Here is a 54,751-nt window from a genome sequence, read left to right on the forward strand (position 1 = left end):
GGCGGCCGCCATCGAGCCATCGGCGCTGGCTTCGCTTCCCAAGGCCACACTGCTGGCACCATCTGCACTGCTTAAATTACCCACGGCCACGGCATTGCCACCGTCCGCGCTGGCCGACTCGCCCAGCGCCATGGCCGCATCGCCGCTGGCGTAGGCATCGTTGCCGGCGGCGAAGCTGCCGCGACCAGAAGCCGTGCCGCCAATCGCAATCGCATAATTACTGCTGGCCTCGCTGTCTTTACCAACGGCAATGCTTTTCAGCCCGCTGGCAAGGGTTTTGCTGCCCACCGCAGTGCTACCCAGCCCGCTGGCCTGGCTGGTGCCGCCCATGGCCAGAGTATCGTTGGCCGTGGCCTGACTGTCGTTCCCAAAGGCGGCGCTGAAATTGCCGCTGGCCACACTGGAGGTGCCGGCGGCGATACTGGCTTCGCCACTGGCCTGACTAAAGCTACCGATGGCGCTACTGGCCGACCCGCTAGCCTGGCTGCCAAAACCATTGGCCGTGCTGGCTTCCGCGCTGGCGTTGCTGCTACCGCCAGTGGCGGTACTCCATTTGCCGCTGGCTTCACTATTGCTGCCTTGGGCGAGGGCATTTTCGCCGCTGGCTATGCTACTTACCCCCAGCGCCACGCTGCCTTCACCACTGGCTTGGCTATCCGCTCCTAGCGCCTGGGCATAGTCGCCGGTCGCGCGGGCCGATGAGCCCACCGCCACGCTGCTTCCCCCGCTGGCCTCACTGGTGGTGCCCAGTGCGGTGGCGCCGTTGTTAGTGGCTTGCGCGCCATTGCCCACGGCCAGCGTGCGTTCCTGATTGGCCAGGCTACTAACCCCCACCGCCGTGGCCTGATCAGCGCTGGCTTCACTCAGGCTGCCGACTGCGAGCGATTGATTGCCGCCGGCGAGTTCGTCACCGGCGTATGCCGCGGGGGCGGCCAGTAAGCCGGCCAAGAGCAGTGGAGTAAGGTGCAGCGTGCGTAATTGAAACGGTGGCATGTTGAATTCCTTGTCTGTAGAGCTTCGCCTTTAGTGATGGTGTGGTGGCGAAATCGGGGCGGATTGTCGGTCGGGCGGAGGGCGTGGCGGAATACGCAAATTTGCGTAATTACGGGGTGAGCGCGGCTTAAACCGCTGCAATTACGCAAATATGCGTATTCATCTGCCCGCATCCGCTCGCCACAATGGCCGGCATCAAGACAAAGGAGTGCAACGATGTTGGGAGAACTATGGCGCTGGCTAGTGGCGCTGCTGGATTGGCGCGGTTGGTGGCGTTTGCTAACCGGGCAGGCGGTGGTCGATGTGGTGTTTATCAGTAATCTGCGGGATGAAGCCGAGCGGCAGCGGTTTTTTGGGCGCTGGCGGCCGCGCTGCGGGCATGCCAATGGCCCGCGGCTGTATTTGGGCGGCATCGCCGGACGGATTCGCGGCATTGATGTCACCGCAGAAGAAATGCTGAGTAAAGAAGGGCGCAAACGGGCGCAGCAGCTGTTTATTGCGGCCTGCGAATGGGCCGAGCAGCGCGGGGCCAAAGTGATTTTGCTGGCCGCTTCCACCAAGCGTTTATTCGGGCGCGATGGCCGGGCCTTAAAAGCGCGCTTTCCAAATCTGCTGTTTACCATTGGCGATAATGGCACCGCCACCATGCTGTGGGCCGATATGCAGCGCGCCTTGAGCGCTGCCCAGCTGGGTACCGAGGCGCGGGTGCTGGTGATCGGGCCGTATGGGATTCTGGGCGAAATGGCGACCCGGCAGCTGTTGCAGGCGGGATATGAGGTGGTGGGCTATGGCGCGAATGCGACGGCCTTGGCCGAATTGGCCGAGCGCTATCCAATCGCCACGCATACCGAGCTTGCTGATGTGGGCGCGGTGGATGCGGTGATTGCCTGCACCCACAGCGCCGCTGCCAAGCTCGATGCTGCGCGGGTGGCGCAGCTGAGTCGCCCGGGGCGGCGGCTTTTGGTGGTGGATGTGGCGGAGCCCGCCAATCTGGATGTCAGCGCCTACGCTGCTTGCCGCGCCCAAGTGGTGCGCCAGGATGCGGGCAATGCCTACAGCCGCCGCCTGCAGTATGTGCTGGGGCCATTCTCATGGCGGATGCTGATGTTATCGCGCGGGGTGATGTTTGGCTGTTTTGCCGAAGCCATGGCGCTGTATCGGGCGATTCATCAGGCGGGCGAGGCGCAGTTGGGCGAGGTAGATTGGTTTGTGGTGGATAAAGCCCGCATGCAAACCGTGGCCACCGCCCTCGCCGCCGCGCAGGTGGAATTACCCACGCCGCGCTGCTTTGGCGCCCCGGTTAGCAGTTTTGCGCTGGGGGCAGCGGCAGCACAATACTAAACACGCTACCGAGCGGGCCGGAGGCCAGTTGCAGCCGATAGCCCGATTGGGCGCACAGGGTTTGCACAATATACAGCCCCAGCCCATAGCCCTGATGTTCGGCCGAGCGACGGCCGCTTTGGGTAAAGGGCTGTAACAGGCGGGCCTGGTCGGTGGGATGAATGCCCGGCCCGCTATCCCACACCTGCAGCAAAAGTTGATCGGCTTGCCGGCGCAGCCCAAACACCACGCCACCTTGCTCGGTGTAGCGCAGCGCATTGACCAATAAATTATCCAGCAGCCGGTTTAGAACCGTCGCCGAGGCCGGGTAACGCAGCCGTGTAGCCACATAGCGCAGACGCAAGCCTTTGGCTGCCGCGGTGGGTAAATGGCGCTGGTAGGCGGCGATCAATACCTCATCCAGCGCCAACTGGCCGGTGTGGCCAGCCGCATGCTGCTGGCGGGCATCTTGTAACAATTCTTGCAGCAGATCTTCGGTGTAGCGCAGCGCCTCGGCGATATGCTGGCCAATGCCGGCGGTGCCGGCTTGGGCTTGCAGAGCCGGAATCGCCAGCCGGATTGCCGCTAGCGGTTGCGAAAGATCATGCCCGGCGGCGGCGAGCTCAAGTTGCTGTTGCTGCTGGCGCTGCTGCAGCGCCAGTTTATCGGCCTCGGCTTGCGCCAGTTGCTCGGCTTCCAGCAGTCGTGCTTCCAGCTGGCGGGCGTGACTACGCTGCAGGCTGTGCATGCGCCAGCCCAGCGCGGCGGCAAAACACAGCGCTTCCAGTAAATAGCCCAGCGGCGGAAACACAAAAAAAGGTAGGCCATGCAGCACGCCCATAATGCTGAGGCCAAATAGCACATTCACAAATAACAGCAGGCAGGTGGTGCCGGCCAGATACCAGCCTGCGGCGGGTAGACGTTGTCGCCAGGCCAGCCAGCCGGCCAGCAAGGGCAGGGGTAGATGCAGCAGTGCGGTAGGCATCAACAATGCCAGACTACCGGTGAACTGATACACGGTGGCGCTCAAGAGCGCGGCGGCCATCACCAGCAAATAGGCCTGCCACAGCCGCGGCGCGCGGCGGCGCAGATCAAAGAGATTGATGGTAAACGCCGCATGGCTGCAATGGATCGCCGCCTGTAGCCACATCGGGAAGCCCTGATTCCAGAGCCCCGCATTGGGCCACAGCCATGGAAATAAAAAGCCGCCAATCTGCAGCAAAAACACAATCGCCAAGCCCACCGTCATGGCGTAGTACAAATACGCGGGTTGCTGCTCGATGTGGTAATGCAGCACGGCCAAGAGCAGCAAGGCCAGCAAGGCGCCGATCACCAAGCCGGTAAATAGATTGCTGCGCGCCAGTTGCTCGGCATACTCCGTAGGGGTAACTAGCTGTAGGCTAAGCGGGGTATCGGCATGCACGCGATACCTCAATAAATATACTTGAGGCTGCGTACTGGGCGAAATGGGCAAGGCCAGCAGGCGGCTGGGCCAAGGGCGGGCGGCATACGGGCTATCTGGCTGTAATTGCAGCAGCGGGCGGGCCGCCGGGCCTTCGCCTTGATACAAAGTGAGCGCTTCAATATCGGGCACGCCCAGTGTTAATAGCCGCATCTGCGGGCTGGTGGCGATCTCAAGTCGCACCCAGCGTTCGCGCTCGCCGGCATCGGCGCGCACCCAGCCGGCTTGCCAGCGCGCGGCTGTGCTGGGTACGCCCTCGGGGCTCTCGGCCAGCATCTGATAAGGCACCGCGCTCGCGGCCAAGGCTGGCTTGGCAAGCAGCGGCAAAGCCATGACAATGCTGAGCATGATCAAGCGAGCGATGTGAAATAGATCGATGCGGATACTCATTGCGGATGACCACGCCCTTTTCCGGAGCGGATTGAAATTATTACTGGGGCAACAGCCGGATTATCGCATTGTTGGCGAAGCCGCGAGTGCTGGTGAGCTGCGGCAGCTCCTGGCGCAACAGCCGGCCGAGCTGGTGCTGATGGATTACCAGATGCCGGGCGAAGACAGTGCGGCGGTGTTGTCGTGGCTCAAGCAGCGCTATCCGGCCACCAAGATCTTGATGCTCACCGGCGTGCAAGCCGGCGCCGTGCTGGCGCAACTGGTGCAGGCGGGCGCCGATGGCGTGGTGCTCAAAGATGGGGAGGCTAGCGAATTACTGCACGCCATGGCCCAAGTGCTGGCCGGTGTTCACTATGTAAGCCCGGCGGTGGCGGCGCGGATTAATCAGGCCAACGCGCTGCAACTCACCCCGCGCGAATTTCAAATTTTGCAGGCCATTGCCGCTGGGCAATCCAGCCAGGAAATCGCCGCGCGCTTGCTGATTTCGGCGCGCACGGTGGATAAACATCGCGAAAATCTGCTGGCGAAATTTCAGGTCAGCAATGCCATGCAGCTGGTGCAGCAAGCGCGGCAGGCGCAGCTCTTGGCCGATTAGGGCGCGGCCAGCGGCGGCGTTGTTACGCCAATGCCACTAAGCAAACTGATAATGCTTGCGCAGCGGGGCGGTGATTTGCCAGGTGCAGCGCATCCCCGCCGGAAAAGTCGCCAAGTCGCCGGCGCTAATGGTGACTGGCTCGCCCCCTTGTGGTGTGACCACCACTTCGCCTTCCAGTAAATAGCAGGTTTCGCTGGCGTCGTAAGTCCAGGGAAAAGTAGCAATGCCTTTTTCCCAGATCGGCCAGCGGGCCAGACCCAGCTCGGCCTGCCGGGCGGCGCTGATTTGACGTTCCAGTTGAATACGCGACATGGCAAAACTCCCAATTCGATGCGCCGATTGTACCGCCGCCGCTAGTCGATTCGGGTGAAATTTTCGCTTGTCAGCCCTTGCACTTTTTTAGATAATGAGAACAATTATTAACAAGGTTCTCACTTCAATGATCGTTTGCGTGTGCAACAATGTCAGTGATAAAGCCATCAAACGGGCGGTCGAGCACGATGGCGTTCGCACCTACATCCAGCTGCAACGGGCTACCCAAACCGGCACTTGCTGTGGCAAATGCGGTAGCTGCGCCAAACAGGTGCTGAAAGAGGCCGTCGATCATTACGAAGAGAAAATGCTGGCCGATCTGCAAGATCTGGCCTTTGCCTAAATACACCATCTGGGTATGTGCTGGCAGGCTGGTTGAAATATTGCCTAGCGTTATATACCCCGATAATGACAAAAGCCCGAGCATGCTCGGGCTTTTGTTTGGTCTGCAGTCAGCCGTAGCTGGCCCAGCCTACGCGGTAGGCGCCGCTGCCACTTAGCTCGCCTGCGATTGCAGGTAGTTGGGCAGGCCCAGCGCTTTGATCAGGCGCAGCTGCTGTTCCAGCCAGTGCGCGTGATCTTGCTCGGTGTCGTCCAGCAAGGTGAGCAGCATGTCGCGGGTCACATAATCTTGCTCGGTTTCACAGATGGCCATCACTTTTTTCAGTGCGGCGGCCACTTCGTATTCGGTTTGCAGATCCAGTTCCAGCATTTCCGGCACATCTTTGCCCACCCGCAGCGGCGTGCGTGCCGCAACATTGGGCGTGCCTTCCAGGAATAATATCCGGGCGATCAGCAGTGTGGCATGGCCGATTTCATCCTGACGCTCGTGATCAATGCGCTCGTAGAGCTTGCTATAGCCCCAGTTGTGATACATCTGGCTGTGGACGAAATATTGATCGACCGAGGTGAGTTCGGCGGCCAGCAGCTCAGAGAGGCCGGCGAGGACTTTTGCGCTTCCTTGCATGATGATGCTCCTGTCGTGGGCGGCTTAGTCGCCGAAAGCCTGCGATTGCAGATAATTGGCCAAGGTCATTTCTTTGATCAGGGTTTGCTGGGTTTCCAGCCAGTCGACGTATTCTTCGACTTCTTCCAAAATCTCGGTCAACAGATCGCGGCTGACATAATCCTGCGCGGTTTCACAGGTTTGCACCGCGCTGCGCAGGCTGGCCAGAAAACCGGTATACAGCTGCAAATCACAGCCCAGCATTTCCTGCACGTCTTCACCGATCAAGAGTTTGCCCAGATCTTGCAGATTAGGCAGCCCTTCGAGGAACAAAATCCGCTCGATCAGTTTATCCGAGCGTTTCATGGCGTCGATCGACTCGTGGTAGACCTTGTCGTTCAGGCCTTTGAAACCCCAGTTTTTGTAAATCCGGGCGTGCAGGAAGGTTTGGTTGATGGCAATCAGCTCGTTACCGAGAATGCCATTCAACGCCTTGATGACTTGTTTATCGCCTTGCATCGTGTTCTCCTTGCTGGCTGGGCCAGTCTGACGGTGAGACAGGGTGGTCAACCTGCCAATTGAATAAAAGTGTACGCTTTTAGTCGGGAATTTCAATTGAAAATTTCAATGCAAGTAATTGAATAGAAATGTAAATCGAAACATAAATACAAATAATTCTCGCTAATTCAGTGAATTGGTGAATTTTCTGGCTCGCCGCCATTCTGCAATAAAAAGCCCGTAAAATGGTGTAGATGAATTTTTGAGGAGTAAACCCGTGATTGTCAGTGCCGAACAAATTGCTTTTGCCCACCAACTGGCCGAGGCCAGCGCCGCCGTGATTCGCCCGTATTACCGCAGCGGCTTGGCGATTGATGACAAAAGCGATAGCAGCCCGGTGACGCAAGCGGATCGCGAGGCCGAGCTGGCCATGCGCGCGCTGATTAATCAGCTGCGCCCGCAAGACGGCATTATCGGCGAAGAATTTGGCGCCGAACGCGATGATGCCGATTGGGTGTGGGTGCTGGATCCTGTTGATGGTACCAAGGCCTTTATCACTGGCCGGCCGATGTTTGTAACCTTGATTGGCCTCTTGTATCGTGGCCAGCCGGTGCTGGGCGTGATCAACCAGCCCATCGCCAATGAGCGCTGGGTGGGCGTGGTGGGGCAGGGGTGCACATTGAATGATCAGCCGATCAGCGTGAGCGATATTCGCGATTTTAGCCGTGCCCGGGTGGGCACCACCGGCCCGCAGTATTTTAGCGACAGTGGCTGCGCCGCCTTTATGCAATTGCAGCAAGGCGGGCGCTTTACCGTGTATGGTGGCGATGGCTATCAATATGCGCTGGTGGCCACGGGCGGCCTAGAGCTGGTGGTGGAAGAGGGCCTGAAACTGCACGATTTCGCCGCCGTTGCCCCCGTAGTGATCGCCGCCGGCGGCCTGATGACCGACTGGCAAGGCCAGCCGCTCACCCGCAGCAGCAGCGGTCGCGTGATCGCCGCCGCTACCCCCGAGGTGTATCAGGCTGCACTGCAGGCAATGCAGGCCGCCTAAGCCTATACCCCTGTTAAATTGGAGTGCAGCATGTCGGTATTGATTGAAGTTGGCGAGCTACTCACCCTGCTAGGCCAGCCGGATGTGGTCATCATCGATTGCCGGCATGATCTGGCCAACCCCGACGCAGGCCGCGCCGCCTATCTGGCCGGCCACCTGCCCGGGGCGCATTTTCTGGCGCTGGACGATGATCTATCCGGCCCCAAAACCGGCTGGAATGGCCGCCACCCTTTGCCGGCCGCGGCCACGCTGGCGTTAAAGCTCGGCGGCCTGGGGATTGGCCCGCGTTCCCGCGTGATTGCCTATGATGCCAGCGGCGGGCCGTTTGCCGCCCGGCTGTGGTGGCTGTTGCGCTGGCTGGGCCATGATCACGTGCAAGTGCTGAACGGGGGCTGGCCCGCGTGGCTGGCCGCCGGCGGTGCCGTACAGCAGAGCATTGCCGCGATTGCGCCGCAAACGTTCCCGCTGGCGCAGCGTAGCGATCTGGCCGTGAGCGCCGAGGTGGTGCTGGATAATCTGAGCCAGCCCCAGTTTCAAGTAGTGGACGCCCGCTCGCCCGAGCGCTTTGTCGGCATTGGCGAAACGCTCGATCCGGTCGGTGGGCATATCCCGGGCGCCGCCAACCGCTTTTTCATGCATAACCTCAGCGACGGCTATTTCAAAAGCCCGGCGCAATTGCAGCAAGAATGGGGGGTATTGCTCGGTGAGCTAAGCCCCACGCAACTTGTGCACCAATGCGGTAGTGGGGTAACAGCCTGCCATAATTTGTTGGCGCTTGAATATGCCGGCCTCGGTGGTGGACGGCTGTACCCGGGCTCGTGGAGCGAATGGTGCAGCGACCCAGCCCGGCCAGTTGAGTGCTAATGCCTTCGTGCAGAGGACGGTCAAGCTCACCAATTAAAAAGCGCACCACGGTGCGCTTTTTAATTGGATATCACCTTGCAGCATTGGCTAAATCCAGCGCCGCACCTCTTGGCAATAGCGTGCAAATGGCGCACCAAATTTAGCCAACATGGCCCGTTCTTCGGGGATGATTTGAAAACGCTGCAGATACAGCACAAAGGCTGGCAATAGCGCCAGCGCGGCCAGATTGGCTTGCCAGTCGGCCAAGCCCGCTAACATCAGCGCAAAGCCCAGATACATCGGATTACGGGTGTGGCGGTACACGCCGCTGCGCACCAGCTGGCTGGCGGCGGCAGGTTGGCGTGGATCGAAGGTGGTGCGGGCCTGTCTAAATGCCTGCCCGCCGGCCAGTACTAGGGCCAAACCCAGCGCCAGCAGCAATAAGCCTACCGGGCCATTGAGTGGCAAGGCGATATTCAGCGTCGGGGTGGCCGCCGCCACGGCCGCCATTAGCACGGCGGTGATGGCCAGCAAAGCCATGGGCATGATTTTCAGTTCGAGTGGGTGTGGCGATTGCTGCATTTATATACCCCTGCGTAGTATTGCCTGCGAGGCAATACGCTACCTAGCTTAGTGGCCAGTACTGTTAGAGAAAACATTCATCACGATCACGCCACTGACAATCAGTGCAATGCCCAGCAGGGCGGCGAGATCAAGCTTTTGCCCGTAGAGCCACCAGCTGGCGACGGTGATTAGCACAATCCCGATCCCCGACCACAGCGCATAGGCAATGCCAACCGGGATCGTGCGCAAAGTCAGCGACAAACAATAAAACGCCACGCCGTAGCCGGCAATCACAATCAGCGAGGGGCCCAGTTTGCTAAAGCCTTCACTGGCTTTGAGGGCGCTGGTGGCGATGGTTTCGGCCACAATGGCCAGCAATAAAATCAGCCAGGGTTTCATTTCTATTCCTTCATCAAATCATCCCGGCGATTGTGCAGAGGTGGGCGGCAAATAGCCAGCGGCCTGTCGCCCATTGTCAAGAATTACCGCTGCGCGCGGCGCCAGGCTGGCGGGAAATTGATCTGATGCAGTGATGCACTGTAAATAATGCCATTGGTCATGAAATATTGATCCTGACCAAGCGCCGATCAGGGTTTCACAGTATAGAATGCCGCTCCTTTTACCTGCTTTTGTCATAGGACGCGTCATGTCAGCCGCTCACCCGCTTGCCCAATCCACCCTTACCGTGACCGAAACCGCCGCCAATCCAGCGCCATTGGGCCTGATGGGCTTTGGCATGACCACGGTGCTGCTTAATCTGCATAACGCCGGTTTGTTCGAATTGAACGCCATGATTCTGGCGATGGGGATTTTCTACGGCGGCCTGGCGCAAGTGATTGCCGGTATTTTCGAATCGAAAAAGAACAATACCTTTGGCATGACGGCGTTTACCTCATATGGCATGTTCTGGCTGACGCTGGTGGCGCTGATTGTATTCCCACAGTGGGGTATTGCTCCCAAAGCCAGTGAAACCGCGATGGGCTGGTATTTACTCGCCTGGGGTATCTTTACCGCATTCCTGTTTGTGGGCACGCTGCGGATGAATTTCATCACCCAGTTTATTTTCGGCTCACTGACTGTGTTGTTTGCTTTGCTGGCGATCGGTGATTTCACCGGCAGTGCCGCCATCAAAACCATCGCCGGTATCGAAGGCATTATCTGCGGTAGCGCGGCGATTTACTCGGCCATGGCGCAAGTGCTGAATGAAATCTACGGCCGCGAATTGCTGCCGATGGGTGGCAAGGCGCATTAAGCCTGCCACGCAAGCAGCCGGCATCTTGCTGCGTTGCTGTCAAAGTGTGTTGAGATTAAAAAAGCCCGCAATTGCGGGCTTTTTTATTGTGGCGAGCGGTGGTTTAGTTCAGCCGGTTCCAGCTTTTGGTGGCGCTATTAAAGAAGCCCGACTCGCGGTAGGCTTTTTCGATGATGCCTTTATCGCGCAGGCGATCCAGACCGATATTCAGCTGCTTTGCCACCAGTGCGCCATTGGGATCGAGCCGGCTGACAAAGAAATGCCGGCTGCCTTGCAGGCCGACTTTCACATTGGTGATCGGCACTAATTTTTTGCCGCCTACATCCATCGATAAATCAGGTGTGGGCTGGAAGGGCGCCAGTACCACATCGGCGCGTTTTTTCACCAGCATGCCCACCATGGAATCCCAGCTTTGGGTTTTCAGCAGATTAGAAAACTTCAGGCTTTCCAGTGTGGCCACATCAGGCTTCCAACTATCGGCCACCACCGCGGTGAGCTTTTGCAGCTCGGGCAGTGTACGGGTGAGGCGGGCTTCCACGTTGTCAGCGGTGGTGTAAAAGCCGGCTTCAAATTCACCATTACGAATCACTGGCTCAGACACGAACACCTTATCGCTAAGCGGTTTAAGATCGATCTGCCAGGCGCTATTGCCCCCCATGGTGACATTGCCGGTCATGATTTCTTTGATATAGCGATTGTAGGAATCGCTGCTGTTATCGACTTTCACGAGCTTAATCGGTAAGTCATTGCCGCCAGCTTTCAGCGCCTGCATCACCAAGACGATTTCGACCACATCGCGGCGCGAGCCTGGGCCGCCGTAGTTGCTGAGGGTGAGCGGATCGCGCTGGCCGATGAATTTTTGGTAATCGTTGTAGACATCCTGCTGGGTCAGGATGGTGATGGTTTTATCGTTGGCCCAAGCGGTACTGGTGGCTGCGGCGGTCAGGGTGAGCGCGCAGAGTAAACGTTGAAACAAGCGCATCATCAAATCCTCCTAGAATGGGCTGAACCCATCATGGCAAGTTGTAAGGCAAAAGGCAATCGCGATAAGCCTGTAGCCCGCAACTGCATAAAGCTGACAACATCCGGCGCGCCAATGTGCCAGAGGCTATGGGCTGAATAGAAATTAGCTATCGGGCAGATGAAAACTCTTGATTTGACGATCGTCGCCCAGATATCTACAGTGTTGCCGACTTTTACCGAACCCTTTTAGGAGTTTTAACATGGCTGTATTGGTTGCTAAGCAAGCCCCTGACTTCACCGCCGCTGCCGTTCTGGGCAATGGCCAGATCGTTGACAACTTCAACCTGAAAGAAGCCACCGCCGGCAAATACACGGCCATCTTCTTCTACCCACTGGACTTCACTTTCGTTTGCCCATCTGAGCTGATCGCTTTTGATCACCGTCTGGAAGAATTCAAAAAACGCAATGTTGAAGTGATCGGCGTATCGATCGACAGCCAATTTACCCACGCTGCATGGCGCAACACCCCAGTTGAGAAAGGCGGTATCGGCCAAGTGGGTTACACCCTGGTGGCTGACGTGAAGCACGAAATTTGCCAAGCTTATGATGTTGAGCTGGCCGATGCGGGCGTGGCACTGCGCGGCACCTTCCTGATCGACAAAAACGGCGTAGTACAACACCAAGTGGTGAACAACCTGCCACTGGGTCGTGATATCGACGAACTGCTGCGTGTGATCGACGCGCTGCAATTCACCGAAGAGCACGGCGAAGTGTGCCCAGCCGGCTGGAACAAAGGCAAAAAAGGCATGAAAGCCGACGCGGATGGCGTAGCTTCTTACCTAGCTGAAAACGCCGCTGCACTGTAATTGAAGCTCATCACTTCGCGCCCTGCGCGAAGTGATCGCTCTGCCAAGCCCCGCCTAGCGGGGCTTTCAGCTTGATAAGCAACCCCACTCGCGAAGCGAGGCCCCCCTCAAGGAGGGGGCGGGAGGGGTGGGAATAGAACATCAAGGCTGCAGAATAAAAGCCTTATTTGATAGGCTCGGCTTTGCCGAGACTTGAAGCAGATTGTTCTTCCACTTCGTTAGCAGCCTGCCAAGCCCCGCCTAGCGGGGCTTTGTTGTATCTGCTTGGCCCTGCGGCAATCTGCCCGCAGCCGCGCATGCCGTATAATCTGGCTAACCAAAATGCCGCAGGAAAACTATGTCTCAACATGTGATTGCCCCACCACAAGCCGGCGTTAGCCCGCTGACCTGGTATCAATCGCTGGCCAGCCAGCCCGGCTTTATTGCCGACCAATCGCAAGCCGCCGCCATCGAGCGGCTGGAAGCGCTGTGGCAATCGCTGGTGGTGTTCAAGCAAAAGCGCAATCGCCTGTTTGGTAAAACCCTGCTGCCGATGCCCGATTTACCGCGCGGGCTGTATTTTTGGGGCGGTGTAGGGCGAGGCAAAAGTTTTTTGATGGATGCGTTTTATGCCGGCCTGCCGTATAAACGCAAAAAACGTCTGCATTTTCACCACTTTATGCAGGAAGTGCACCGCGATTTGCGCGCGCAGCAAGGCAGTGATGATCCGCTCACCAAAGTCGCCGATAAATGGGCCAAAGCCGTACGTGTACTGTGTTTTGACGAGTTTCACGTCTCCGACATTGCCGACGCGATGATTCTGGGGCGGCTGATGGAGCAACTATTTAACCGCGGCGTGGTGCTGGTAACGACGTCGAATTACCCGCCCGATGGGCTGTATCCGAACGGGCTGCAGCGCGCGAATTTCCTGCCCACCATCGAGCTACTGAAAGCGCGGCTGGATGTATTGAACGTCGATGGCGGGCAAGATTTCCGCTTGCGCACGCTTACCGCCGCGCGCACCTATCTGTATCCGCAAGATGCCGCCGGCGAGGCCGAGTTGGGCGAGCTGTTTGCCAAAATGGCAACCGGCCACGATCAAGATCCGCAGCTCACCCTTGAAGGCCGCAAGCTCAAAGCCCGCCGCCGCGCCGGTGGTGCCATCTGGTTTGATTTTGCCGTGCTGTGCGGCGATGGCCGTGGTCAGGCCGATTATCTGGCGCTGGCCCAGGAATATCACACCGTCTTTCTCACCGGCCTGCCCAAGCTCAAGCCGGAAAACAGCAATCTCGCCCGCCGCTTTACCTGGCTGGTGGATGTGTTTTACGACCACCGCGTTAAACTCATCATCGGCGCTGATGTGCCGGTGGATCAGGTGTATGTCGAGGGTCTGCAAGCCAGCGAATTCTTCCGCACCGCCAGCCGCCTGACCGAAATGCAATCGAAAGAATATCTCGCGCTGGCGCACCAAAGCGTCGAGCAAGCGCAAGCGGGCGTGATCGAGACCTAAACCTCGCCGGATTTAGCTGACTTCATGCTATGGTTTTGATTTCACTACATCTGGAAGCAAGGCCATGGCCAAAGGTTATTGGATCGTCCGCCTCGACATCACTCAGCTCGAACCCTTTCAAGCCTATATCGCCGCCAACGGGCCAGCGCTAGCGCAATACGGTGCCAGGTATCTGGCTAGAGCCGGCCAATATCAATGCGTGGAAGGCAATACCCGTTCACGCAACACCATCGTCGAATTCCCCAGCTACCAAGCTGCCCTCGATTGCTACCACTCCGTACCGTATCAAAACGCTAAAGCGTTGCGCGACGGCGCGTGTGAAATTGATTTGGTGATTGTGGAGGGGTATATGGGCACGCAGCTTGGGTAAACTAATTTGCCGTTTTAATTTGAGCATTCTTACATTCCAGATGTGGATGGCAACTAGGTATCACAATATTTTCATCTATTAGGTCACTGTATGTATCAGTGTAATTATTACTGGTTGTTTGCTCCATTTAGGGGTGGAATTACGGATACACCTGAGCGTTCGCCAGTATTTGAGCTTGATGTTAATGTGCCAGGTGGGGTTACGCAAAAGCTGCATCTTTTTTGCGATGACGAAGGTCGTCCGCACTTTGGTCGACTAACTATTCCCAATTTGAATAGCGAAGCGCTCCCCAAGGAGGATTTACCTGTGCTCCAATCACTGCAGGAGCATTTACTTTCTGTTCTTCGCCTTACCTATAAACCGAATATCACTTTTGCTGAGCCTGCTGTTTTCTATTCTTTCACGCTAGAGGGTGAATACCCACAAACAAAGATAGTTATCGAAGAAAGTGGCAAAGATGTATTTGATCCTGTTCAGGCCAAGGAATTACTAATTCATACGATCTCGTTTCGTGAGCACTTTCGGCTTTATATTGATGGTGAGGATGAAAGAATTCCACTTCAATATCGATTTTTGTCTTTTTATAAACTGATCGAGCTTCGATATAGAAGTAATGGCCGATGGATGTACCAAGAACTCGATTCCTTATTGCAGCCATATATTTGCGAATTTCATAGGCTTGGATATACAAAAAAACCTCTTGCTGTTTTGCATGAGCTACGGGATAGGTGTGCTCATATTAAGACGGGGAGTCGCGACACTCTTGGGGTTACCCATTTAAATCATAAATCGGCGCTTAGTGTCAGCGAGCTTTTGCCGATAATGAGAGCTCTATGTGCTGTAATTATCAACGAGCAGGCGGGAGGGAATCTTCAGGTGGATACCAGAGTTAATCCTGAAAAATATCAAATTAGCTAAGTCATAAAAGTGCAGCCAGCTATAGCTTGAGCAGAATATTTTAATGATGAGTCGCGCCTTGCGTTCCACTTCCTACTTCTTATGATTGCTAGCCCTATTTTTTTACTTTGAATGGTGTTTAAGGATTTGATTAGATTTGCAGATTATGATGACTTAGCCGGTGTCCTGCGCTTGTATCAAGAGCTGCGCCCGCATGATCCGGCCTTGGCCGATGAGCTCGCGCAAGAACGTTGGGCGCAGATTATTGCCGATCCAAATACGCAGATTGTCGTGGCCGAGATTGATGGCGTGCTGGCCGCCACCTGCGCTTTAAGCATCAATCGCAGCATCGCCAATGGCGCTAGACCGTTTGGCATCATCGAGCATGTGATCACCGCCAGCGCCTATCGCCGCCGCGGGCTAAGCCGCCAAGTGTTGGAATTCGCGCTAGCCTTGGCGTGGCAGGCCGATTGCTACAAAGTAATGCTGCTTTCGGGCGAGCAACTGACTGCGGCGCATTCGGTTTACGAGGCGGTCGGTTTTAAAAGCGGGATTGAAAAAGGCTTTGTGATTAAACGCCCTTGAGCTTGACGACGGCACATTGGCGCTTAGCCTTTCGCAGCATGAGCTAGCCAACACCTTCGGCACTCAATACTTAGGCACACATCTTGCTGTATAGCTTACTCATCGCTGTGGCCATGGAGTGACCAATGCGCATCATCATCGACGACCTTACTCACCCCCAAGTTGCTGATTTATTGCAGGAACATCTGGCCGGTATGTATGCCAACTCGCCGGCGGAATGTGTGTTTGCACTGGATTTAGCCGCACTCAAAGCGCCAGAAATTACCTTTATGACCGCTTGGGAAGGCGAGGCTTTGCTCGGTTGTGGTGCATTCAAGCGGCTGGATGCCCAGCACGCCGAGCTTAAATCCATGCGCACTGCTGCGCGGTATGTGCGGCGCGGGGTGGGGCGGGCGCTGTTGCAGGCGCTAGAGGCTGAGGCCCGCGCACAGGGTATTCAGCGATTAAGCCTCGAAACCGGCACCACGCCGGCCTTTGCCCCAGCGCATCGGCTGTATGCGCAGCAAGGCTATCAGCCCTGCGGGCCGTTTGCGCAGTACCAGCCCGACCCATTTAGCCTGTTTATGAGCAAAAGCCTGCATACGCCGGTGATTTGAAGCTTATTGGGTCGGCTATGTCTGGCGCAACACTTGGCTGGGCGCGTTCTAATTTGATCTAGATGCAAGGCACTGCATTCGGCAGCGAAGGCGCGTGGCTGCCCGTGTATCATGGCGACTGTGCCCTGCCTGCCGGGGCGCGGATAACAGGGCGACCGGGTTTTCTCCCCGGCCACGCCAAGACAAAAGGGAATGCGATGAGTAATACAACACCAACTAGCAGCGCCACCTTGTCCGGCCCGGCGCTGGGCTTGCTGTGGTTTGGGGCCGCCGTGTCGCTGGCCGAAATCATGACGGGTACTTTTTTGGCGCCGCTGGGTTTTGCTGATGGCGTGAAAGCCATTTTGCTCGGCCATGTGATTGGCGGCGTGCTGTTCTGGCTGGCGGGCTATATCGGCGCCAAGACCGGTAAATCGGCGATGGAAACCGTCAAGCGTTCGTTTGGTCAGCGCGGCAGTATGCTGTTTTCGCTGGCCAATGTGGTGCAGCTGGTGGGCTGGACGGCGATTATGGTCTTTTCTGGCGCGGCAGCGGCGAATTTTCTGGTGCCGCAAGTGGGCAATGCCGGTTGGTCGCTGGTGATTGGGGCCTTGATTGCCTTGTGGATCGCGCTCGATTTGAAAAACATGTCGCGCCTGCAGTCGGTGACCGCTGTACTGCTGTTTTTTCTGACTATTTTACTCAGTGTGGTGGTGTTTCAGGCCGAGGCGGCGCAGCTGCCGGCTGCGGCGCAGCAAACCATGAGTTTTGGTATGGCAGTCGAGCTAGCGGTGGCCATGCCGCTATCGTGGTTACCGCTGGTGAGCGATTACACCCGCTCGGCGCGCCACGCAGGGCGTGATACCACCTGGGCCACGCTGGCGTATTTTATTGGCAGCAGCTGGATGTTCATCATCGGCTTGGGCGCGGCGCTGTTTGCCGGCACTGGCGATGTGGCAGCAATTATGGCCAAGGCCGGTCTGGGCGTAGCGGCGATCTTGGTGGTGGTGTTTTCAACGGTGACCACCACTTTTCTGGATGCGGCCTCAGCGGGGATTTCGGCGGCCAGCATTAATCCAAAACTACCCGAGCGTGCCGCGGGCATTGCTGCCGTGGTGCTGGGCACTGTGCTGGCGCTGTGGGCGCCGGTGAATAGTTTTGAGAGTTTCCTGTTTTTGATTGGCTCGGTGTTTGCGCCGATGATTGCCATCATGGTGGCGGATTATTTTGTGCTGAAACAGGATGCCTCGGCTCAGCTGGTGAGCTGGCCGAATCTGGCCTTGTGGCTGGCTGGGTTTGGTCTGTATCGCTACTCAATGAGCTGGGATCTACCCGTGGGCAACACCTTGCCGGTGATGCTGATCGTGGCCAGCGTGGCTTGCCTTTGTGGCGTGGTGGGGCGCAAACGCGCCGCCCGTGCAGTAACGGCCTAAAGGCGCGCGCATGCAGATGCAAGCCTACACTGCGGTTGCAGGCCAATTGCAATTGGGCCTAGCGCCGCGCCCCGAGCCCGGCCCGGGGCAGTTGCTGGTGAAAGTCGCCGCGGCCGGGGTGAATCGGGCTGATCTGGTGCAGGTGGCGGGGCTATATCCGCCCCCGCCGGGCGAATCCAGCATCATCGGCTTGGAAATCGCCGGTGAAGTGGTGGCGCTGGGGCCGCAAGTGCAGGGCTTTAGGCCGGGGCAAGCGGTGTTTGGCTTGGTGGCTGGGGGGGCTTATGCAGAGTATTGCCTGCTAGACCAATCACTGGCTTGGTTGCAGCCCGATACCCTTAGTAGTATCCAGGCCGCCAGCTTGCCGGAGGTGTGGTTAACTGCGTGGTTAAATCTCGTCACGCTTGGGCAACTCGGCCCCGGGCAACGGGCGCTAATTCATGCCGGTGCCAGTGGCGTGGGGGCGGCGGCGATTCAACTGGCCAAGGCGCAAGGCGCGTGGGTGGCCGCGACGGCCAGCTCGCCTGCCAAGCTGGATTTCTGCCGCGGGCTGGGCGCCGATTGCGTGATCAATTATCGCGAGCAAGATTTTGCCGCGGAGCTCAAAGCCATCGGCGGGGTGGATCTGATACTGGATCCGGTCGGCGGCAGCTATCTGGCCGGCAATCAGCGCTGTCTGCGCCTCGATGGCCGGCTGATTGTGATTGGTCTCTTGGGCGGGGTCAGCGCGGAGCTGAATCTGGGGCAATTGCTGGTGAAACGCCAGCAACTGCTGGGCTCTACCCTGCGCAGCTTGCCCTTGGCGCGCAAAGCCGAGCTGGCTCAAGCCCTGGCGCGCGAGCTCTTGCCGCAATGGGCAGATGGCCGCTTGCAGCTGAGCATTGATCGGGTGTTTGCCTGGCAGGATGCGCCCGCCGCGCATGCCTATCTAGCGCAAAACCAGAATCTGGGCAAAGTGGTGCTGAACGTGGCCTAAGCGGGCACTGGATAAACGAGCGCAACAATGAAAAAAGCCATGCCAGCCGGCATGGCTTTTTTGCTTGGGCGTGCGGCTTAGGCCGTAGAACGACCCAAAAGCTGGCGCTTTTGCCGCTCGAATAAGCCGCGGCGGATCATTTCTAGCTGCATTACCGAGCGCAGGCGGCGGGCGGTTTGATACAGATAGCTGGCGGTTTTCGCCGTTTCCATCACTTTGCGGGCTTCGTCTTCGATCGCAATCAGTTCCAGTGAATCGAGCGTTTTGGGATTCATGTTGGCGCTCCGTTTGTTGACGACACGCTAAAGTATATGAAAACTATTCTCGTGTTTTTCCGTAAGCTGATAGATGGTTTGATCTGGCGCCAAGCCGCTATTTCGCTCGATTTTTACCTTTCAACGACGTTTTTGCTGTCGAAGGGCTGACGCCGTTGATCGGCTGCCGGCTGGCCGACTGTACCGGCATGTGTAGTTGGTAAGCGCAAACTACCAAAAAGCACTGGTCTGCAAGTTCGGCGATGCTGTGACCTCTGTGCGCTGGCAGTAGCCGCCACGGGCAGACGGGTGTTGGCCAGCTAAGACCATTCACCGCGCGCCTCAATTGCTGTGATGCGCTTCACTTGACCGCCTAGCGGCCTCTTCCAACTATCGTTGCTACGTACTTGATTGCTTGGCTTTTTTAGTCCGGTAATCGGGGTACGGTGCGCAGCGGAAAGCCTGCAGAAAGACGGGCGCTCCGCGCTTTTATTTTAAAAAGAAATTGGAAGAGACATGCAAACAAACCACACCGCACTGCGCCGCGCAGTGCTGGGCGCGCTCTTGGCTGCCCAATTCAGTACCCCTATTGCCGCCGCCGTACCAGGCTGGTCTAGCAGCAAAATTTCGATGGGGGGCGTGATTAACGGGGGCTCGGAGCTACCGCTGTTGCAGCAGCGCCCGGTCGATGCGCTGTTTAGCTATGCCGGGCAGGGCGGAGATGGCGATCGCGAGAGCATTCTGACCACCGATGTGAAAGTGGAACGGCTGATGCATTATATCCGCGCGATGGAAAGCAATCTGGCCGGGCAGACCTTCATGCCGACGATTGTGTTTTACACCGTGGATGGCAGCTCCAGCCACTACACCATCCAGCTCGATCTCAGTAATGACAGCAGCAAGCATTATCTGCGCAATCACTACATTAATCTGATTAGCCTGCTGAAACAGCTGGAAGGCTACAAAGATGCCAAGCATCCGGTGCCGGCCACTTTGCTGCTCAACCCTGACTTTCTGGGTGAAATGCATAAATCCTGCCAGCCCGGCTATTGCCCAACGCCGTTTGATTACGCTGTACCGGTGGCCAGCGGCTTGACCGAGGCGTTTGATTATCTGGGCCTGAATAAAGCCGACATTCCGGCTGAATTTATGGCGGCCAATACCACCTTGCCCAATTACATTCGCTCGCTCAATTGGCTGGTGCGCAAGTTTGGCCCGAATATCCCGTATGGCTGGCATTACAACGTATGGGCGGGTGATCAAACCGGTCACGGCTGGCTGCATCAGGCCAGCCAAAATACGGCCATGATCGCGCCACACGCCAAGGCGGTGAAAGATTTTCTCTACACCATGAAGGCCTACGGCAATCCCGAGGCGCAGCTTAATCCCGACTTTATCGCCTTTGATAAATGGGAGCGCGATGTCTTCTCGAAAATGGCGCTCAATGGCCTGCAGGGCGGTTATTTATACAATGCGCCCACCTATGGCGTGTACACCGAATACGTGAAGCAGGTGTCGCAATTGCTGGGTAATCAGCCAGTGATGTTGTGGCAAGTGCCAGGCGGGCATTTGCAAGTGAATGGCGATGTCGATACCCGCGGCGATCACGCTAGCTCCGATGCGACGTATTTTCTGGGTGACGCCAATGTGGATTCGGCGGCGAGCAATCTGCAGGCCTATTTCGGCAATCTGGCGATGCCGACTAATAGCTCTTATGTGCTCAATGGCGCCGTCACCGTAAAAGATTTCCTGAAATGCCCGAGCAGCGAAAGCGCGTGCTGGCAAACCGGGCATTTGGCGCAGCTGAAAGCGGCAAATGTGTTTTCGGTGATTTGGGGCGGTGGCTCAACCACGTCGATTGCCGGCACCGACAATGTGGCCGACGATGGTGGCTGGTTGTGGAATCGACTCAAAGCATTGGGGCTGAATAATGGCACCGGTAGCAGCGCGCCCATCCCGACCTTGCCACCAAAAGCCACCAATGCACCGGGCGCTAGCTGCAATGCTTGGGAAGCCACTGCGGTGTATCAGGCTGGAGCCTGCGTAACCAAAGGCGGCCAGACCTATACTGCCATGTGGTATAGCCAGGGTAATGATCCAGCCACCGAGTCTGGCCCGGATGGCAGCGGTAAAGTCTGGCGCATTGTCGCCAGCGCCGCCACGGCCACACCTAGTGCGAAGCCCACCGCGACCCCGAGTGTGACGCCAGCGCCGACCTCGGTTCCTACTGCTGTGCCGACGGCTACGCCAGTGCCTACCGCGGCCCCAACGGCGACGCCCACGGTGACGCCCACGGTGAAACCCAGCGCGACGCCAAGCCCGGCCCCCACCGCTACCCCCACCGTGAAACCAACGGCCAGCCCAAGCCCTGCACCGACGGCAACACCGGGCAGTGGCGTCACCGTCTGCGCTCCCGCCTGGTCGGCCAGCACGCAATACAGCTTGGCGGGCACCGTGGTGTCGTTCGGCGGGCATAATTACCAATCCAAATGGTGGACGGTGAACGAAAACCCAAGCCAGACCGGCACCTGGGGGGTATGGCAGGATCTGGGCGTTTGTCGCTAAATCTGACGCTGTGCAGCTGTATAACCAAACCGCCCCTCGGGGCGGTTTTTTATTGGCCGCACTGATCAAGCTGGGCGCTAGCCAGGCAGGCTGCTAAGGTAAAGGCTAATACGCAAACGGGGGAAGGCGATGTTTGATGGCAATCTGCCGCAATTGATGGCGGCCTACAATCAGTGGCAAAACCGGCAGGTGTATCACGCCGCGGCACAGCTGAGCGAAGAGCAGCGGCAGGCCGATCGCGGGGCGTTTTTCCGCTCGGTACATGGCACGCTCGATCATCTACTGTGGGGCGATTTAATCTGGCTGGGGCGCTTTACCGAGCAAACGCTGGTGACGCAGCCCTGTGGTGAGCTGCTCCATCCCGATTTTGCCAGCCTCAGCGCCGCGCGCGAGGCGCTGGATCAACAGCTGATCAGCTGGGCCGCCGGCCTGAACGCCGAGTGGCTGGCCGAGCCGATCACATGGACGAGCCGGCTCTATCAATTTACCCAGACCGTGCCACGCTGGGTGCTGGTGCAGCATATGTTCAACCACCAAACTCATCATCGCGGGCAAGTGGGCACTTTACTGCAGCAGCTAGGGGTGGAGGTGGGGATTACCGATTTGCCGCTGCTGGATATCTTGCAGCAAGGTCCGTCGCAGCAGCTCGTGATTCATAGGGTATAGCCCGCAAGCTTTTGTTGAATAAGCTATTGGGGTAAATACCCTGCTGGGTATATGGCGGGTAGGCTTAGCGCAGCTTATTCCAGTTGGCGATGGCTTCTTTCTTGCTGCTGCCTTGTTGGCTGATGGCGTTGCAATTGCCGTTTTTGCCAAATTTGCTGCACTGTACCCAGTAGCGATTCGAGCCCGCTTTCTGCGGCTCGGCCGGGGCGCCGCATTTGGGGCAGGCTTGGGCGGAAATGGTAGGCGTTGGGTTGGTAGGGCTCATGCTCATGGGCTGACTCACTGTCGAAGGTCGGCAAGGATAACGCGCCGGCCAGGAAAATGCATCTGTGCGCCAGCGGCTTTAGCATAGACCCCCCGCGCGCCAGAGGGGCGGCGGGGCGATCAGAGGTACTGCGGGATGAGCCGGGTGGGCTAAGTGGCCGGCTTAATGCACGGCTTGCAGCATTTCTTCGACGACTTTTTTCGCGTCACCAAACACCATCATGGTTTTATCCATGTAAAACAGCTCATTATCCAGCCCGGCATAGCCGGCATTCATCGAGCGTTTGACCACCATCACGGTGCGCGCTTTGTAGGCATCCAGAATCGGCATGCCGTAAATCGCGCTGCTGGGGTCGTTTTTCGCCGCAGGGTTCACCACATCATTGGCGCCGATCACCAGCACCACATCCGCGCTGGAAAACTCGCTGTTGATCTCTTCCATTTCCACGACTTTTTCATACGGCACTTCCGCCTCGGCCAAGAGCACATTCATATGCCCAGGCATGCGGCCCGCTACCGGGTGAATCGCGTAGCGCACATCCACGCCGCGCTCGGTAAGCAGATCGGTCAGCTCTTGCAGCGCATGCTGGGCGCGCGATACCGCCAGACCATAGCCGGGGATGATGATGACTTTTTCGGCGTTTTCCATCAAAAAGGCCGCGTCATCGGCCGAGCCCGAGCGATAATTTTTTGCCCCGCCGGTGGCGCCATTGCCTGCGCTCACTTCGGCGCCGAAACCACCGAGCAGCACCGAAATGATGGAACGGTTCATGGCTTTACACATGATGTAGGACAGAATCGCCCCTGAGGCACCTACGCAGGCGCCGGCGATAATCAGCACCGGGTTATCCAGCGTAAAGCCAATCCCGGCGGCGGCCCAGCCCGAATACGAGTTCAGCATGGACACCACCACCGGCATATCCGCACCACCGATGGGCACAATCAGCAGCACCCCCAGCGCCAAGGCCACGGCCAGCATCATTAAAAACGCCGCCGCGCTGCCGGTGGCGTAATACACCAGCCCCAAGCCCAGCATGGTGAGCGCCAAGACCAGATTTAGCAGATGTTGGCCTTTGAAATTGAGCGCTTTGGCGCCAAAACGGCCAGAGAGCTTGCCATACGCCACCACTGAGGCGGTGAAGGTAATCGCACCGATAAAGGCGCCGATAAACAGCTCGATTTGCTGCGCGCCACTGTGGCTGACGCCAGTGTGGAACACCGCCGCCACCGCAATCAGCACCGCCGAGAGCCCCACCAGCGAGTGCATGGCGGCAACTAGCTCTGGCATCGCCGTCATGGCCACGGTGCGCGCTTTGTAGGCGCCCACTAGGCCACCGGCGGCCATCGCGGCCAAAATCAGCCAGATGACCGGCTCATTGGCGACAAAAAAGGTGGTCAGAATGGCGATGGTCATCCCAACCATGCCATACAGATTGCCGCGCAGCGCGGTTTTGGGCGAAGAGAGGCCACGCAGCGACAGAATAAACAGCACTGCGGCCACGAGGTATAACAGCGCAGTCAGATTAGCCATGTTCAGCGCTCCCCTTTTTTGCTTTTAAACATATCCAGCATGCGCTGGGTAACCAAAAAGCCGCCAAAGATATTGATGCTGGCAAGGAAAATCGCGATCGCGCCCAGCACGCTGGTGAGGGTGATCTGCTGGGCGTGGATATCCACCACCTGCAGCATGGCGCCCACCACGATAATGCCGGAAATAGCATTGGTTACCGCCATCAGCGGCGTATGCAGGGCGGGGGTGACATTCCATACCACGTGATAACCGACAAAAATCGCCAGCACGAAAATCGTGAGACTGGCGATGATGGGGTCGGGCCCGCTGGTGGCGGGCAGATGAGCTGCAGCAGATGCTGCCAGGGCTAGGCTTGACATGCGGACTCCTCAACTTCCTTGTTGTTATTCTGGGTATGGCTCTGCAGGGCAGGCGCAGCTTGGGCTGCAGCGAAATACACACTCTGGGCATGGGTGACCAGCGTGGCTTTCACGATGTCGTCATCCAGCTGAGGCGCATAGTGGCCGTCGGCATTCAGCAGCAGGCCAAGGAAAGTCAGTACATTGCGGGCAAACATCGCCGAGGCATCGGCCGGCATCAGCGCAGGCAGATTGGCTTGGCCGACGATGATGACGCCGTTGTCCGTGCGCACCACGTCTTGCGGGTGTGACAGCGGGCAATTGCCGCCGCCATTGGCGCCCAGACCTGCCGCCAGATCCACAATCACGCTGCCGTGGCGCATGGCGGCCACGGTGTCGGCGCTGATCAGATCAGGGGCGGGTTTGCCCGGAATCAGGGCGGTGGTGATAATGATGTCGGCCAGCGCCGCTTGCTGGGCAATCAGCGCCTGCTGGCGGGCCTGATAATCGGCCGACATTTCTTTGGCATATCCACCGGTATGCGCAAAGGCGGCTTGTTCTTCCGGGGTGAGGGCCACTTCGATAAATTTGGCGCCCAATGATTCCACCTGTTCGCGGGTAGCGGGGCGCACGTCAAAGACTTCCACAATCGCGCCCAAGCGTTTGGCGGTGGCAATGGCCTGCAAACCGGCCACGCCAGCGCCCAAAATCAGCACCCGCGCCGGTTTCACCGAGCCGGCGGCGGTCATAAACATCGGCATAAAGCGGGGGAAATACTGCGCCGCCAGCAGCACCGCGCGGTAGCCGGCAATATTGGCCTGACTGGACAGTACATCCATGCTTTGGCCGCGGGTAATGCGCGGAATCAGCTCGAGCGCATAGGTGTCAATTTGCCGGGCCGCCAGTTGGGGCAGATGCTGAAAGCGATAGATGTGCAGCTGCGCAATCAAGACCGAGCCGGCGGCGTATTGATCAATCTCGTGGGTATCGGGCGCAGCTATTTTTAGAATAATGCCTTTGGCTGCATACAGGGTGGTGGTATCTGCGGCAATGCTGGCGCCGGCCAGCGAATAGGCTTCATCGGTCCAGCCGGCCGCTAGGCCCGCCTGACTTTGCACCAGCACCTGATGGCCCTGTTGCACCAGTTTTTTCACCGTATCGGGTGACGCCGCGACGCGGGTTTCGTCGCGCTGGATTTCTTTGGGAATCAAAAACAGCATCGGTGGAGTCCTTATGTGTGGCCGCCAGCGGACACCGGGGCCGCGCGCGGGGCGCCTTACCACTGCCTGCGCAGCGAGGTGAGGGTATTAAGCCGCAACTGTGGGCCCGCCCGTTTGACCCAGCGCAACCCCCGCCCGCCGCAGCCGCGGTGAATTTGCGCTAGCGCAAACTTTGCGCCGTTCATAGAAAATTCACACCAACGCTATTGAGAATAATTATCGTTTATATGATAATCATTCTCATCTGAACTGAAACTGACAAGGAAGCCCCAATGAACGCCTATCTGGTTGGTGCCGACGTCCTCGGCAATATCCCGCAAGTCCTGGCCGAGCACGGGATTAAAGTGCATAAACATGTGAGCGGCCGCAATGTGGCCCATCAGCGCAAACCGGCCAGCCTCAATGGCGCTGATTTGCTGATCCTGTTTACCGATTTTCTCAGCCACAACGTGATGAAAGCCTACCGTGAGTTGGCGAATGAAGAGAATGTGCGTTTCCTCGCCTGCCGTCGCTCGGTCTGTGCCTTGAGCCAGAGCCTGGAAAAACTCAATGAGGTAAAAGACTGCACGCAGTGCCCGAAGCGGAAAAAATGCAAATAAGCACAGCGGTTTGGCAGCGGTGTGTAGCCGGTGCGAACTGTGCTACAAAACCGACACTGCCGGATAAAAATTAAGGGAAAACCGCCGACTCCATTACCCTTTTGGGCATACCCACAAGGCTTGATTTGGAGGAGTTGTCGTGAAAAAGCTGTTATTACCTTTGTTGCTGGCCAGTGCCTTTGCCCACGCGGAAAACGTGGTGTTTGAGGATGATTTCAATACCGATCTTGCCAAATGGGTAGGTCAGGGTGGCGAAGATAAATCACCTATCTTTACTTCGATTCAGCCCGATCCATTAAACCCGGAAAACAAAGCCGCGCGCTTTGATAAACCGGTGAATATCGGCGATATTTTCAGCCGCCAGAAGTTTCCGGCCGGCAAATATAAGATCGTATTTGATTATCTGGGCATGTGCGGTAATAACTGCGGCGGTACGTTGGGGATTGATGATGGTCATCCTGGGCGCAAGGAGTATTGGATCGCCAGTACGGCCAATGGCTTTCCTAACCGCCTGAAAGACAGCAAAAAATGGGAACACTACGAGCTGGATTTTCGCGCGCGCTTTGATTTTCATATCAAGTGGGAACAATGGGATTCAGCCAAAGGCGCGGGCAAAGACGCCTATATCGACAATTTGAAACTGATTGCAGTGGAAGTAGCCAAGGACGATAGCAAACCGACTGGCATCGCCCCTGTCACCGCCGGTGTGGCCGGCCCGACTAGCCCGCAATCGGTGATGTACTTCCCGGCATGGGCAAAACACACAACGCAGTTCTATGCGAAAACCCTCGATACCAGCGGCGCAGCTGGCAAAATCACCGTGCTGGAATACGCATTCGGCAATGTGAAAGACAATCGCTGCGTGGTGGGCGTGGATAAAGAGGGCGTGGGCGCGGCGGGTGATGATTACTGGCACCCGATCGATGCGGCCTACACTCTCGATGGCAAAGAAGACAAAGGGGACAATGGCCTGTTTGGTCATTGGAATCAGCTCAAACAGCTGAAAAAGAAATACCCGAATCTGAAAGTGGTGATCAGTCTGGGTGGCTGGAACTGGTCGAAATACTTCTCGGATGCGGCCTTGCCGGCTAATCGCGCGGCCTTTGTGAAGTCGTGTGTGGATGCCTACATCAAAGGCGATGTACCAGATCAAAACGGTAAAGTCGTACCAGGCCTCGCGGCCGGGGTGTTTGACGGCTTTGATATCGACTGGGAATACCCAGCGGCAGCCGGGGCGGACGGTAATATTGTGCGTCCTGAAGACACGCAAAACTTTACCGCGCTGTTGGCCGAATTCCGTAAACAGCTCGATGCGGTTAAACCGGGGCAGTTGTTAACGATTGCCGCGCCAGCGCCGACGTCTAAATCCGAAAAAATGGAGCTGGATAAGATTATTCCATCGCTGAACTGGATTAATCTGATGACCTACGATTTTACCGGCCCATGGTCGGCCACAACGGGTCACCATGCCACCTTGATTGGCGGCGCGAAAGACCGCGTTTCGGTGGATAGCACGGTGGATGACTACCTGAACCGCGGGGTGCCAAGCAATAAGCTGGTGCTGGGCGTGCCATTCTATGGTTATGGCTGGACCGTCAATAGCCTGGAAAACAATGGCATGTATCAGCCTGTCATTGCCAAAGCCAAAGGCCCCTTAGAGCCCGGCGTGGCGCCCTATTCTTACCTGAAAAACCTGCCAGGCACGGTATTTAGGGATGAGAAAACTCGCGCAGCTTGGAAAGTGAATGGCAAAGACGTGTGGGTATACGACGATGTGCAGCTGATCAAAGAAAAGATCGAGTTTGCCAAGAAGAAAAAACTAGGTGGGATTATGGCCTGGGAAATTTCGCAAGACATGCCAGATGCCGAATTGGTGAACACCATCTATAACGGCCTGCTGAAGAAATAAGGCAAGTTTTCGCCCTACCTAGCACCCGCCAGCTTGCTGGCGGGTTTTTTATTGCCTGTAGACAACTCAGCCTAAAATCCGCTGTGCCGCCTGTTCGCCCCACCAGCTGGCTTCTTCGAATACCGATAGCCCGCTTAAATCACTGTGCGCAAACAAAATCCGCCCGCTGTGCTGGCGCAGGGCGGCGAGGCCGCTGTGGCTTAAAAAACCAGGAATCGGGCTGCTCATGGCGTGGCCGCGTAGGGTGATTTCGACGGCGGCGATGTGTTCTTGGGCGATGATGGGGCGATCGAAGCCGTACACGGTGGCCAAATCTTGCACCGCAGTTTGATAGAGCGCATCTGCATTGGCACTGGCTAAGTGCGCGCGCACCTGGCGTGGGTCTTGGCCGGCGTAGGCGTGATAGGCAGTAAAGACGGTGTGTGCGGGTTTGGCGGCGCGGATCAGCTGGTGAGTGCTATTCACAAAGCCCAAGCTGGGGCTGCCGTACACCACATTATCCCAGCTCAGCGGCGTGTGCGCGGGTTCGGCCGGATAACGTTTGAGCAGAAAATTACTCACCTGCCAGGCCGCATGCGGCAAGGCCTGGCCGGGCTCATAGCCCAGCGTACGCAAATCCAGCAAACGCTGCGCCACATGCAGTGGCATCGCGCAGATCACCCGCTCGGCCAGCAGGCGGATCACTTTGCCTTGCTGCCATATATCCACCGCCACGTGCTGATCTTCTGGCTGCAGCGCCACCGCCATACCCGGCAGCCAGCCACCGGCTTGGCGTAGGGGTTGCTGCATAAATTGCAAAATTGGATTGAGCCCGGTGGGCCAGGTCAGTACGGCGCCCGGCTCGGCATTGTGCGCTTCGCCGCCGCGCGCGGCGAAATAGTGCAGCCCAGCCCAGGCCGAGGTTTGCGCCAGGCCAATGCCATAATCATCGCGGCAGGCGTAATCGAGATACCACAAGAGGCTGGGCGCGCGGTAGCCTTGTTGCCCCAGCCACTGGGCAAAGCTGAGTTGATCCAGCCTACGCCACTGTGGGTCCTGGCTTGAGAGCGCCAGCGGTATCGCAAACACTTTGCGCCCATCCGCGCCCACCGCATGCTGCAGCTGCTGCATGGCGGCCATAAAGCGTTGCTGCTCGGCGATTTCGGCCGCGGGGATGCCTTGATGTGGCAACAAGCCTTCTTGCCATTGCCCCTGCACCCACAGTCGCTCCTGTGGCGCGTGTATTAGCGCGGTTTCGTTGTAGCGCGGGCGTTCGCTGTACGGGTCGTCTTCGATGACGCCCATGGCCGCTAATAGCTCGCGCACATGGCGCGAGGCCAGCGAGGGCAGTGGCAAATAGTGAGCCCCACGCGGATAGGCGCTATCCGCGCTGGCGCTAAATTGCCCAGCGGCGGCATTGCCCGCCGGCTCGGGCCCACTGACTAAGACCACATCGCGCAGCCCGGCCTGCTGTAGCCGCCAGCCCGCAAATGAGCCCGCCACGCCCGAGCCCAAAATCGCCACTTTAACTCGACGAGTTTCGCTAGGCTTGGGCAGGGGGGTATGGTCGCGCAAACGATGCCCCTCCTGCATACCAGGCAGATACACCTGGATAGGGATCCCCCAGTGGCTCAGCTCGCGACAGGCCGGCAGCGTCATCGCCAATCCCAGCGCGGCGCTGCTTTGCAAAAACTGGCGGCGATTCATCGCAAACATCAGCGAATCACCTGCGACCAATCTTGCTCGAAATAATGCACCAGCGATTGGTTATTCAGCTGGTTCGCTTCGACCTTAACCGGCTGCATATCGGGTGGGAAAAAAAACATCTGCCGCGTGGTTTCGCCATCGAGAAATTTCGTTTTCACGCGGTACGATGTCGGTGGCGTATAGCCGGGCTTGTTGCTCGCCAGAATAAAACCCCATTCGCCAAATGACGGCACAAAGGCATGATATGGGGTGGTATACAGCCCAACGGCTTTTAATGTCTGGTCTATACACCAATACGAGCGGGGGGCATGTAGGGGCGAAGTTGATTGCACGACCATCAAACCGTTTTCACTCAGGTGTTTTTTCACCAAGCGATACATCGGCACCGAATACAATTTTCCCAGTGCAAAATTACTCGGGTCGGGAAAATCAATAATAATCGCGTCGAAAATCTGCTGGTTTTGCTCGATCCACTGCGCAGCGTCGGCGTTCACGATTTTGACTTTCGGGTTGGATAGCGAGCGCTGATTAAAGCCGACCAGTTTTTCGTTATGCGTAAATAAATCAGTCATCGCCGGGTCCAGGTCGACCAAGGTGATGTGTTCGATCTGCGGGTATTTCAAAATCTCGCGCACCGCCAGCCCATCGCCACCGCCGAGCACCAACACCGATTTGGCTTGCGGTAGTTTTTCCAGCACCGGATGCACCAAGGCTTCGTGATAGCGGTATTCGTCGCGGCTGGAAAATTGCAAATTGCCGTTGATGTAGAGGCGCGTGTCGTTTTTCCACTGCGTGATCAATAGTCGCTGATACGGCGTGGTTTGCGCGTGGATGATTTCATCGCCATACAGGGTTTTTTCGCTCCATTTGGTGAGCTTATCCGCCCCCAGTAGTGCGCCCAGCAACACCAGCGCCACCACGCCGCCGCGTAACAGATGCAGCTTGGCGTGGGCTAATTCGTGACGGAAGATTTTGGTGGTGAGTAGGGCAATGCCCACGTTCACCAAGCCAAATAGCAGCGCCGATCTCGCCAGCCCCAGATGCGGTGCCAGCACCAGCGGAAACAGCAGCGATACGGCTAGCGCGCCCATATAGTCAAACGTCAGCACGCGGCTCACCAGCTCGGCAAAATCGGTTTTGCGCTGATTCAGTACCCGCATTACCAGCGGAATCTCCATCCCCACCAACGTACCGGTAAGAAACACCAAGGCATACAGCACCGAGCGAAACGGCGCGGCCGCCCAGGCAAACACCACGAACAGCAGCGTTGCCGATAGGCCGCCAATCAGGCCCACCAGCAGCTCAATCTCGATAAAGCGATCCAGCGTGCGCCCTTCGGGCACGTATTTGGATAAATGCGAGCCAATGCCCATCGCAAACAGATAGCAGCCAATGATCGAGGAAAACTGCAACACCGAATCGCCCATCAAATAGCTGGCCAGCGCCGCGGCGATCAGCTCATAGGCCAGCCCGCAAGAGGCAACAATAAAAACCGAAAGGATCAGCAGTTTTTCTCGCATGGATATTTCGATAGCTTTAGAGCAAAATGACAGCATTATGCCTGAGACAAGTAAGGAATACCCATGTTTGCCAGCTACTTGCCCCCGCTGATTGGCTATTTCAGCTACCTCGCCAGCGGCGTCGCGATGCTGATTGTGTTTGCGATGCTGTACATCAAAATCACGCCCTACGACGAATTGAAGCTGATTCGAGAAGGCAATGTGGCCGCGGCCTTATCGCTGGCCGGCGCGCTGATCGGCTTTTCGCTGGCGCTGGCCTCTAGCGCCTGGCACTTAAACCGCCTGGAATTCTTTTTAATCTGGGGCGCGCTGGCTGGGGTAGTGCAGATTGGTGTGTATGCCTTTCTGGTGAAATGCATCAAGGGTATGCCCGCGCAGATCGCGGCCAATAATGTGGCGGTGGGGATACTAGCTGGGTGTATCTCGGTGGCCGTCGGGGTGATTAATGCGGGGTGTTTGTCTTAGTAGGGATCAAAATGCAGTTGTTGCGTTATGGCTTGATAGCACTGATGGCATCGGTTGCGGTGTCAAATGGTTTGGACACTTTCACTCAGTTTGATTGGGATAATCTGCTACTGATGTTGGGCTTTGCTTTGATGGCATTGGCGGCCTGGCTTAATCACGCCTTGATATGGCCGTATGAAGTGGCGGCTGATTATGTTTCACGAATGTCCAATTCTAAAAGTAAAACACTTTTTAGTATTGGCGAAGTATTGGTCTGTTTGGGTATCGCCATCAAAGTCATTCAGACTTTTATTGCGTAGTTAACGAATATTTAGAAGTTATTGTCGATTTGGCCTGAAAGTTGGCAATTAATGCCATTTTTTCATTAGGAGCACATCATGAGTCTCGGTTCGTTTATTAAAAAGCAATTTATCGACATTCTGCAGTGGAATGAGGACAGCGATGGCGTGTTGGCGTATCGCTATCCGATGGCCGACTTCGAGATTCAGTATGGCGCCAGCCTGACGGTGCGTGAATCGCAAGCGGCTGTGTTTATTAATGAAGGCCAAGTCGCCGATGTATTTGGCGCGGGCATGTATAAGCTCACCACGCAAACGCTGCCGGTGCTCACTTACCTGAAAAACTGGGACAAGCTGTTTGAGTCGCCGTTTAAATCGGATGTGTATTTCTTTAGCACCCGCCTGCAGCTCGGTCGCAAATGGGGCACGCCGCAGCCGATTACGATTCGCGACGCTGATTTTGGCATGGTGCGCATGCGTGCGTTTGGCGTGTATTCCTACAAGTTGGTCGACCCGAAACTGTTTTTCAGCGAAATCAGCGGCACCCGCGAGGTGTACACACGCGATGACTTAGAGCTGCAATTGCGCAACCTCGTCGTCGCCACGATGACCTCGGCGCTGGGTGGCGCGGGCGTGCCTTTCCTCGATATGGCCGGCAATCAAGGCCTGATGAGCCAGAAAATCAGCGAAGCGCTAACGCCGGTGTTCGCCAAATATGGCCTTGAGCTCGATAACTTCGCGGTAGAAAACATCAGTCTGCCCGAAGAACTGCAAAAAGCCATCGATACGCGCATTACGATGGGCATGATCGGCAATATGCAAACCTACACGCAATACCAAGCCGCCAACGCCATTCCGCTCGCAGCGCAAAACGAAGGTGGTCTGGCGGGTATCGGCGCCGGTATGGCCGCTGGGGTGGGCGTCGGCCAAGTGATGGCCGGTGCAATGACCAATGCCTTGGGGCTAGGCGGCGCAGCAGCGCCAGCGGGCGCCGGGGTGGTGATTGGTACTGATGGGGGTATGGGCGTAGGGGTAATGGCTGGAGGAGTTCAGCCGCCAGTACCTGCCCAGGGTAATGCTGCGCCTGCCGTTGATCCAAACAGCCCGCAGGCCAAACTAGCCCAGCTCAAAGGCTTGCTCGATCAGGGCCTGATTGGCCAAGCCGATTACGACAGCGCGAAAGCGGAAGTATTGAAAAAGCTGATTGGTTAAGCCCGAAGGACGCGCAATGAATGCGTTCTTGATCAGGGCGGATCGTGTGTTTACTGAATAGCTCGAACAAAAGGATAAGCCATGAGTGTGCAGGGAGCCTGCGCCTGCGGTCAGGTGCAATACGAAGTGGATGAGTTTTTTACCCCGGTAATTCATTGCAATTGCGATACTTGCCGCCGCGTACTCGGTACGCCATTTAATAGCGTGGCCGGCGCGAAGCGCGCGCATTTTCGGGTGCTGGCGGGGCAAGATAAGCTTAAATTCTTTGAATCATCACCGGGTAAATCGCGCTATTTTTGCGGCGAATGCGGTACGCATTTGTATGGCGAAAAAGCCGGGCAAGAAAACCTGATCGTGCGCGTAGGTACCTTGCGAGACGATCCGGGCATTCGCGGTGGCATGCATATCTGGACTTCGCACCGCAAGGCTTGGCTGGGGTATGAGGGCTTGGCCGAATATGCAGAGTGGCAGCCGGGTAGGGTATAAGCTTGAACTCTAAAGCTCGCAAGGTGGCCAGCTTGATACTTATTGTTGGCTTGCTGCTTGGCCTTTATTTGCTAGAAGAGCAGGGGCCGATGTGGTTGGTGAGCGTTTTAAATTGGTTGGCAGGTTTGTCTGGTTTTTTGTCTTTGCTTGCGCTGTGCGGATGTTTGTTTGTATCCGAATTAACCCGTCAGCGCAGGATGGCGCTGTTTGTTTTTGGCCTTGGCAGCTTCGGTGTTTGTATCACCATGAGTGAATGGCTTCAGTCTGATGTGCCCATGGCTTGCGAAACGGCTCGCCGAATTTTGTACTTGTATTGCACTGTAATTGAAAATACGCCACACGCGCTGCAAAGCTTAGTCTCCTTCGCTGGGTTTTTAATTGCTTTGGCGATGTCGTTTTGGCTGGCCCAGATGGGGTGGAGTATGTATCGATACCGTGCTTTGCGATGAGCTCTGCTTGAATTGTTGAAAGAGGATTTTAATGTTCCGTACCGCTTGCCCCTCGTGCGGCGCTGAGGTGCTTTTTCGCTCCACCATTTCTGCTTTGGCGGTCTGCGAGTATTGCCAAAGCCGAGTGCTGCGCAATGCTGATGAGGTGAAAGACCTCGGCAAGATTGGGCAGGTGCTCGAAGACTATTCGCCGCTGCAAATTGGCGCCAGCGGCGTCTTTGCCGGGCGCGCGTTTACGGTGCTGGGGCGGATTCAGCTGCGCTATGCTGCGGGCCTGTGGAATGAGTGGTTTATTGGTTTTGCCGATGGCAAATTTGGCTGGCTGGCCGATGCCAGCGGCCAATATATGGTGACTTTGCCGTTGGGGCTGGCCAGCAATGCGCCAGCCTGGACGGCGCTGCAGCCCGAAGGGCGCTACGAGCACGGCGGGCGGGCGTTTGTGGTGACCGACAAGCGGGTGGCCAATTGCGTCGGCGGGCAGGGCGAATTGCCCTTTGTGGTGGGCAACGGCTATCAGGCGCAGGTGGTGGATTGTCGCAGTGGCGAGCGCTTTCTGACGCTGGATTATTCCGATGTATCCGCAACACAAACCCAGCCGCAACTCTATGTGGGTGAGGCGGTGCAGCTTGCGGCGCTGCAAATGCAATTGCTACGCAGTGATGAAGATATTCAGCGCAGCGCCGGGCGCATCAAGGGGGCGGCACATGTACTCGACTGCCCCAGTTGCGGCAGCCCTCTGCCATATCGGGCCGGGGTAGCGACGCAATTGGTCTGCGCGGCGTGCGGCTCGGAAGTGGATTGTTCGGGCGATCGGGCGCTGGTGCTGACCAAGCACACCGAGGCCGAGCGCTACCACGCCACGCTGGATTGTGGCGATGGCGCGATGATCGAAGGCGTGAAATGGACTGTCATCGGCCTGATCGAAATGGCCGAAACCGACGATGCGGATAGCCACTGGACCGAATACCTGCTGTACAACTGGCAGCAAGGCTTTCGCTGGCTGGTGGAGGCGCAAGATGGTTGGAGCTGGGTGACGGTGCTCAATCGTCTGCCGGAGAGCTGGAGCGCGCAGCATGTGGTGCTCGATGGCCAGCGCTATCCACAGCGTTTTCCCGCCTATGGCGCCAAAGTGCTGTATGCCGCCGGGGCGTTTAACTGGCGGGTGAGTGTCGGCGATCGGGTGCATTTGCAGGAATACCGGCAGGGCGAATTCACGCTCAGTAAAGAAGTCAACGCCGAAGAAGTCGTGTGGTCGCAAGCCAAGGTGGTGAGTAATCAGCAAATCGCGCAGTGGTTTGGCAAACAAGACATTAAAAGCCTGCGCCCAGCGGGCGACGATGGCGAGGTGAGCCGTAGCCTGGCTTGGCGCTATACGCTGATTTTGCTGGCCATCAATCTGCCGCTGGCGCTGTTTGCCGATGAGCTGATCGAGCAGCTGTTCTGGACGGGGATTGCCGCCTATGCGCTGCATTGGCCGCTGAATCAAGGCAATGGGGATGATGAATGAAAGCCGGTTTGTATAAGCTCTACTGTATTGCCATCATCACCATCTGCACCTTGTTTAATCTCTCGTCTTGTAGCGAATCGTCGTCGTCTTCATCCGGGGGTAGCCGCGGCTGGAGCAGTGGCTCGTCCTCAGGTGGCTGGAGCTCGGGTGGGGGGCATAAATGAAGCGTGATGCGCAGGCGCTGGCCAGCTTGGCCCCGCCCAATCTGGCCGTGGGCCGGCATTTAATCGCCGACTTGAGCGGCTGCCCGGCCAGCTGCCTGGCCGATCCAGACCTGATCGCCGCCGCCATGCTGGCCGCCGCCCGCGCCGGGCACGCACAGGTGTTGCAGCAGCATTTTCATCATTTCGGCCCTGCGCAAGGGGTGACTGGCATGCTGCTACTGATGGAATCGCACATCAGCATCCACACCTGGCCCGAGCATGGCTATGCGGCGGTGGATTTATTCATGTGCGGCGCCGCCAATGCCGCGGCCGCGCTGGCGGTGTTGCAAGTGCAGCTGCAGGCCAGTACGGTACGCGAGCAGGTGATTATGCGCGGTTGCTAGTTTAGGGGTATAGCGCTAGAAGCTAATGCCAATATTGATTTTAAAGGGATACCTATTTGGGTATCCCTTTTTTATTGTGCTTGCCGCATCGCTGCCAGCCGTGGCGGCAAGCCTTGCCGCTACCGCCGAGCAGATTTGCCCATTGTGCCAGCAGATCGGCCCCGTGGCGCGCAAAAGTGCCATTAAATCAGGCGCTCAGCGCGGGAAGCTGAATGCGTTTAGCGTTGGCATATTTTGTGCTTGCATTAGGCTGTTCTTATGGAGCTCCTCGGCATGCTGTCAAAAATCGACAATCATTTTCGCAATCAGGAAACCGCGCTCAAGCTGCGCTCGTACCGCCAGGAAGTGCTGGCCTCCAATATTGCCAATGCAGATACGCCCAACTACAAGGCGCGCGATTTTGACTTTAAAGCGGCCTACGAGGCGGCGCGCCAGCAGCAGGCCCCGGCGCAGCTGGCCACCAGCAATGCCCGGCATCTGCAGCCCAGCCAAACCATCGATCTCTTTACCCCAGGGTTGCAGTACCGCAACGAGCGGCAACCCTCGATCGATGGCAATACCGTCGATATGGATACAGAGATGAAAGAATTTACCGACAATGCGATCCGCTATCAGGCCTCTGTCACCTTCCTGCAGCGGCGCATTGAATCGATGAAAACGGCACTGACCGGCCAGTAATCAAGTAAAGGGCGCACAACAGCATGTCGATGTTTCGAGTATTTGATGTGGCGGCTTCGGGGATGCGGGCGCAATCGGCGCGCCTGAATGCCGTGGCCAGTAATCTGGCCAATGCGGAATCGATTACCAGCTCCAACGGCCAACCCTATCGCGCCAAGCAGGTGGTGTTTCAGGCTCAGCCTTTAACGGCGAGTAATAAGCAATCGGTGGGAGTGCAGGTGGCGGGGGTGATCGAAGATCAATCGCCGCCCAAAATGGTGTTTGACCCGAAAAGCCCGTTTGCCGATGCCAATGGCTATGTGGCCATGCCGAATGTGAATGTGGTGGATGAGATGACCAATATGATCTCGGCCTCGCGTTCTTATCAAACCAATATTGATGTGATGAATACCGCCAAAACCCTGCTGATGCGTACGCTGTCGCTGGGTCAGGTGTAATTGAGGAGTTAAATCATGGCTACCACCCCGGTTTCTGGTTCTTCGTTTGATTACAGCTCGCTCAATACGCGCAAAACCACGACCAAAACGGAAATGGAAGAGCAGCAAGATCGCTTTATGAAATTGCTGGTCAAGCAGCTGCAAACTCAAGATCCGATGAATCCAATGGATAACGCGCAAACCACCAGCCAGATCGCCCAGATCAATACGGTGAGCGGGATCGAAAAACTCAACCAAACCATGTCACAAATGGCCGGCATGTATGCCGGCACGCAGGTGATGCAGGCGGCAAATCTGATCGGCAAAGAAATCCTCTCGCCCGGCAACGGTTTCCGCTTTGATGGCACAACAGCTGCAGATCTGCGCGTTACCGTGCCAGATGGGGCGAGTAACGGCTTTGTGACGATTCGCGACGAAAAAGGCGTGGAAGTGACCAAATTGCCGGTCAATACCACGACATCCGGTCTGGTGCAGGTGAATTGGGATGGTAAAAAACCGGATGGCAGCATGGCCGCGGCCGGTAATTACACGATTACCGCCTCGGCCGTGAAAGATGGCAAGGATATTGCTTTACTGCCAACAACCTGGCAAATCGCCAAGTCAGTCGAGTTTGGTAGCGATGGCGTGAGTGTCTATCTCACCAACGGTAATAAAACAGGATTCGGCACCATCGTGCAGATCCGCGATGCGAAAGCCTAAGTAAGGAGCGAATCATGGGTTTCCAGCAAGGTTTAAGTGGCCTGAATGCAGCGGCCAAAAATCTGGACGTGATCGGCAATAACGTTGCCAACGTGAATACCGTTGGTTTTAAAGGCTCGCGCGCTGAATTTGCCGATATCTACGCCAGCACCTTTGGTACGGCCGCCAATATTGCCGGGATTGGTGCCAAAGTGACCACGATTGCCCAGCAGTTTTCGCAGGGTAATACCACCACCACCAATAGCCCGCTGGATATTGCGATTACCGGGAATGGTTTTTTCCGTATGCAGGATCAAACCGGCAGTATCAGCTATGCACGTAATGGCCAGTTTCAGCTGGATAAAGAAGGTTTCATCGTAAATAACGGCCAGTTTTTAACTGGCTGGCCAGTGGATGCCGGTACCGGTATTTTCCTGGAAGGCTCTACACCCCAGCCGATTCAGCTGCAGTTTTCCAATATCGGTGCGCGTGCCACCGGCGCCTCAGGTGTTACCGGCGCAGGTTTGACCATGGGGCTGAACCTGAATGCGGCGGATAAAGTGATTCCGGCCAGCATTACGTTCTCGTCGACCGACCCAACCACTTACAACTACTCGACCTCAGCGACGGTCTATGACTCGCTGGGTGTGGCGCATACGCAGACCTATTACTTCCGCAAGCAAGACCCGGCTGCGGGTGGCGCGACCAATACTTGGGATGTGCGCTACACCTTGGATGGCAAGGTGGTGAATTCCGATGCCTCAATCGGGGTGCAATCAGCGGCCACGATTGCCGCCGCCACGACCGCTGCCTCGATTGGTGGTGCGACAGCTGCTTCGGTGAATACCGCAATCGCAGCCGCAGCCGCCACCGAAGGTACCGCAGCGGCAGCTGCCGTGGCCACCGCGGCAGCTACCGCTGCGGCAGCGCCCGGCGCAACCGCTGCAACGGTACTGGCCGCCGCACAAACGGCATCGGCCACCGCGGCCGCTGCGGCAGGCCTGAAAACCACGCTGACTTTCGATACCAATGGTAAGCCCACCGGCTTGCCTACCGGCGGGAGCACCTTCTCGGTGAGTGCCGCCGCGCTGAATAATGGTTCGTCTGGGCTGAATTTCCAGATGTACTTTGATAAATCGACCCAGTTTGGTAGCCCGTATAACGTGAATACCCTCACGCAAGATGGCTATACCGACGGGATTTTGACCGGTATTTCGGTGAGTAAAGAAGGAGTAGTGCAAGGGCGCTATTCCAATGGCCAAAGCCGAAATGTGGCCAAGATCGTACTCTCGACCTTCACCAATCCACAGGGCTTGCAGCCACTGGGTGACAACCGCTGGGCCGAGTCGTTTAACTCTGGGCAACCGCTGACCAACGCCCCAGGGCGTGGTAATACCGGTTTGCTGCAAGCCGCCGCCTTGGAAGACTCTAACGTCGATCTGACCAGCGAGCTGGTGAACCTGATTACCGCCCAGCGTAACTATCAGGCCAATGCGCAGACCGTCAAAGCGCAAGACACCATCATGCAAACCATTGTGAACCTGCGATAAGCCTTAATTCATGGATAGACTGATTTACGTGGCGATGACTGGCGCCCGCAATAGTGAAGTGCGCCAGACCACCATCGCCAATAATCTGGCCAATACCTCAACGCCAGGTTTCCGGGCCGAGCTGGCCGCCGCCCGGGCTATTCCGGTCTTGGGTGGCCCTGGCCTCTCGACCCGCGCGTTTACGGTGCAGCAAACTCCCGGCGCAGACATGACTGCCGGTAGCTTCCAGCAAACCGGCCGTGATCTGGATATCGCCATTCGTGAAAAAGGCTGGCTCACCGTGCAAACCGCAACCGGCGAAGCCTATACCCGCAACGGTAGCTTGATGGTGGATGCCAGTGGTTTGCTGAAAAACACCGCGGGTGAAATTGTGCAGGGCGAAAATGGCCCGCTCACGGTGCCGGAAAATAGCCGGGTGGTGTTTGCACTGGATGGCACGGTGAGTGCGATTGATATCACCAACCCCGGGCAGGTGGTGGAAGTAGGCCGGCTGAAGCTGGTGAATCCGCCGGAAAACCAGCTCGAAAAAGGCATGGATGGCTTATTTCGCCTGCGCGATGGGCAAGTGGCCCAAGCCGATCCGGCGGTGACCGTCGCTTCCGGGGTGATTGAAGGTAGTAATGTTAATGCGGTGGAACAGCTGGTGAATATGATCTCCACCCAGCGCCACTTTGATTTGCAGATCAAATTGCTGCAAACCGCTGATCAAAATGCCCGTTCAGCCAGCTCGCTGCTGAATCTGAACGGCTAATCGATAGTTAAAGCTTTAAGAAGGAAGCCCGCATCATGATGCGCTCGCTGTGGACCGCCAAAACCGGCATGGATGCCATGACATTCAATATTGATGTCGTGTCGCACAATCTGGCCAACGTGAACACCAATGGTTATAAGCGCGAACGCGCGGTGTTTGAAGACCTGATGTACCAAACCTTGCGCCAGGCCGGCGGGGCGTCGAGCCAGCAAACCAGCTTGCCAACCGGCGTGTATGTCGGTACTGGTGCGCAGGTGGTGGCCACGGTGCGCAATCACTCGGTGGGCAATCTGCAGCGTACCGAGGGTGCGCTGGATCTGGCGATCAATGGCGATGGTTTCTTCCAGATCGCTTTGCCTGATGGCACCACTGGTTATACCCGTGATGGCGCGTTTCAGGTGAATAGCCAGGGCACTATCGTAACCTCCAGTGGTTACGAGTTGTCGCCCGCGATTCAGGTGCCGCAAGGCACCACCAAGGTGACCGTCGCCGCCGATGGTACCGTGTCGGCCATTGTGAATAATAATGCGGCAGCGCCGGTGCAAATCGGTAATATCCAGACCGCAACGTTTATTAATCCGCCGGGTTTAGAGTCGATGGGGGGTAACCTGTATCGTGAAACGGTGGCCAGTGGGGCGCCAACCGTGGGCCAGCCGGGCACCAATGGCTTGGGCGCGATCAATCAGGGTTACACCGAAACCTCGAACGTGAATGCCACGGAAGAGCTGATTAATATGATTCAGGCGCAGCGCGCATTTGAAATGAATTCGCGCTCTGTGACCACCACCGACCAAATGCTGGCCAAACTGGCTCAACTGTAAATGATGATTCGCTTCCGTTTCTTGCGCATGCTGGGCGCACTTGGGCTGGCCGTGTTGCTTAATGCCTGTGTTGCGCCACAAAGTGTGATTACTCAGCCCACCTCGGCCCGCGCGCAGCCGGCGGTGGTGACGGCTGCGAATAATGGCGCGATTTTCCAGCCGGGCACGGCCCGTTTGCTGTTTGAAGAGCCGAATGCGCGCCGGGTCGGCGATATTCTGGTGGTGACGATTGAAGAAACCCTCTCGGCCGCCAACAAAGCCAATAGCAGCACCAACCGCAATGGCTCGTTCACGCTAGAGGGCTCCGCCGATGTGCCGTATCTGCCTTCAGCGATCACCAAGCTCTTTAATGCCACGGCTGACCTCAGCAGCACCAACACCTTTGCCGGCAAAGGTGAAACCAATAGCACCAATACCTTCAAGGGCTCGATCGCAGTGACCGTGACTGATGTTTTGCCCAATGGCAATCTGGCGGTCGGTGGCGATAAGCAGATTGTGGTGAATGGCTATAACAATGTGCTGCGCTTTACCGGGGTGGTAAATCCTAACGACGTGAAAGCCGGCAATACGGTGTCGTCGACTCGGGTGGCGGATGCCCGCATCGAGCAAGTGGGGCAGGGCGCAATTAATGACGCCAATACCGTGGGCTGGATGCAGCGCTTCTTTCTGTCGGTGTGGCCATTTTAATGGAGGGGTATATGCGTAAGCTTATTATTGCCATTGCGCTTTGTGTGTATACCCTGCCAGTGTATGCCGATAAATTAAAAGATCTGGCTAGTTTTTCAGGCGTGCGCAATAACCAGCTGGTGGGTTATGGGCTGGTGGTGGGTTTGGATGGTAGCGGCGATCAGACCACGCAAACCCCCTTCACCGTGCAATCGGTGATGAATATGCTCACCAATATGGGGGTGCAGGTGCCTACCGGGGGCAATATGCAGCTCAAAAACGTGGCCGCGGTAACGGTGACGGCAACCTTGCCACCGTTTGCGCGCCCGGGGCAGCCCTTGGATATTGTGGTGTCTTCGATCGGTAACGCCAAAAGCCTGCGCGGCGGCACTTTGCTGATGGCGCCACTGAAAGGGGCCGATGGGCAAATTTATGCCATGGCACAGGGTAATCTGGTGGTGGCCGGCGCTGGCGCGGCGGCCGGTGGCTCTAGTACGCAAGTGAATCAACTGGCGACCGGGCGGATTCCGGCCGGGGCCACAGTGGAGCGGGCGGTACCGACTTTGCTGGGTAATGGCGAGTTTATCCAGCTCGAATTGCTGAAAAGCGATTTTTCCACCGCTAATCGCGTGGTCAATGCCATCAATGGTCAGGTTGGGCCGGTGGCGGCGGCGCTGGATGGGCGGGTAATTCAGGTGCGCGCACCGCAAGATCCAAACCAGCGCGTGGCCTTTCTGGCGCGGCTGGAAAATCTGAATGTCACCCCGGCCGAAGCGTCGCCCAAGGTGATTATCAATGCCCGCACCGGCTCGGTGGTGATGAATCAGGCCGTCACGGTTGATCCGTGTGCGATTGCCCACGGCAATCTGACGGTGACGATTCTGGCCGACAACAAAGTGGAGCAACCCAATCCGCTGACCAATGCCAAGCCGGTGAAGGTCCAGAATGCTGAGATTGATATCGAAGTGGGCAAAGGGCCGGTGGTGCGCTTGCCGAAGGCCACGAATCTGAATCAGGTGGTGCGCGCGCTGAATGCGGTGGGGGCCACGCCGCAAGATTTGCTGGCGATTTTGCAGGCAATGAAAATTGCCGGGGCGCTTAATGCCGAGCTGGAAGTGATCTAAGTTGTGATTGGTTGTCTTGAGGGTATAGCGTTGTAGCCTCTGATTAAATTGGTTTTTAGACCTATACCCCTCTAGTTTGATTGTTTGGCGCGCCCCTTGTGGCGCGCTTTTTATTTTCGGCACGCTCTTTGCTTGGTAATGGTCCTGTTTGCAGGAGTTTGCCATGCGCGCCGTCGCCCCTTTTGATTCAGCCGGTATGAGTGCCGATCCACGTAGTCTGGATCGTTTGCGCGCAGGTGCGGCTGCGCAAAGCCCGGCTGCGACCAAGGCCGTAGCGCAGCAATTTGAAGCTTTATTGCTGCAGCAAATGCTGACCGCCATGCGCAAATCAGTGCCGCAAAACGAGCTGGAACAAGGCGTTGCCGGCGATACCTTCCGCGCGATGCGCGATCAGCAATGGGCGACCACCTGGGCGCAAAATGGCGGTATCGGCTTTGCCAATACCATCGTTAAACAGCTGGAAATCCAGCGCAACCCGGCGCTCTTGAAAGAGGTGGCCACTTCGCCGCTGGCGGGGCAGCTTTTGCCACAGTTACGCAAGCCTGCGGTGCAGCTGGCTGGTGGGATTAGTGTACGGGCGGCAAAACCTGCCGCCGAGGCCGCGCCCCTTGCCGCTACGTCCGCTGTGAGTGGCAAGGTTGATGCCCAAGCCGGCGGCGCGGCGCCCGCCTTTCTGGATAAGCTGGGCGAAGCGGCCAAAACCACAGCGCAGGCGCTGGGCCTTTCGCCCCATCTATTGCTCGCGCATGCAGCACTGGAAACTGGCTGGGGGCGCAAAAATATTAAAACGGCCGATGGCGGCGATTCGCACAATCTGTTCGGGATAAAAGCCGGTGCGGGCTGGCAGGGCAAAACGGTGGATGTATTGACCACCGAATACGTGGACGGGATTGCGCAAAAGCGCATCGAGAAATTCCGCGCTTACGACTCTTATGGCGATGCGCTGGCTGATTACGCCGGGCTATTGAAACGCCGCTACGGCGATGCCTTGGCGCAGGGCAATAGCGCTCTGGGCTTTGCTCAGGCCCTCGCTAATGGTGGCTATGCCACCGATCCACAGTATGTACAAAAACTGACCCGCGTTGCAGACCGGGTCGCCGCTCATCTGGGTATGGCGCGCTCAAGTTAAGCCGCCAGCCACCGATAGAGACTGCAAGGGGTTAGATCATGGCATCATCTGTTTTCAATATTGGCGTTTCGGGGCTTAATGCCGCCAATCTGGGGATTACCACCACCGGCCATAATATTTCGAATGTGAATACCGACGGGTTTTCCCGTCAGGTATTGCGCCAGAGTGCGCCGTATCCGCTGCTATCCGGTAGCGGCTTTAACGGTCTGGGCGTACAGGTGGATACCATCGCCCGGATGTATGATCGCTTTCTGACCAAAGCAGTGGAAGTGGCGCAGACTCAATCGAGCTATCAGCAAACCCGGCTCGCGCACCTGACCGAAATTAACAATATTGTGGCCGACCCCAATGCCGGGGTGTCTCCTGCGCTGCAAGACTTTTTCAGCTCGGTGCAAAACGTCACCACCAATCCGGCCAGCCCGCCTGCGCGGCAAGCCATGCTGACCAGCGCGCAAACCCTAGTTAACCGTTTTCAGGTGTTCAACCAGCGTCTGCAAGAGCAGCGCAATGCGCTGAATGGCGAAATTAGCAATGCGGTTAATTCGATCAATAGTTACACCCAGCAGATCGCCGAGCTTAATAACAAAATCGTGGTGGCCCAATCGTCAGGCCAGCCACCCAATGATCTCTTGGATCAGCGGGATTTACTGGTTAAAGACCTAAATAAACTGGTGAAAGCCAATACCATGACCATGGATGATGGCAGCATCAACGTGTTTGTGGGGAATGGCCAGGGGCTGGTGGTGGGCGGCAGTGTGAGCAAGCTGGTGGCCGATAGCAACCCAGCCGACCCAAGCCGCATTACCGTTGGTTATATGCAGGATAACCAAACCATCTTTATGCCGGAATCACAGCTGGCAGGTGGGCAACTAGGCGCCTTGCTGGATTACCGTAATCAGGCGCTGGACTTGGCACAAAATAGCCTTGAGCGCACAGCGCTGGGTATGGTGGAATCATTCAACCAGCAACACAAAGCCGGGCAAGATTTGAACGGCAATTTGGGTCGTAATTTGTTTGATATTCCACGCAGTAATTTCGTGGAATTTAGCGTCGGCGGCACCAACATCCGAGCGACTTCACCCAATGGCACTAATGAAAGCAGTGATTTTTCGATTACGGCCAGCGGTACTGGTTATGTCATCAAACGTTTGTCGGATGGCGCCACCAGCGGGGTGGTGAATTTGGGCAGTACCGATCCGGTCACCGGATTAACGCTATCCGCCGCGTCGGCCAGCTTAAGCTTACCGGCCCAAGGCAGCTTTGCTTTCCCACCAGCGATTGGCACGATTAATAGCAACAGCAAGAACACCGGTACGGCGCAACTGACAGGCTATATCAGCGATATTAGTCAGCTTACGGCCAGTAATTATGAGCTGAGCTTTGATGGCAGCAATTATTCGCTGTACCGGATGAGCGATGGCACACGCACATCGTACACTGCCGCGCAAATGGCGCAGGGTATTCAGCAGGATGGGATGAGCTTTCAAATCGCTTCGGGCACGATGAACCCGAATGACCGCTTTGTGCTCAAACCGCTAGAAGGGGTGATTAGCTCTTTGTCGGTGCGCATCACTGACCCTAAACAGGTGGCTGTGGCGGCGCCCATGCTGGCGACCGTGGCTAAAGCCAATACCGGCAGCCTGAAAGTGGTAGACCATGTGGTGAATACGCCGAGCGTGAGCAGCACTGATGCTGCACTTAACCCGGCGATTCGCAATCCGGTGAATATCAATTTCACTTCGCCGACTAGTTTTACCTATACCGATACCGTGACTGGGGTCACCTCGGCGGCGCAAACTTATACGCCGGGGATGAGTCTGAATGTGAACGGCTGGACGATGAAGCTAGATGGCACGCCCGCGACCGGTGACGTCATTAATGTGACGTCGAATATTGGTGGCTCGGCCGATAACCGCAATGGCCTGGCGCTGGGCAAGCTGCAGACCACCCGGATTCTGGAAGGTGGTACCGCCACGTATCAGGAGTCCTATGGTCGGATGGTGAGCAAAATTGGTACCCAGACCAATGAAGCCACCATTATGAGCAAGGCTCAAGATAAATTATTAAGTAATGCGGAAGACAGCCGTGACTCGGTGTCGGCCGTGAGTTTGGATGAAGAGGCGGCCAACCTGTTGCGTTATCAGCAGGCCTATCAGGCTGCCAGTAAAGTTATCCAGATTGCGCAAACGGCCTTTCAGGAAATCCTGAATATTGGTCGTTAAGGAGTTTGATCATGCGGATCGCAACCACCACCCTTTTTAATATCGGCAGCGGCAATCTGCAGCGCCATATTGCCGATCAGGCCAAGCTGCAAAATCAGCTCTCGACTGGGCGCAAGATTCTAACGCCGGCCGATGATCCGATTGCTTCGGCGCGCATTTTGGATATTACGCAGGCCAAATCGATTCAGGAGCAGTACAGCACCAATAGTACGGCCGCGGATTCATTTATGCGCCTGTCGGATAGCACGCTGGATCAAGTAATGAATCTGATTCAGAACGTGCAAGAACTTGCCGTAAGTGCCGGTAATCCGGCGCTGGGCCCTGCAGAGAAGAAAATGAAAGATGCCGAGCTGCAAGGGCGGTATCAGGAGCTGCTGGGGCTGGTAAACACCACTGATGGGCAGGGGAATTATCTGTTTTCTGGCTACAAAGGCGATGTGCGCCCCTTTACCGAAACGACCTTTGGGCAAGTGGTATACAACGGCGATGATGGCCAGCGCTTGGTGCAGATCTCTGATGGGCGGCAGATTCCGATTTCTGAATCCGGTGCTGATGCGTTTCAGCGGATCAAAAACGGCAACGGCACTTTTGTGACTGCCTATACCGCAACCAATACAGGCACCGGGATTGTGAGCCCCGGCGAGGTTTTGAATAGCACCGCGTGGGCGAATGCGCCGGCGCCCCGGGATTTTAAGGTGGCTTTTCAGGTCTTACCTGATCCGCTAGACCCCAATAAAACCGTTACGACTTATGATCTGATCAATAACACCACCAATACCTCTTTGATTGATGGGGCGACGATCCCGCGGGCAGCGGGTACGGCATTCCCGCGTACTTATACCGAAGGCGGTGATATTATTTTTGCCAAGCAAACCGGTGAAACGGCTGCTGCTTGGGATTTTGGGGTGAAATTGAGTGTGAAAGGTGCGCCGGCAGCGGGCGACCAATTTACCGTTAAGCCAAGTAGCAATGTTGATTTGTTTGCGACCTTGGGCGCGCTCTCGAGTGCACTCAATAACCCTGGCTCAGGGTCGACAGGCGGGGCGGCGTTTCAAAATCAACTTAATACGGCTTTATCTGATTTATCGAATGCGCTGGGCAATGTGCTGACAGTGCGCTCTTATTTAGGCGCGCGGATGAAAGAAACTGAGTCGGTAAACGATACGACTGAAGATCTGAAACTGCAACATGCCAAAACCCTGTCGGGCCTGCAGGATTTGGATTACGCCTCGGCAATCAGTGAGTTTGCGCAAAACCAGATGGTGCTGGATGCAGCGCGTAAATCTTTTGCTCAAGTGCAGGAGTTGAGCCTGTTTAAATACATATAATGGCTACATTCACCGTCAGCTCACGGCCCGCGATGCGGGCCGTTGTTTTTCGAGGATGTAATGAGTAAAGGTAAAACCCAGTACGTATGCCGCAGCTGTGGAGGGCTCTCGCCCAAATGGCAAGGCCAGTGCCCGCAATGTGGTGAATGGAATTCGCTCGAAGAGCAGGTCAGCGCCCCAGCGACAACCCAAGGGCGGTTTCAAAGCCTAGCCGCAGATGGGCAGATTAAGGATTTATCTGCGGTGGAGGCCGAAGAGCTGCCCCGCACGCCAACCCAACTCAGCGAGTTGGATCGTGTCTTGGGCGGCGGTCTGGTGCCCGGTGGCGTGGTGTTGATTGGCGGTGACCCCGGTATCGGTAAATCAACCTTATTACTGCAGGCATTATCCCGCTTAGCCCAAGAGCACGCTGTGCTGTATGTCAGCGGTGAAGAATCGGCTCAGCAAATTGCTTTGCGGGCCCGGCGCCTCGAGGTGCCGGCGGCAGGGGTGCGCCTCTATCCGGAAATTAGCCTTGAGAAAATCCTGCTGGCTTTGGAGCGGGAAGCGCCCAAAGTGGCGGTCATTGATTCGATTCAGACGATCTGTACCGAGGCGCTGACCAGTGCGCCGGGCAGCGTGGCGCAAGTGCGCGAATGTTCGGCGCAGTTAACCCGCTTTGCAAAGCGGCACGGTACTTCAATTTTGCTCGTCGGGCATGTGACGAAAGAAGGCGCGCTAGCCGGTCCACGCGTGCTGGAGCATATTGTCGATGCAGTACTGTATTTTGAAGGCGATACCCACTCTAGTTTTCGCCTAATTCGGGCGATCAAAAATCGCTTTGGTGCGGTGAATGAATTAGGGGTGTTTGCCATGACCGATAAGGGCTTGCGCGAGGTCGCAAACCCGTCGGCATTGTTTTTAAGCCAGCATGAAGTGCCGGTGGCGGGTAGTTGCGTGATGGTTACGCAGGAAGGCTCGCGGCAGATGCTGGTCGAAGTGCAGGCGCTCGTCGATGATGCCCATGCCGCCCAGGTGAAACGCCTGGCGGTCGGGGTGGAGCAAAACCGGCTAGCGCTTTTGTTGGCCGTCTTACACCGTCATGCCGGGATTGCCGCCTTTGATCAGGACGTCTTTATTAATGCAGTGGGTGGTGTTCGAATTAGCGAGCCAGCGGCTGATTTGGCGATGCTGATCGCGATTGTGTCCTCACTTAAAAATCGCCCATTGCCACCAAAACTAGTGGTGTTTGGTGAAGTCGGGCTCGCAGGTGAGGTGCGCCCTGTGCAGCGCGGGCAAGAGCGTTTACGTGAGGCCGCAAAGCTAGGATTTAATCTGGCGATTATTCCGAAGGCCAATCGGCCACGACAGCCGATTGAGGGTTTGCAGGTGATTGCAGTCGATCGCTTGGAGCAGGCGGTAGAGGCGGCGTTTTGATTGCAACCACTGCGCAGAAATTTGGCGTACTAGCTTGAAATCGCCTGCGATGCCCTAAGCTCTATAGAAAGGCTTTTGCTAGCCCGGTTTTTTGTTTAGCATTCGGTCTATCGACCCCACCTTCTGGAGAATACAATGAGCGATAAAATCACCTATGTCACTGATGCGAGTTTTGACGCAGAAGTTCTGCAAGCCAGTGGCCCGGTGTTGGTAGATTACTGGGCAGAATGGTGTGGTCCTTGCAAAATGATCGCCCCAATTCTGGACGAAGTTGCCGAAGAGTATGCTGGCCGGGTGAAAGTGGCCAAACTCAACATCGATGAAAACCAAGCGACGCCACCGAAATTTGGTATTCGCGGCATCCCAACTCTGATGCTGTTTGTGGATGGCGAAGTTAAATCAACTAAAGTTGGCGCACTGTCTAAATCGCAACTGACTGCCTTCCTCGATAGCAATATTTGACATTGCGCTGGATTTTGAATTAGTCTGCTTCTAAATTGACTGCAGTGGTGATTAATCGCCACTGCAGCACTTCTCTGCTGCATCCTTCGTCCTTCCCCCCTTTTTCTACTGTACCAATCAAAAAATACTATGCATTTGTCCGACCTAAAACATCTGCACGTCTCTGAACTCGTTGATATGGCGATTCAATCAGAGATCGATGGCGCTAGCCGCATGCGCAAACAAGACGTCATCTTTGCGTTGCTGAAAAACCGGGCCAAAAAAGGGGAGAGCATTTTCGGCGAAGGGACGCTGGAAGTTCTGCCTGATGGCTTTGGTTTCTTGCGTAGCCCAGATACCTCATATTTAGCGGGGCCAGATGATATTTACATCAGCCCAAGCCAAATTCGCCGCTTTAATCTGCATACCGGTGACACCATCGAAGGTGAAATTCGTATCCCTAAAGAGGGCGAGCGTTATTTTGCGCTGGTAAAAGTTGATAAAGTCAACGGAGAGGCCCCAGAAGCTGCCAAGCATAAAATCCTGTTTGAAAACCTGACTCCGCTGTTTCCAACAGAGCGGCTCAATCTTGAGCGCGATATTAAAGCGGAAGAAAACATCACCGGTCGGGTGATTGACCTGATGTCCCCGATTGGTAAAGGGCAGCGCGCGTTGCTGGTAGCCCCGCCTAAATCGGGTAAAACCGTGATGTTGCAGCATATCGCGCATGCGATTACGGCTAATCATCCCGAAGTGACGCTGATCGTCTTGCTGATCGATGAGCGCCCAGAGGAAGTGACCGAGATGCAGCGTTCGGTACGCGGGGAAGTGGTGAGCTCTACGTTCGACGAGCCAGCTACGCGCCACGTGCAAGTAGCCGAGATGGTGATCGAAAAGGCTAAACGTCTGGTTGAGCACAAAAAAGATGTGGTGATCCTGCTGGATTCGATTACCCGTCTGGCGCGTGCCTACAACACTGTCATTCCTGCTTCGGGCAAAGTTCTGACCGGTGGTGTGGATGCCAACGCCCTGCAGCGGCCTAAACGTTTCTTCGGCGCCGCGCGCAATATCGAAGAGGGTGGTAGTTTGACCATTATCGCCACCGCGCTGGTCGATACCGGTAGCCGGATGGATGATGTCATCTACGAAGAATTCAAAGGTACGGGTAATAATGAAATCCAGCTGGATCGCCGCATGGCTGAGAAGCGGATTTTCCCGGCCATTAACATCAATAAATCCGGCACTCGCCGCGAAGAGCTGCTGATCGAGCAAGATAAACTGCAGAAAATCTGGGTTCTGCGCAAGCTGCTCTACCCAATGGATGATCTGGAAGCGATGGAATTCTTGATGGATAAGCTCAAAGCCACGAAGAGCAATCTGGATTTCTTCGACTCAATGCGCCGATAAGCTTGCAGCGCAACGCCAATTCGACGATAATGCCCGTTTTGTAGCGCCGGCAAAACCCCGGCGCCCGTTACCCTAGGAAAAACCATGAAACCAGAAATTCATCCAGAATACAAAGAAGTTATCTTCTACGACGCAAGCGCGGACTTCAAATTCCTGACCCGCAGCACTATGCATGTAAAAAGCGCCGAGACTATGACTTGGACCGACGGCAAAGAATATCCAGTATATCGTCTGGACGTATCTTCTGAATCTCACCCGTTCTACACTGGTAAACAGAAAATCGTTGATACTGCTGGTCGTATCGAGAAATTCAACTCTAAATTCGCGCGTTTCTCTCGCTAATTTATCGAGTTCCGCAAAAAAGGCAGCGTGCTACGCTGCCTTTTTTGTTTTCTGCATGTCACAATCAAGTAAACACCTTTCTATTCTGCCATGCTGACTTATACGCCTCCCGAGTCGCGGCCGCTGGTGCCGCAGAAAGAACAAGACAAACCCTGGCTGCTAATCCTGCTGTGCCTGTTTTGGCTACTGCCGGGGCTGTTTGGCCATGATCCGTGGAAACCACAAGAGAATGAGCATGCGGCAGTCATTGCCGGCCTCTTGCGCCACAATCCTTGGGTGGTGCCGCTGCTGGCGGATCAACCATATTTTGATAGCGCACCCTTGTATTTCTGGTGTGCAGCGATTGTGGCCAATGCGCTGAGCTGGTTTGGGGTTGCTTTGCATGATGCGGCCCGGTTAAGTACCGGCTTATGGATGGCCTTGGCCTGCTGGGGGACTGGGCTAGCGGGGCGGGAAGCCTTTGGTCATCGCTTTGGCCGTTTAACTGTGGTGCTGCTGCTTGGCAGTCTGGGCTTGCTGACCTGGGGACATCATATTTCGCCAGCGGTCTTGCTGCTTACGGCCTTTGCCTGGGGAATCTACGCATTACTACTGGCGCAGCGTCGTCCAGTTAGTGCTGGCTTGGTGTTGGGCGTGAGTTTGCTCACGCTCTTGTTGGGGGCCACTTGGGCGGATGCCTTATTGCTGCTGTTGTTGGCACTTGGTTTATTGGTCTGGCCGGCTTGGCGGCAGGCTGGCTTTGCGGTTACCCTGGTCACGGCGCTGATTGTTTCCTTGCCGCTGGCGGCTTTGTGGGGCTATGCGCTACATGAGCACAGCAGTGAGTTGTTCCAGCACTGGTGGCGCAATTATGCCTGGGGGCCGTATGGTGGTGCCGGGCAGGTGGTTTGGCTGCATCAGCCGGGATTTTTGCTCTCGATCTTGGTCTGGTTTGCCTTTCCGGTACTGCCGCTAGCGGCATGGTCGCTGTGGCTGCATCGACGGGAATTACAGCAGGGCCCGTGGCCGCTATTGTGCTGGTTGGCGCTGGGTATCATCTTGTATATTGCCCTAGCAGGCCATCCCGCCGAGTTTACAGTCTTGCCACTGTTGCTGCCCTTGAGTTTGCTCGCGGCTGCGGGTGTGGATGACTTACGCCGTGGCGCGGCCTCGGCGCTTAATTCCTTTGCCATTTTAACCTTAGGCTTGGCGGCTGTGGCCATTTGGGTCATCTGGGGGATTTTGCTCAGTGGTGGTCAAGGCCCGGTTGCGGTTTGGCTCGCCCGCTATACCTCGGCTGCGATGCAGATTGAATGGCTTGGCTTTGTGTTGGCTCTGGTGGCGAGCCTATTGTGGGGCAAGGTGCTCTTGCGCCCTCGGGCACTGGGACGTAAAGCGATTACTAACTGGACTTGCGGCGTGATTTTGGTGTTCTCGGTGCTTGTTGGTTTATTCCAGGGCTGGATCGATAGTGGCAAATCCTATCGGCCGGTGGTGCAGCGCATAGAATTGCTCACAGCCCGTGTGCAGCCGCCTTGCATTGATGCCAGTAATTTGCCTTCCCCGGTGGTGGGAGCGCTAAGCTATTTCTCGACCAAACCCGTGATTACCCAGCCGGGTAATGCTTGTATTGTGGCGGTGCGCTTGGCTTCTACCCCAATACCCCTGCCGTGGAGTGAGCTTGGCGAAGTCGCACGCTTGGGTGAAAGTAAAGAGCGCTTTGTGGTGTACTTAAAGTAAGGGGCTACAGCAATAAAAAACGGTGCAATGAGCACCGTTTTTTATTGCATCCATTCTTGATTGATCGTGAGCGCAATTATTGGTCTTGATGCGCGGCGGTATCTTCTTTGATTTTTCGACGCACATACAAGTAAATATAAATTGCCATCACCAAAATAAAGCCAATGGTAAAGACGCTAAGCAGGCCAATATCCGATGAAAAGAGGGTGCTGAGTGGTGTGTTTTCCATGATGCATCTCCGGTGTTTATGCTTTTACTGTAGGCCGGAATGCCGAAGGAATTATTGATGCACATCAAGCGCGGGTGAGGTGGTTACAGCACCTCGCTGGTACGATTACGACCCTGATGTTTGGACTGGTACAGCGCATCATCGGCGCGCTTCATGATGGCATCCAGGTTTAGATCATCGGCGCGCATCAAGGTCAGCCCCAGGCTGCTGGTAAAACGAACCTCACGGCCATCTTCTAATGCAATCACTTGTGTAGCAATGGCGCAGCGTAATTGTTCGGCAAGTTGCCTTGCCGTATCCAGATCGGTCGCCGGCAGGAAGGCGATGAATTCTTCCCCGCCAATGCGGCCAAGTAAATCGAGTTCGCGCAGCTGGCTACGACAGATGCTGGCCATGGCTTGAATGGCCAAATCACCCACTTGATGGCCATAATTGTCATTGATTTTCTTAAAGAAATCGATGTCTAGCATCAGCAGCGCCGCAGGTTGCTGCATGCGTTTACAGCGCAGTAGTTCTTGGCCGGCGCTTTCCATGAAGTAGGCGCGGTTGGCGAGGCCGCTTAAGCTATCTGTGGTGGCGCGTTTTTTCAGCTCTTCTTCAAGCCGTTTGCGCTGGGTTATATCACTTAAACCCATCAGCAAGGTGCTGCCATCGTGCGCCTCGGTGACCGACATTGAGACGCTGGCCCAGAATGGCGTGCCCTCTTTATGCCGCAAGAGGCATTCCACATTATTGAGCGCACGACCATTCATGGCGCTATCCGAGTGATGGATAAAGTCGATGCGGTCGTAATACAGCTCAAAAGCCCGCTTAGATAAGGCTGCCGCCTGCGGCAGGCCAAAAACCCGTGCCGCATGTTGATTAATGTAGGTGATATAAAAGTCCGGCAAGCGCGCCAAGACCAAACCCACGGGTGTGGTTTCGATCATTTGCCGAAAGCGCGCCTCACTGGCCGAAAGCTTGTGTTCTTTTTGCCGTAAATGCCGGCCTAGTCGCTGCGAACGCCAAAAGAAATAGGCCGTTAGCAAGGACAATAACAACATCAGGGTACTGCCCAGCAAATAGAAAAATACCGTACTTTTCCATTGCTGCAGGAAATGGCGGCTGTCGATGCGCAGCAACAGCACATAGGGCAGTTTACCGAGCTGGTTCGCGCTCAATAAGCTGATGCCGGGCTCATTCGGCAGCTGGATTTGCAAGGTTTGGGCTTCGGCACGTTGAATACGGGCAATCAGGCCGCTAGCCAGGTTGGGCAGTTGTGCCTCAGCGGGGGCGTGGGCAAGCGGGCGCAGGCGCGCATCGAGCAAATACAATTCCTGCTCAGGGCCGTAGCTGGTGTTGGCCAATAATTGCGCCACCGTGCTGGCCTCAATGCGCACTGCCAGCGTGGCCAAGGTTTGTTGTGCACTATTTTGCACGGTCTGGACCGCAATCAGTGCGTTAGGGCTGGCAGGCAGCCAGCGTAATTCCGGCGTACTGCTCGCTAGCCCGGGGCCATAATCGAGGCCCATTTCCGCGGGGCTCTGACCATCTGCCACCGCCAGCACATTGCCGCGTTCGTCCAGTAGCGCCAGATTGCTGGCAAACGGTAGTTGATGCAGCTGGCCGGCCAATTGCTGCGCCACGACATCAATCGGTGTGCCGGCTTGTAAGGACGAAACGAGCGGATTGAGCCCTAGCTGTAGCTGTTGCTGCCATTGCGCCAGTTGCAGGCCGACCATTTTTTGGGCGTGCAGATTATGCTGCCGCGCGGCCAGAAATTGATTCTGGTAGCTGGCGCTGATCTGGTAGGCCAGCAGCATAATCATGCCTAGCCCGACCAGAATGGCCAGCGTAATCAATAGGGTCATGCGGCGAGTTGCCCGCCAAGCAGTCCAAACCATGTGCTGATGTCGTTCCCGTAACACCCGTAGTGTAGCTGTTCAGCCCATTCC

At 56.4% G+C, this 54,751-nt stretch carries 58 protein-coding genes and 1 pseudogene; 42 read left to right on the plus strand and 17 right to left on the minus strand.

All coding sequences use genetic code 11. The annotated features are described in order from the left end of the window. A pseudogene (locus tag QV747_RS14995) lies at positions 1-993 on the minus strand (hypothetical protein); the annotation flags it as partial. 216 nt (positions 994-1,209) lie between these two features. On the opposite strand from QV747_RS14995, the gene QV747_RS15000 reads away from it, so the two are divergent. Next, positions 1,210-2,334 carry a hypothetical protein gene (locus QV747_RS15000; RefSeq protein WP_047394471.1) on the plus strand — a complete coding sequence of 375 codons (1,125 nt, stop codon included), beginning with the start codon at positions 1,210-1,212 and terminating at the stop codon, positions 2,332-2,334. On the opposite strand, the gene QV747_RS15005 is transcribed toward QV747_RS15000, so the two are convergent. Beyond that, positions 2,294-4,165 carry a 7TM diverse intracellular signaling domain-containing protein gene (locus QV747_RS15005; protein ID WP_273430690.1) on the minus strand — a complete coding sequence of 624 codons (1,872 nt, stop codon included), beginning with the start codon at positions 4,163-4,165 and terminating at the stop codon, positions 2,294-2,296. The two genes, QV747_RS15000 and QV747_RS15005, sit on opposite strands and share 41 nt — an antisense overlap. A gap of 31 nt (positions 4,166-4,196) precedes the next feature. Here QV747_RS15005 and QV747_RS15010 point away from each other — a divergent pair, with 31 nt between their 5' ends. Then, positions 4,197-4,760 (plus strand): response regulator transcription factor, encoded by a 564-nt coding sequence (locus QV747_RS15010; RefSeq protein WP_047394468.1) that lies wholly within the window; start codon positions 4,197-4,199, stop codon positions 4,758-4,760. A 36-nt stretch (positions 4,761-4,796) separates the two neighbouring features. Here QV747_RS15010 and QV747_RS15015 read toward each other — a convergent pair whose 3' ends face one another. Beyond that, a complete protein-coding gene (locus tag QV747_RS15015; RefSeq protein WP_273430688.1) occupies positions 4,797-5,072 on the minus strand; it encodes a cupin domain-containing protein in 276 nt (91 codons plus the stop codon). Between the two features lie 139 nt (positions 5,073-5,211). Here QV747_RS15015 and QV747_RS15020 point away from each other — a divergent pair, with 139 nt between their 5' ends. Continuing rightward, a complete protein-coding gene (locus QV747_RS15020; protein ID WP_245575228.1) occupies positions 5,212-5,415 on the plus strand; it encodes a bacterioferritin-associated ferredoxin in 204 nt (67 codons plus the stop codon). Positions 5,416-5,568: 153 nt separating this feature from the next. Here QV747_RS15020 and bfr (QV747_RS15025) read toward each other — a convergent pair whose 3' ends face one another. Next, positions 5,569-6,039, minus strand: coding sequence for a bacterioferritin (bfr, locus tag QV747_RS15025; RefSeq protein WP_028448569.1), 471 nt, complete (start codon positions 6,037-6,039; stop codon positions 5,569-5,571). A gap of 24 nt (positions 6,040-6,063) precedes the next feature. After that, positions 6,064-6,537: a bacterioferritin gene (gene bfr / locus QV747_RS15030; protein WP_028448570.1), complete on the minus strand. Its 474-nt coding sequence runs from the start codon at positions 6,535-6,537 to the stop codon at positions 6,064-6,066. Between the two features lie 256 nt (positions 6,538-6,793). Here bfr (QV747_RS15030) and hisN point away from each other — a divergent pair, with 256 nt between their 5' ends. Both hisN and QV747_RS15040 read left to right on the plus strand, forming a co-directional pair. Continuing rightward, positions 6,794-7,570, plus strand: a complete 777-nt coding sequence (gene hisN, locus QV747_RS15035) for a histidinol-phosphatase (RefSeq protein ID WP_273430684.1) — start codon at positions 6,794-6,796, stop codon at positions 7,568-7,570. Positions 7,571-7,600: 30 nt separating this feature from the next. Beyond that, entirely contained in the window at positions 7,601-8,434 is an 834-nt protein-coding gene (locus QV747_RS15040) for a sulfurtransferase (RefSeq protein ID WP_273430682.1), read from the plus strand. An 87-nt stretch (positions 8,435-8,521) separates the two neighbouring features. Here QV747_RS15040 and QV747_RS15045 read toward each other — a convergent pair whose 3' ends face one another. Both QV747_RS15045 and QV747_RS15050 read right to left on the minus strand, forming a co-directional pair. Then, positions 8,522-8,995: an isoprenylcysteine carboxylmethyltransferase family protein gene (locus QV747_RS15045; protein WP_273430680.1), complete on the minus strand. Its 474-nt coding sequence runs from the start codon at positions 8,993-8,995 to the stop codon at positions 8,522-8,524. Between the two features lie 48 nt (positions 8,996-9,043). After that, on the minus strand, positions 9,044-9,376 hold the full coding sequence (locus tag QV747_RS15050) for a multidrug efflux SMR transporter (protein ID WP_028448575.1): 333 nt from the start codon (positions 9,374-9,376) through the stop codon (positions 9,044-9,046). Between the two features lie 247 nt (positions 9,377-9,623). Here QV747_RS15050 and QV747_RS15055 point away from each other — a divergent pair, with 247 nt between their 5' ends. Beyond that, positions 9,624-10,229, plus strand: a complete 606-nt coding sequence (locus QV747_RS15055) for an acetate uptake transporter (protein ID WP_273430678.1) — start codon at positions 9,624-9,626, stop codon at positions 10,227-10,229. 103 nt (positions 10,230-10,332) lie between these two features. Here QV747_RS15055 and QV747_RS15060 read toward each other — a convergent pair whose 3' ends face one another. After that, a complete protein-coding gene (locus QV747_RS15060) occupies positions 10,333-11,214 on the minus strand; it encodes a hypothetical protein (protein WP_028448577.1) in 882 nt (293 codons plus the stop codon). A 238-nt stretch (positions 11,215-11,452) separates the two neighbouring features. Between QV747_RS15060 and QV747_RS15065 the strand changes: the two genes are divergently transcribed. The 8 genes from QV747_RS15065 to QV747_RS15100 all read left to right on the plus strand — a co-directional run bounded on the left by QV747_RS15065 (position 11,453) and on the right by QV747_RS15100 (position 18,383). Further along, on the plus strand, positions 11,453-12,058 hold the full coding sequence (locus tag QV747_RS15065; protein WP_028448578.1) for a peroxiredoxin: 606 nt from the start codon (positions 11,453-11,455) through the stop codon (positions 12,056-12,058). Positions 12,059-12,395: 337 nt separating this feature from the next. Continuing rightward, the gene (gene zapE / locus QV747_RS15070; protein ID WP_273430675.1) at positions 12,396-13,547 is read left to right on the plus strand and encodes a cell division protein ZapE; all 1,152 of its coding nucleotides are present in this window, start codon (positions 12,396-12,398) and stop codon (positions 13,545-13,547) included. A gap of 64 nt (positions 13,548-13,611) precedes the next feature. Next, positions 13,612-13,917, plus strand: a complete 306-nt coding sequence (locus QV747_RS15075) for a DUF1330 domain-containing protein (protein ID WP_273430673.1) — start codon at positions 13,612-13,614, stop codon at positions 13,915-13,917. A 90-nt stretch (positions 13,918-14,007) separates the two neighbouring features. Continuing rightward, the gene (gene mauJ / locus QV747_RS15080; RefSeq protein ID WP_273430671.1) at positions 14,008-14,835 is read left to right on the plus strand and encodes a methylamine utilization protein MauJ; all 828 of its coding nucleotides are present in this window, start codon (positions 14,008-14,010) and stop codon (positions 14,833-14,835) included. Between the two features lie 126 nt (positions 14,836-14,961). Continuing rightward, on the plus strand, positions 14,962-15,399 hold the full coding sequence (locus tag QV747_RS15085; RefSeq protein WP_273430669.1) for a GNAT family N-acetyltransferase: 438 nt from the start codon (positions 14,962-14,964) through the stop codon (positions 15,397-15,399). Between the two features lie 125 nt (positions 15,400-15,524). Next, the gene (locus QV747_RS15090; protein ID WP_028448582.1) at positions 15,525-15,995 is read left to right on the plus strand and encodes a GNAT family N-acetyltransferase; all 471 of its coding nucleotides are present in this window, start codon (positions 15,525-15,527) and stop codon (positions 15,993-15,995) included. 197 nt (positions 15,996-16,192) lie between these two features. Further along, positions 16,193-17,407, plus strand: coding sequence for a putative hydroxymethylpyrimidine transporter CytX (gene cytX, locus QV747_RS15095; RefSeq protein WP_273430666.1), 1,215 nt, complete (start codon positions 16,193-16,195; stop codon positions 17,405-17,407). Between the two features lie 10 nt (positions 17,408-17,417). Continuing rightward, positions 17,418-18,383, plus strand: coding sequence for an NAD(P)H-quinone oxidoreductase (locus tag QV747_RS15100; RefSeq protein ID WP_273430664.1), 966 nt, complete (start codon positions 17,418-17,420; stop codon positions 18,381-18,383). Positions 18,384-18,460: 77 nt separating this feature from the next. Here the strand turns inward: QV747_RS15100 and QV747_RS15105 are convergent, their stop codons facing one another. Continuing rightward, the gene (locus QV747_RS15105) at positions 18,461-18,658 is read right to left on the minus strand and encodes a hypothetical protein (protein WP_273430662.1); all 198 of its coding nucleotides are present in this window, start codon (positions 18,656-18,658) and stop codon (positions 18,461-18,463) included. Between the two features lie 495 nt (positions 18,659-19,153). Between QV747_RS15105 and QV747_RS15110 the strand changes: the two genes are divergently transcribed. Together QV747_RS15110 and QV747_RS15115 are read left to right on the plus strand one after the other, a co-directional pair. After that, positions 19,154-21,202 carry a hypothetical protein gene (locus QV747_RS15110; protein WP_273430660.1) on the plus strand — a complete coding sequence of 683 codons (2,049 nt, stop codon included), beginning with the start codon at positions 19,154-19,156 and terminating at the stop codon, positions 21,200-21,202. Positions 21,203-21,331: 129 nt separating this feature from the next. Continuing rightward, positions 21,332-21,868 (plus strand): DinB family protein, encoded by a 537-nt coding sequence (locus QV747_RS15115; RefSeq protein ID WP_273430658.1) that lies wholly within the window; start codon positions 21,332-21,334, stop codon positions 21,866-21,868. A 64-nt stretch (positions 21,869-21,932) separates the two neighbouring features. Here QV747_RS15115 and QV747_RS15120 read toward each other — a convergent pair whose 3' ends face one another. The 4 genes from QV747_RS15120 to QV747_RS15135 form a co-directional block, all read right to left on the minus strand. Further along, the gene (locus QV747_RS15120; RefSeq protein ID WP_273430656.1) at positions 21,933-22,139 is read right to left on the minus strand and encodes a Lar family restriction alleviation protein; all 207 of its coding nucleotides are present in this window, start codon (positions 22,137-22,139) and stop codon (positions 21,933-21,935) included. 156 nt (positions 22,140-22,295) lie between these two features. Further along, positions 22,296-23,663: an NAD(P)(+) transhydrogenase (Re/Si-specific) subunit beta gene (locus QV747_RS15125; RefSeq protein WP_273430654.1), complete on the minus strand. Its 1,368-nt coding sequence runs from the start codon at positions 23,661-23,663 to the stop codon at positions 22,296-22,298. A gap of 2 nt (positions 23,664-23,665) precedes the next feature. Beyond that, positions 23,666-24,022 carry a proton-translocating transhydrogenase family protein gene (locus tag QV747_RS15130; RefSeq protein WP_245575229.1) on the minus strand — a complete coding sequence of 119 codons (357 nt, stop codon included), beginning with the start codon at positions 24,020-24,022 and terminating at the stop codon, positions 23,666-23,668. Beyond that, entirely contained in the window at positions 24,010-25,221 is a 1,212-nt protein-coding gene (locus QV747_RS15135; protein ID WP_273430651.1) for a Re/Si-specific NAD(P)(+) transhydrogenase subunit alpha, read from the minus strand. Before QV747_RS15135 ends, QV747_RS15130 begins: the two co-directional genes overlap by 13 nt. A 272-nt stretch (positions 25,222-25,493) precedes the next feature. On the opposite strand from QV747_RS15135, the gene QV747_RS15140 reads away from it, so the two are divergent. Together QV747_RS15140 and QV747_RS15145 are read left to right on the plus strand one after the other, a co-directional pair. Continuing rightward, positions 25,494-25,820, plus strand: a complete 327-nt coding sequence (locus QV747_RS15140; protein WP_028448592.1) for a DUF2325 domain-containing protein — start codon at positions 25,494-25,496, stop codon at positions 25,818-25,820. 139 nt (positions 25,821-25,959) lie between these two features. Further along, positions 25,960-27,729 carry a glycoside hydrolase family 18 protein gene (locus QV747_RS15145; protein ID WP_052190767.1) on the plus strand — a complete coding sequence of 590 codons (1,770 nt, stop codon included), beginning with the start codon at positions 25,960-25,962 and terminating at the stop codon, positions 27,727-27,729. Positions 27,730-27,795: 66 nt separating this feature from the next. Here the strand turns inward: QV747_RS15145 and QV747_RS15150 are convergent, their stop codons facing one another. Both QV747_RS15150 and QV747_RS15155 read right to left on the minus strand, forming a co-directional pair. Then, complete coding sequence (locus tag QV747_RS15150) at positions 27,796-29,424, minus strand: NAD(P)-binding protein (protein ID WP_273430648.1); 1,629 nt, start codon at positions 29,422-29,424, stop codon at positions 27,796-27,798. Then, positions 29,424-30,935 (minus strand): polyamine aminopropyltransferase, encoded by a 1,512-nt coding sequence (locus tag QV747_RS15155; RefSeq protein WP_273430647.1) that lies wholly within the window; start codon positions 30,933-30,935, stop codon positions 29,424-29,426. The genes QV747_RS15150 and QV747_RS15155 overlap by 1 nt, the downstream gene beginning before the upstream one ends. Before the next feature lie 63 nt (positions 30,936-30,998). Here QV747_RS15155 and QV747_RS15160 point away from each other — a divergent pair, with 63 nt between their 5' ends. The 24 genes from QV747_RS15160 (at position 30,999) to QV747_RS15275 (ending at position 52,588) form a co-directional block, all read left to right on the plus strand. Further along, positions 30,999-31,400, plus strand: coding sequence for a DUF350 domain-containing protein (locus tag QV747_RS15160; RefSeq protein ID WP_034618613.1), 402 nt, complete (start codon positions 30,999-31,001; stop codon positions 31,398-31,400). Between the two features lie 11 nt (positions 31,401-31,411). Further along, positions 31,412-31,699 carry a hypothetical protein gene (locus QV747_RS15165; RefSeq protein ID WP_273430645.1) on the plus strand — a complete coding sequence of 96 codons (288 nt, stop codon included), beginning with the start codon at positions 31,412-31,414 and terminating at the stop codon, positions 31,697-31,699. Positions 31,700-31,777: 78 nt separating this feature from the next. Beyond that, a complete protein-coding gene (locus tag QV747_RS15170) occupies positions 31,778-32,890 on the plus strand; it encodes an SPFH domain-containing protein (RefSeq protein WP_273430644.1) in 1,113 nt (370 codons plus the stop codon). 81 nt (positions 32,891-32,971) lie between these two features. Beyond that, positions 32,972-33,376: a GFA family protein gene (locus QV747_RS15175; RefSeq protein ID WP_273430643.1), complete on the plus strand. Its 405-nt coding sequence runs from the start codon at positions 32,972-32,974 to the stop codon at positions 33,374-33,376. A gap of 2 nt (positions 33,377-33,378) precedes the next feature. Beyond that, complete coding sequence (locus QV747_RS15180; RefSeq protein ID WP_273430642.1) at positions 33,379-33,825, plus strand: hypothetical protein; 447 nt, start codon at positions 33,379-33,381, stop codon at positions 33,823-33,825. Positions 33,826-33,856: 31 nt separating this feature from the next. Further along, positions 33,857-35,332, plus strand: coding sequence for a DUF4178 domain-containing protein (locus QV747_RS15185; protein ID WP_273430641.1), 1,476 nt, complete (start codon positions 33,857-33,859; stop codon positions 35,330-35,332). Then, on the plus strand, positions 35,329-35,496 hold the full coding sequence (locus tag QV747_RS15190) for a hypothetical protein (RefSeq protein ID WP_169721044.1): 168 nt from the start codon (positions 35,329-35,331) through the stop codon (positions 35,494-35,496). Before QV747_RS15185 ends, QV747_RS15190 begins: the two co-directional genes overlap by 4 nt. Continuing rightward, entirely contained in the window at positions 35,493-35,879 is a 387-nt protein-coding gene (gene speD / locus QV747_RS15195) for an adenosylmethionine decarboxylase (protein WP_273430640.1), read from the plus strand. The genes QV747_RS15190 and speD overlap by 4 nt, the downstream gene beginning before the upstream one ends. A gap of 273 nt (positions 35,880-36,152) precedes the next feature. Beyond that, positions 36,153-36,557 carry a flagellar basal body rod protein FlgB gene (gene flgB / locus QV747_RS15200; RefSeq protein WP_028448601.1) on the plus strand — a complete coding sequence of 135 codons (405 nt, stop codon included), beginning with the start codon at positions 36,153-36,155 and terminating at the stop codon, positions 36,555-36,557. 23 nt (positions 36,558-36,580) lie between these two features. Then, on the plus strand, positions 36,581-36,994 hold the full coding sequence (gene flgC, locus QV747_RS15205) for a flagellar basal body rod protein FlgC (RefSeq protein ID WP_047394421.1): 414 nt from the start codon (positions 36,581-36,583) through the stop codon (positions 36,992-36,994). Between the two features lie 15 nt (positions 36,995-37,009). Further along, positions 37,010-37,693, plus strand: a complete 684-nt coding sequence (locus QV747_RS15210) for a flagellar hook assembly protein FlgD (RefSeq protein WP_273430639.1) — start codon at positions 37,010-37,012, stop codon at positions 37,691-37,693. A 14-nt stretch (positions 37,694-37,707) separates the two neighbouring features. After that, positions 37,708-39,222, plus strand: a complete 1,515-nt coding sequence (locus tag QV747_RS15215; RefSeq protein ID WP_028448603.1) for a flagellar hook protein FlgE — start codon at positions 37,708-37,710, stop codon at positions 39,220-39,222. Positions 39,223-39,232: 10 nt separating this feature from the next. Further along, entirely contained in the window at positions 39,233-39,973 is a 741-nt protein-coding gene (gene flgF / locus QV747_RS15220; protein WP_028448604.1) for a flagellar basal-body rod protein FlgF, read from the plus strand. 35 nt (positions 39,974-40,008) lie between these two features. Continuing rightward, positions 40,009-40,794 carry a flagellar basal-body rod protein FlgG gene (gene flgG / locus QV747_RS15225; protein WP_028448605.1) on the plus strand — a complete coding sequence of 262 codons (786 nt, stop codon included), beginning with the start codon at positions 40,009-40,011 and terminating at the stop codon, positions 40,792-40,794. Further along, complete coding sequence (locus QV747_RS15230) at positions 40,795-41,481, plus strand: flagellar basal body L-ring protein FlgH (RefSeq protein WP_231550523.1); 687 nt, start codon at positions 40,795-40,797, stop codon at positions 41,479-41,481. Between the two features lie 11 nt (positions 41,482-41,492). Beyond that, positions 41,493-42,584: a flagellar basal body P-ring protein FlgI gene (locus QV747_RS15235; RefSeq protein WP_197053852.1), complete on the plus strand. Its 1,092-nt coding sequence runs from the start codon at positions 41,493-41,495 to the stop codon at positions 42,582-42,584. A 163-nt stretch (positions 42,585-42,747) separates the two neighbouring features. After that, positions 42,748-43,713: a flagellar assembly peptidoglycan hydrolase FlgJ gene (gene flgJ, locus QV747_RS15240; RefSeq protein WP_273430635.1), complete on the plus strand. Its 966-nt coding sequence runs from the start codon at positions 42,748-42,750 to the stop codon at positions 43,711-43,713. A 38-nt stretch (positions 43,714-43,751) separates the two neighbouring features. Next, complete coding sequence (gene flgK, locus QV747_RS15245; protein WP_028448609.1) at positions 43,752-45,935, plus strand: flagellar hook-associated protein FlgK; 2,184 nt, start codon at positions 43,752-43,754, stop codon at positions 45,933-45,935. 11 nt (positions 45,936-45,946) lie between these two features. Beyond that, a complete protein-coding gene (gene flgL, locus QV747_RS15250) occupies positions 45,947-47,263 on the plus strand; it encodes a flagellar hook-associated protein FlgL (RefSeq protein WP_273430633.1) in 1,317 nt (438 codons plus the stop codon). Between the two features lie 60 nt (positions 47,264-47,323). Continuing rightward, entirely contained in the window at positions 47,324-48,679 is a 1,356-nt protein-coding gene (gene radA / locus QV747_RS15255) for a DNA repair protein RadA (protein ID WP_273430631.1), read from the plus strand. Between the two features lie 135 nt (positions 48,680-48,814). Then, a complete protein-coding gene (gene trxA, locus QV747_RS15260) occupies positions 48,815-49,141 on the plus strand; it encodes a thioredoxin TrxA (protein ID WP_028448612.1) in 327 nt (108 codons plus the stop codon). A gap of 129 nt (positions 49,142-49,270) precedes the next feature. After that, positions 49,271-50,527: a transcription termination factor Rho gene (rho, locus tag QV747_RS15265; protein ID WP_028448613.1), complete on the plus strand. Its 1,257-nt coding sequence runs from the start codon at positions 49,271-49,273 to the stop codon at positions 50,525-50,527. Between the two features lie 84 nt (positions 50,528-50,611). Further along, a complete protein-coding gene (locus QV747_RS15270) occupies positions 50,612-50,869 on the plus strand; it encodes a type B 50S ribosomal protein L31 (protein WP_028448614.1) in 258 nt (85 codons plus the stop codon). A 90-nt stretch (positions 50,870-50,959) separates the two neighbouring features. Beyond that, positions 50,960-52,588 (plus strand): glycosyltransferase family 39 protein, encoded by a 1,629-nt coding sequence (locus QV747_RS15275; RefSeq protein ID WP_273430628.1) that lies wholly within the window; start codon positions 50,960-50,962, stop codon positions 52,586-52,588. 76 nt (positions 52,589-52,664) lie between these two features. Here the strand turns inward: QV747_RS15275 and QV747_RS15280 are convergent, their stop codons facing one another. Continuing rightward, positions 52,665-52,817 (minus strand): DUF3149 domain-containing protein, encoded by a 153-nt coding sequence (locus QV747_RS15280; protein ID WP_081986607.1) that lies wholly within the window; start codon positions 52,815-52,817, stop codon positions 52,665-52,667. Between the two features lie 83 nt (positions 52,818-52,900). Continuing rightward, positions 52,901-54,667, minus strand: a complete 1,767-nt coding sequence (locus tag QV747_RS15285) for a GGDEF domain-containing protein (protein WP_273430626.1) — start codon at positions 54,665-54,667, stop codon at positions 52,901-52,903. Positions 54,668-54,751 lie beyond the last annotated feature (84 nt).

Source organism: uncultured Chitinibacter sp. (assembly GCF_945957625.1).
GTDB lineage: Bacteria > Pseudomonadota > Gammaproteobacteria > Burkholderiales > Chitinibacteraceae > Chitinibacter > Chitinibacter tainanensis.

What these genes read in the sequence shown, in the direction of transcription:
- cytX (WP_273430666.1), top strand. Translation starts at nt 16,193, where the DNA reads ATGAGTAATACAACACCAACTAGCAGCGCCACCTTGTCCGGCCCGGCG.
- QV747_RS15190 (WP_169721044.1), top strand. Translation starts at nt 35,329, where the DNA reads ATGAAAGCCGGTTTGTATAAGCTCTACTGTATTGCCATCATCACCATC.
- QV747_RS15235 (WP_197053852.1), top strand. Translation starts at nt 41,493, where the DNA reads ATGCGTAAGCTTATTATTGCCATTGCGCTTTGTGTGTATACCCTGCCA.
- speD (WP_273430640.1), top strand. Translation starts at nt 35,493, where the DNA reads ATGAAGCGTGATGCGCAGGCGCTGGCCAGCTTGGCCCCGCCCAATCTG.
- rho (WP_028448613.1), top strand. Translation starts at nt 49,271, where the DNA reads ATGCATTTGTCCGACCTAAAACATCTGCACGTCTCTGAACTCGTTGAT.
- QV747_RS15140 (WP_028448592.1), top strand. Translation starts at nt 25,494, where the DNA reads ATGAACGCCTATCTGGTTGGTGCCGACGTCCTCGGCAATATCCCGCAA.
- QV747_RS15110 (WP_273430660.1), top strand. Translation starts at nt 19,154, where the DNA reads ATGCAAACAAACCACACCGCACTGCGCCGCGCAGTGCTGGGCGCGCTC.
- QV747_RS15150 (WP_273430648.1), bottom strand. Translation starts at nt 29,424, where the DNA reads ATGTTTGCGATGAATCGCCGCCAGTTTTTGCAAAGCAGCGCCGCGCTG.
- QV747_RS15215 (WP_028448603.1), top strand. Translation starts at nt 37,708, where the DNA reads ATGGGTTTCCAGCAAGGTTTAAGTGGCCTGAATGCAGCGGCCAAAAAT.
- QV747_RS15000 (WP_047394471.1), top strand. Translation starts at nt 1,210, where the DNA reads ATGTTGGGAGAACTATGGCGCTGGCTAGTGGCGCTGCTGGATTGGCGC.
- QV747_RS15270 (WP_028448614.1), top strand. Translation starts at nt 50,612, where the DNA reads ATGAAACCAGAAATTCATCCAGAATACAAAGAAGTTATCTTCTACGAC.
- flgG (WP_028448605.1), top strand. Translation starts at nt 40,009, where the DNA reads ATGATGCGCTCGCTGTGGACCGCCAAAACCGGCATGGATGCCATGACA.
- flgL (WP_273430633.1), top strand. Translation starts at nt 45,947, where the DNA reads ATGCGGATCGCAACCACCACCCTTTTTAATATCGGCAGCGGCAATCTG.
- bfr (WP_028448570.1), bottom strand. Translation starts at nt 6,537, where the DNA reads ATGCAAGGCGATAAACAAGTCATCAAGGCGTTGAATGGCATTCTCGGT.
- QV747_RS15045 (WP_273430680.1), bottom strand. Translation starts at nt 8,995, where the DNA reads ATGCAGCAATCGCCACACCCACTCGAACTGAAAATCATGCCCATGGCT.
- QV747_RS15090 (WP_028448582.1), top strand. Translation starts at nt 15,525, where the DNA reads ATGCGCATCATCATCGACGACCTTACTCACCCCCAAGTTGCTGATTTA.
- trxA (WP_028448612.1), top strand. Translation starts at nt 48,815, where the DNA reads ATGAGCGATAAAATCACCTATGTCACTGATGCGAGTTTTGACGCAGAA.
- QV747_RS15280 (WP_081986607.1), bottom strand. Translation starts at nt 52,817, where the DNA reads ATGGAAAACACACCACTCAGCACCCTCTTTTCATCGGATATTGGCCTG.
- QV747_RS15115 (WP_273430658.1), top strand. Translation starts at nt 21,332, where the DNA reads ATGTTTGATGGCAATCTGCCGCAATTGATGGCGGCCTACAATCAGTGG.
- QV747_RS15075 (WP_273430673.1), top strand. Translation starts at nt 13,612, where the DNA reads ATGGCCAAAGGTTATTGGATCGTCCGCCTCGACATCACTCAGCTCGAA.
- flgC (WP_047394421.1), top strand. Translation starts at nt 36,581, where the DNA reads ATGTCGATGTTTCGAGTATTTGATGTGGCGGCTTCGGGGATGCGGGCG.
- QV747_RS15155 (WP_273430647.1), bottom strand. Translation starts at nt 30,935, where the DNA reads ATGCGAGAAAAACTGCTGATCCTTTCGGTTTTTATTGTTGCCTCTTGC.
- QV747_RS15060 (WP_028448577.1), bottom strand. Translation starts at nt 11,214, where the DNA reads ATGATGCGCTTGTTTCAACGTTTACTCTGCGCGCTCACCCTGACCGCC.
- QV747_RS15285 (WP_273430626.1), bottom strand. Translation starts at nt 54,667, where the DNA reads ATGACCCTATTGATTACGCTGGCCATTCTGGTCGGGCTAGGCATGATT.
- QV747_RS15100 (WP_273430664.1), top strand. Translation starts at nt 17,418, where the DNA reads ATGCAGATGCAAGCCTACACTGCGGTTGCAGGCCAATTGCAATTGGGC.
- flgK (WP_028448609.1), top strand. Translation starts at nt 43,752, where the DNA reads ATGGCATCATCTGTTTTCAATATTGGCGTTTCGGGGCTTAATGCCGCC.
- QV747_RS15040 (WP_273430682.1), top strand. Translation starts at nt 7,601, where the DNA reads ATGTCGGTATTGATTGAAGTTGGCGAGCTACTCACCCTGCTAGGCCAG.
- flgJ (WP_273430635.1), top strand. Translation starts at nt 42,748, where the DNA reads ATGCGCGCCGTCGCCCCTTTTGATTCAGCCGGTATGAGTGCCGATCCA.
- QV747_RS15275 (WP_273430628.1), top strand. Translation starts at nt 50,960, where the DNA reads ATGCTGACTTATACGCCTCCCGAGTCGCGGCCGCTGGTGCCGCAGAAA.
- radA (WP_273430631.1), top strand. Translation starts at nt 47,324, where the DNA reads ATGAGTAAAGGTAAAACCCAGTACGTATGCCGCAGCTGTGGAGGGCTC.
- QV747_RS15005 (WP_273430690.1), bottom strand. Translation starts at nt 4,165, where the DNA reads ATGAGTATCCGCATCGATCTATTTCACATCGCTCGCTTGATCATGCTC.
- QV747_RS15130 (WP_245575229.1), bottom strand. Translation starts at nt 24,022, where the DNA reads ATGTCAAGCCTAGCCCTGGCAGCATCTGCTGCAGCTCATCTGCCCGCC.
- bfr (WP_028448569.1), bottom strand. Translation starts at nt 6,039, where the DNA reads ATGCAAGGAAGCGCAAAAGTCCTCGCCGGCCTCTCTGAGCTGCTGGCC.
- QV747_RS15175 (WP_273430643.1), top strand. Translation starts at nt 32,972, where the DNA reads ATGAGTGTGCAGGGAGCCTGCGCCTGCGGTCAGGTGCAATACGAAGTG.
- QV747_RS15120 (WP_273430656.1), bottom strand. Translation starts at nt 22,139, where the DNA reads ATGAGCATGAGCCCTACCAACCCAACGCCTACCATTTCCGCCCAAGCC.
- QV747_RS15015 (WP_273430688.1), bottom strand. Translation starts at nt 5,072, where the DNA reads ATGTCGCGTATTCAACTGGAACGTCAAATCAGCGCCGCCCGGCAGGCC.
- QV747_RS15055 (WP_273430678.1), top strand. Translation starts at nt 9,624, where the DNA reads ATGTCAGCCGCTCACCCGCTTGCCCAATCCACCCTTACCGTGACCGAA.
- QV747_RS15160 (WP_034618613.1), top strand. Translation starts at nt 30,999, where the DNA reads ATGTTTGCCAGCTACTTGCCCCCGCTGATTGGCTATTTCAGCTACCTC.
- zapE (WP_273430675.1), top strand. Translation starts at nt 12,396, where the DNA reads ATGTCTCAACATGTGATTGCCCCACCACAAGCCGGCGTTAGCCCGCTG.
- QV747_RS15125 (WP_273430654.1), bottom strand. Translation starts at nt 23,663, where the DNA reads ATGGCTAATCTGACTGCGCTGTTATACCTCGTGGCCGCAGTGCTGTTT.
- QV747_RS15065 (WP_028448578.1), top strand. Translation starts at nt 11,453, where the DNA reads ATGGCTGTATTGGTTGCTAAGCAAGCCCCTGACTTCACCGCCGCTGCC.
- flgF (WP_028448604.1), top strand. Translation starts at nt 39,233, where the DNA reads ATGGATAGACTGATTTACGTGGCGATGACTGGCGCCCGCAATAGTGAA.
- QV747_RS15105 (WP_273430662.1), bottom strand. Translation starts at nt 18,658, where the DNA reads ATGAATCCCAAAACGCTCGATTCACTGGAACTGATTGCGATCGAAGAC.
- flgB (WP_028448601.1), top strand. Translation starts at nt 36,153, where the DNA reads ATGCTGTCAAAAATCGACAATCATTTTCGCAATCAGGAAACCGCGCTC.
- mauJ (WP_273430671.1), top strand. Translation starts at nt 14,008, where the DNA reads ATGTATCAGTGTAATTATTACTGGTTGTTTGCTCCATTTAGGGGTGGA.
- QV747_RS15230 (WP_231550523.1), top strand. Translation starts at nt 40,795, where the DNA reads ATGATGATTCGCTTCCGTTTCTTGCGCATGCTGGGCGCACTTGGGCTG.
- QV747_RS15170 (WP_273430644.1), top strand. Translation starts at nt 31,778, where the DNA reads ATGAGTCTCGGTTCGTTTATTAAAAAGCAATTTATCGACATTCTGCAG.
- QV747_RS15210 (WP_273430639.1), top strand. Translation starts at nt 37,010, where the DNA reads ATGGCTACCACCCCGGTTTCTGGTTCTTCGTTTGATTACAGCTCGCTC.
- QV747_RS15165 (WP_273430645.1), top strand. Translation starts at nt 31,412, where the DNA reads ATGCAGTTGTTGCGTTATGGCTTGATAGCACTGATGGCATCGGTTGCG.
- QV747_RS15050 (WP_028448575.1), bottom strand. Translation starts at nt 9,376, where the DNA reads ATGAAACCCTGGCTGATTTTATTGCTGGCCATTGTGGCCGAAACCATC.
- QV747_RS15185 (WP_273430641.1), top strand. Translation starts at nt 33,857, where the DNA reads ATGTTCCGTACCGCTTGCCCCTCGTGCGGCGCTGAGGTGCTTTTTCGC.
- QV747_RS15135 (WP_273430651.1), bottom strand. Translation starts at nt 25,221, where the DNA reads ATGCTGTTTTTGATTCCCAAAGAAATCCAGCGCGACGAAACCCGCGTC.